At 68.5% G+C, this 57671-nt stretch carries 47 protein-coding genes and 4 pseudogenes (1 of these 51 running past the window's edge); 29 read left to right on the plus strand and 22 right to left on the minus strand.

Annotated features, from left to right (window positions below):
• Window positions 1–30: 30 nt before the first annotated feature.
• From KXC43_RS40160 to KXC43_RS40175, 4 genes and pseudogenes are all read right to left on the minus strand, one after another.
• On the minus strand, window positions 31–2898 hold the full coding sequence (locus KXC43_RS40160) for a toll/interleukin-1 receptor domain-containing protein (protein ID WP_221381497.1): 2868 nt from the start codon (window positions 2896–2898) through the stop codon (window positions 31–33).
• 326 nt (window positions 2899–3224) lie between these two features.
• A pseudogene (locus tag KXC43_RS40165) lies at window positions 3225–4063 on the minus strand (IS5 family transposase).
• Window positions 4064–4383: 320 nt separating this feature from the next.
• A complete protein-coding gene (locus KXC43_RS40170) occupies window positions 4384–5100 on the minus strand; it encodes an HAD family hydrolase (RefSeq protein ID WP_221381498.1) in 717 nt (238 codons plus the stop codon).
• A gap of 643 nt (window positions 5101–5743) precedes the next feature.
• The gene (locus tag KXC43_RS40175) at window positions 5744–6442 is read right to left on the minus strand and encodes a hypothetical protein (protein ID WP_221381499.1); all 699 of its coding nucleotides are present in this window, start codon (window positions 6440–6442) and stop codon (window positions 5744–5746) included.
• 194 nt (window positions 6443–6636) lie between these two features.
• Between KXC43_RS40175 and KXC43_RS40180 the strand changes: the two genes are divergently transcribed.
• The gene (locus KXC43_RS40180) at window positions 6637–7335 is read left to right on the plus strand and encodes a hypothetical protein (protein ID WP_221381500.1); all 699 of its coding nucleotides are present in this window, start codon (window positions 6637–6639) and stop codon (window positions 7333–7335) included.
• On the plus strand, window positions 7332–7664 hold the full coding sequence (locus KXC43_RS40185) for a hypothetical protein (protein WP_221381501.1): 333 nt from the start codon (window positions 7332–7334) through the stop codon (window positions 7662–7664). The genes KXC43_RS40180 and KXC43_RS40185 overlap by 4 nt, the downstream gene beginning before the upstream one ends.
• Before the next feature lie 295 nt (window positions 7665–7959).
• On the opposite strand, the gene KXC43_RS40190 is transcribed toward KXC43_RS40185, so the two are convergent.
• The gene (locus tag KXC43_RS40190) at window positions 7960–8256 is read right to left on the minus strand and encodes an Lrp/AsnC ligand binding domain-containing protein (protein WP_221381502.1); all 297 of its coding nucleotides are present in this window, start codon (window positions 8254–8256) and stop codon (window positions 7960–7962) included.
• A 165-nt stretch (window positions 8257–8421) separates the two neighbouring features.
• Between KXC43_RS40190 and KXC43_RS40195 the strand changes: the two genes are divergently transcribed.
• The 7 genes and pseudogenes from KXC43_RS40195 to KXC43_RS51770 all read left to right on the plus strand — a co-directional run.
• Window positions 8422–8586 (plus strand): hypothetical protein, encoded by a 165-nt coding sequence (locus KXC43_RS40195; RefSeq protein ID WP_221381503.1) that lies wholly within the window; start codon window positions 8422–8424, stop codon window positions 8584–8586.
• Complete coding sequence (gene kdpF / locus KXC43_RS40200; protein WP_221381504.1) at window positions 8586–8675, plus strand: K(+)-transporting ATPase subunit F; 90 nt, start codon at window positions 8586–8588, stop codon at window positions 8673–8675. Before KXC43_RS40195 ends, kdpF begins: the two co-directional genes overlap by 1 nt.
• Complete coding sequence (gene kdpA / locus KXC43_RS40205; protein WP_221381505.1) at window positions 8675–10321, plus strand: potassium-transporting ATPase subunit KdpA; 1647 nt, start codon at window positions 8675–8677, stop codon at window positions 10319–10321. Before kdpF ends, kdpA begins: the two co-directional genes overlap by 1 nt.
• A complete protein-coding gene (kdpB, locus tag KXC43_RS40210) occupies window positions 10318–12456 on the plus strand; it encodes a potassium-transporting ATPase subunit KdpB (protein ID WP_221381506.1) in 2139 nt (712 codons plus the stop codon). Before kdpA ends, kdpB begins: the two co-directional genes overlap by 4 nt.
• Window positions 12457–12503: 47 nt before the next feature.
• Window positions 12504–13370, plus strand: a complete 867-nt coding sequence (locus tag KXC43_RS40215; protein WP_221381507.1) for a potassium-transporting ATPase subunit C — start codon at window positions 12504–12506, stop codon at window positions 13368–13370.
• Window positions 13371–13501: 131 nt separating this feature from the next.
• Window positions 13502–15982 carry a DUF4118 domain-containing protein gene (locus KXC43_RS40220; protein WP_221381508.1) on the plus strand — a complete coding sequence of 827 codons (2481 nt, stop codon included), beginning with the start codon at window positions 13502–13504 and terminating at the stop codon, window positions 15980–15982.
• Window positions 15979–16137: pseudogene (locus tag KXC43_RS51770) on the plus strand (response regulator); the annotation flags it as partial. The gene KXC43_RS40220 and the pseudogene KXC43_RS51770, both read left to right, overlap by 4 nt.
• A 369-nt stretch (window positions 16138–16506) precedes the next feature.
• Here KXC43_RS51770 and KXC43_RS40230 read toward each other — a convergent pair.
• A complete protein-coding gene (locus KXC43_RS40230; protein WP_221381510.1) occupies window positions 16507–17436 on the minus strand; it encodes an ankyrin repeat domain-containing protein in 930 nt (309 codons plus the stop codon).
• A 205-nt stretch (window positions 17437–17641) separates the two neighbouring features.
• On the opposite strand from KXC43_RS40230, the gene KXC43_RS53370 reads away from it, so the two are divergent.
• Window positions 17642–17887 (plus strand): endonuclease domain-containing protein, encoded by a 246-nt coding sequence (locus tag KXC43_RS53370; protein WP_221381511.1) that lies wholly within the window; start codon window positions 17642–17644, stop codon window positions 17885–17887.
• A gap of 306 nt (window positions 17888–18193) precedes the next feature.
• Here KXC43_RS53370 and KXC43_RS40240 read toward each other — a convergent pair whose 3' ends face one another.
• Window positions 18194–19486 carry an outer membrane protein assembly factor BamB family protein gene (locus tag KXC43_RS40240; protein WP_221381512.1) on the minus strand — a complete coding sequence of 431 codons (1293 nt, stop codon included), beginning with the start codon at window positions 19484–19486 and terminating at the stop codon, window positions 18194–18196.
• A gap of 419 nt (window positions 19487–19905) precedes the next feature.
• Between KXC43_RS40240 and KXC43_RS40245 the strand changes: the two genes are divergently transcribed.
• Together KXC43_RS40245 and KXC43_RS40250 are read left to right on the plus strand one after the other, a co-directional pair.
• Window positions 19906–21066 carry a hypothetical protein gene (locus tag KXC43_RS40245; protein ID WP_221381513.1) on the plus strand — a complete coding sequence of 387 codons (1161 nt, stop codon included), beginning with the start codon at window positions 19906–19908 and terminating at the stop codon, window positions 21064–21066.
• Window positions 21067–21070: 4 nt separating this feature from the next.
• Window positions 21071–21502: a DUF6232 family protein gene (locus tag KXC43_RS40250; protein ID WP_221381514.1), complete on the plus strand. Its 432-nt coding sequence runs from the start codon at window positions 21071–21073 to the stop codon at window positions 21500–21502.
• Window positions 21503–21696: 194 nt separating this feature from the next.
• Here KXC43_RS40250 and KXC43_RS53675 read toward each other — a convergent pair whose 3' ends face one another.
• From KXC43_RS53675 to KXC43_RS40265, 3 genes are all read right to left on the minus strand, one after another.
• Window positions 21697–22059, minus strand: a complete 363-nt coding sequence (locus tag KXC43_RS53675; RefSeq protein WP_498370580.1) for a DUF72 domain-containing protein — start codon at window positions 22057–22059, stop codon at window positions 21697–21699.
• Between the two features lie 198 nt (window positions 22060–22257).
• Window positions 22258–22413 (minus strand): DUF72 domain-containing protein, encoded by a 156-nt coding sequence (locus KXC43_RS53680; protein ID WP_221381515.1) that lies wholly within the window; start codon window positions 22411–22413, stop codon window positions 22258–22260.
• A 186-nt stretch (window positions 22414–22599) separates the two neighbouring features.
• A complete protein-coding gene (locus KXC43_RS40265; protein ID WP_255645664.1) occupies window positions 22600–26097 on the minus strand; it encodes a S8 family peptidase in 3498 nt (1165 codons plus the stop codon).
• Window positions 26098–26670: 573 nt separating this feature from the next.
• Between KXC43_RS40265 and KXC43_RS40270 the strand changes: the two genes are divergently transcribed.
• Window positions 26671–27471, plus strand: coding sequence for an SDR family oxidoreductase (locus KXC43_RS40270; protein ID WP_221381517.1), 801 nt, complete (start codon window positions 26671–26673; stop codon window positions 27469–27471).
• Between the two features lie 26 nt (window positions 27472–27497).
• Here the strand turns inward: KXC43_RS40270 and KXC43_RS40275 are convergent, their stop codons facing one another.
• Window positions 27498–28319, minus strand: a complete 822-nt coding sequence (locus tag KXC43_RS40275) for a methyltransferase domain-containing protein (protein WP_221381518.1) — start codon at window positions 28317–28319, stop codon at window positions 27498–27500.
• Between the two features lie 301 nt (window positions 28320–28620).
• On the opposite strand from KXC43_RS40275, the gene KXC43_RS40280 reads away from it, so the two are divergent.
• The 3 genes from KXC43_RS40280 (at window position 28621) to KXC43_RS40290 (ending at window position 31037) form a co-directional block, all read left to right on the plus strand.
• Window positions 28621–29463 carry an alpha/beta fold hydrolase gene (locus tag KXC43_RS40280; protein ID WP_255645677.1) on the plus strand — a complete coding sequence of 281 codons (843 nt, stop codon included), beginning with the start codon at window positions 28621–28623 and terminating at the stop codon, window positions 29461–29463.
• A gap of 223 nt (window positions 29464–29686) precedes the next feature.
• The gene (locus KXC43_RS40285) at window positions 29687–30241 is read left to right on the plus strand and encodes an NAD(P)-binding domain-containing protein (protein ID WP_221381520.1); all 555 of its coding nucleotides are present in this window, start codon (window positions 29687–29689) and stop codon (window positions 30239–30241) included.
• 31 nt (window positions 30242–30272) lie between these two features.
• Entirely contained in the window at window positions 30273–31037 is a 765-nt protein-coding gene (locus KXC43_RS40290; RefSeq protein ID WP_255645665.1) for an SDR family NAD(P)-dependent oxidoreductase, read from the plus strand.
• A gap of 135 nt (window positions 31038–31172) precedes the next feature.
• Here the strand turns inward: KXC43_RS40290 and KXC43_RS53635 are convergent.
• A pseudogene (locus tag KXC43_RS53635) lies at window positions 31173–31742 on the minus strand (TetR/AcrR family transcriptional regulator); the annotation flags it as partial.
• On the opposite strand from KXC43_RS53635, the gene KXC43_RS40300 reads away from it, so the two are divergent.
• From KXC43_RS40300 to KXC43_RS40320, 5 genes are all read left to right on the plus strand, one after another.
• Window positions 31741–32661, plus strand: a complete 921-nt coding sequence (locus tag KXC43_RS40300; RefSeq protein ID WP_221381521.1) for an NmrA/HSCARG family protein — start codon at window positions 31741–31743, stop codon at window positions 32659–32661. The pseudogene KXC43_RS53635 and the gene KXC43_RS40300 overlap by 2 nt on opposite strands.
• A gap of 197 nt (window positions 32662–32858) precedes the next feature.
• Window positions 32859–34535, plus strand: a complete 1677-nt coding sequence (locus KXC43_RS40305; RefSeq protein WP_221381522.1) for an alpha/beta hydrolase — start codon at window positions 32859–32861, stop codon at window positions 34533–34535.
• A 431-nt stretch (window positions 34536–34966) separates the two neighbouring features.
• The gene (locus KXC43_RS40310) at window positions 34967–35140 is read left to right on the plus strand and encodes a hypothetical protein (protein ID WP_221381523.1); all 174 of its coding nucleotides are present in this window, start codon (window positions 34967–34969) and stop codon (window positions 35138–35140) included.
• A gap of 60 nt (window positions 35141–35200) precedes the next feature.
• Window positions 35201–35773 carry an RNA polymerase sigma factor gene (locus KXC43_RS40315; RefSeq protein WP_221381524.1) on the plus strand — a complete coding sequence of 191 codons (573 nt, stop codon included), beginning with the start codon at window positions 35201–35203 and terminating at the stop codon, window positions 35771–35773.
• Window positions 35770–36915 carry a hypothetical protein gene (locus KXC43_RS40320; RefSeq protein WP_221381525.1) on the plus strand — a complete coding sequence of 382 codons (1146 nt, stop codon included), beginning with the start codon at window positions 35770–35772 and terminating at the stop codon, window positions 36913–36915. Before KXC43_RS40315 ends, KXC43_RS40320 begins: the two co-directional genes overlap by 4 nt.
• Window positions 36916–37148: 233 nt before the next feature.
• On the opposite strand, the gene KXC43_RS40325 is transcribed toward KXC43_RS40320, so the two are convergent.
• Entirely contained in the window at window positions 37149–37751 is a 603-nt protein-coding gene (locus tag KXC43_RS40325; RefSeq protein WP_221381526.1) for a TetR/AcrR family transcriptional regulator, read from the minus strand.
• Window positions 37752–38051: 300 nt separating this feature from the next.
• Between KXC43_RS40325 and KXC43_RS40330 the strand changes: the two genes are divergently transcribed.
• Window positions 38052–38561, plus strand: a complete 510-nt coding sequence (locus KXC43_RS40330; RefSeq protein WP_221381527.1) for an FBP domain-containing protein — start codon at window positions 38052–38054, stop codon at window positions 38559–38561.
• 30 nt (window positions 38562–38591) lie between these two features.
• Here the strand turns inward: KXC43_RS40330 and KXC43_RS40335 are convergent, their stop codons facing one another.
• Entirely contained in the window at window positions 38592–39041 is a 450-nt protein-coding gene (locus tag KXC43_RS40335; RefSeq protein ID WP_221381528.1) for a CGNR zinc finger domain-containing protein, read from the minus strand.
• An 82-nt stretch (window positions 39042–39123) separates the two neighbouring features.
• Between KXC43_RS40335 and KXC43_RS40340 the strand changes: the two genes are divergently transcribed.
• Window positions 39124–39996 (plus strand): alpha/beta fold hydrolase, encoded by an 873-nt coding sequence (locus KXC43_RS40340; protein ID WP_221381529.1) that lies wholly within the window; start codon window positions 39124–39126, stop codon window positions 39994–39996.
• Window positions 39997–40011: 15 nt separating this feature from the next.
• On the opposite strand, the gene KXC43_RS40345 is transcribed toward KXC43_RS40340, so the two are convergent.
• Complete coding sequence (locus KXC43_RS40345; protein WP_221381530.1) at window positions 40012–40674, minus strand: GntR family transcriptional regulator; 663 nt, start codon at window positions 40672–40674, stop codon at window positions 40012–40014.
• A gap of 46 nt (window positions 40675–40720) precedes the next feature.
• On the opposite strand from KXC43_RS40345, the gene KXC43_RS40350 reads away from it, so the two are divergent.
• The 3 genes from KXC43_RS40350 to KXC43_RS40360 are packed head-to-tail and all read left to right on the plus strand — an operon-like array spanning window position 40721 to window position 42614.
• Complete coding sequence (locus tag KXC43_RS40350) at window positions 40721–41143, plus strand: VOC family protein (RefSeq protein ID WP_221381531.1); 423 nt, start codon at window positions 40721–40723, stop codon at window positions 41141–41143.
• On the plus strand, window positions 41140–41898 hold the full coding sequence (locus KXC43_RS40355; protein WP_221381532.1) for an SDR family NAD(P)-dependent oxidoreductase: 759 nt from the start codon (window positions 41140–41142) through the stop codon (window positions 41896–41898). The genes KXC43_RS40350 and KXC43_RS40355 overlap by 4 nt, the downstream gene beginning before the upstream one ends.
• Before the next feature lie 14 nt (window positions 41899–41912).
• On the plus strand, window positions 41913–42614 hold the full coding sequence (locus tag KXC43_RS40360; protein WP_221381533.1) for a glutamine amidotransferase: 702 nt from the start codon (window positions 41913–41915) through the stop codon (window positions 42612–42614).
• A 194-nt stretch (window positions 42615–42808) separates the two neighbouring features.
• On the opposite strand, the gene gcvPB is transcribed toward KXC43_RS40360, so the two are convergent.
• From gcvPB to KXC43_RS40380, 4 genes are all read right to left on the minus strand, one after another.
• Entirely contained in the window at window positions 42809–44356 is a 1548-nt protein-coding gene (gene gcvPB, locus KXC43_RS40365) for an aminomethyl-transferring glycine dehydrogenase subunit GcvPB (protein ID WP_221381534.1), read from the minus strand.
• A complete protein-coding gene (gene gcvPA / locus KXC43_RS40370; protein WP_221381535.1) occupies window positions 44353–45756 on the minus strand; it encodes an aminomethyl-transferring glycine dehydrogenase subunit GcvPA in 1404 nt (467 codons plus the stop codon). The genes gcvPB and gcvPA overlap by 4 nt, the downstream gene beginning before the upstream one ends.
• A 37-nt stretch (window positions 45757–45793) precedes the next feature.
• On the minus strand, window positions 45794–46924 hold the full coding sequence (locus tag KXC43_RS40375; protein WP_221381536.1) for an ATP-NAD kinase family protein: 1131 nt from the start codon (window positions 46922–46924) through the stop codon (window positions 45794–45796).
• A gap of 338 nt (window positions 46925–47262) precedes the next feature.
• Window positions 47263–48015 (minus strand): helix-turn-helix domain-containing protein, encoded by a 753-nt coding sequence (locus KXC43_RS40380; protein WP_221381537.1) that lies wholly within the window; start codon window positions 48013–48015, stop codon window positions 47263–47265.
• Between the two features lie 335 nt (window positions 48016–48350).
• Here KXC43_RS40380 and KXC43_RS40385 point away from each other — a divergent pair, with 335 nt between their 5' ends.
• Complete coding sequence (locus KXC43_RS40385; protein WP_221381621.1) at window positions 48351–51083, plus strand: ATP-binding protein; 2733 nt, start codon at window positions 48351–48353, stop codon at window positions 51081–51083.
• Between the two features lie 44 nt (window positions 51084–51127).
• Here the strand turns inward: KXC43_RS40385 and KXC43_RS53375 are convergent.
• Window positions 51128–51388 (minus strand): annotated as a pseudogene (locus KXC43_RS53375) (UbiA family prenyltransferase); the annotation flags it as partial.
• Window positions 51389–51423: 35 nt separating this feature from the next.
• Window positions 51424–52434, minus strand: coding sequence for an alpha/beta hydrolase family protein (locus tag KXC43_RS40390; protein ID WP_221381538.1), 1011 nt, complete (start codon window positions 52432–52434; stop codon window positions 51424–51426).
• 303 nt (window positions 52435–52737) lie between these two features.
• Here KXC43_RS40390 and KXC43_RS40395 point away from each other — a divergent pair, with 303 nt between their 5' ends.
• Window positions 52738–54042, plus strand: a complete 1305-nt coding sequence (locus KXC43_RS40395) for a sensor histidine kinase (RefSeq protein WP_221381539.1) — start codon at window positions 52738–52740, stop codon at window positions 54040–54042.
• Window positions 54043–54142: 100 nt separating this feature from the next.
• Here KXC43_RS40395 and KXC43_RS40400 read toward each other — a convergent pair whose 3' ends face one another.
• Window positions 54143–54604, minus strand: coding sequence for a cupin domain-containing protein (locus tag KXC43_RS40400; RefSeq protein WP_221381540.1), 462 nt, complete (start codon window positions 54602–54604; stop codon window positions 54143–54145).
• Between the two features lie 295 nt (window positions 54605–54899).
• On the opposite strand from KXC43_RS40400, the gene KXC43_RS40405 reads away from it, so the two are divergent.
• Window positions 54900–57671, plus strand: the 5' portion of a protein-coding gene (locus tag KXC43_RS40405) for a S8 family serine peptidase (protein ID WP_221381541.1). The gene runs 456 nt beyond the window's last position; the window shows 2772 of its 3228 coding nt (coding positions 1–2772); its start codon is at window positions 54900–54902; its stop codon lies off the right edge, out of view.

Below are 57671 nucleotides of genomic sequence, written 5' to 3' on the forward strand. Positions count from 1 at the left end.
GGTGCAGCCACAAATGCTTCCTCCCCATGATCAGTCGATCATGTTTGAGAAGCTCCACGAAAGCGGGGGGAACTCACGTGTGCACTCCAGCGACGCGGGCGCTTCCGTGCCGGCATGTTCCCGCCACTCGCTGACGGCAAGGCTGCGGTTCGCCGTTTCGCATGCCTGCCGCATCCACTCGGCCGGCGAGAGCTGCCATCGTTGTAGCTGGCCGGGGAAGTCGGTGTCGAGGTTGCTCCCGATTGCGGCCACCATCGCCTTCCCGTTGCCGGAGAACGCGATGGACGTCGCGAGGCCCGACTCGGGCGGGCTCAGGTCCAGCGACCCTATGGTGGTGCCGGTACGGCTGTCCTTGACCACCACGGTGTCGTCACCGCGGTGCTGCACGAACAGCTCGTCCTGATTGCTGATCGCGAACACGCTCAGAGTGTCCGGATCGTTGGCGACAGTGCGGACGATCCGACCCGCGTCGACGTCCCAAAGGTTGACTACGTTGGTTGTTTGGCGTTGCACGGCGAGTTTGTCGCCGACGAAGGTGATGCTGTTAGCGGCCAGGTAGGAGTCGGTGGCACGCTCCTGCGGCGACCGGGCCGCTATGATTCGGACGTCGTCGGTGTCGATCGTCGCCACGGCTACCCCGTCGGTGGTGATCACCGCCGCGCGTGTTCCGTCCGCGCTGATGGCTCCGATGCCTCCACCCGGGTCGATCTCCGGATCTCCCTCAGGCAACGTGTCGATACGTCGCAGCAGCTCGCCGGTACGGGTGTCGTGGACTTCGATCGTGTTGGTGGCGTCGACAACCACAAGACGGGTGCCGTCATCTGTCACCCGCACCGCCTTCGTCCTAGAGACGCCGCTGTCGACTGGGAAGGCCACAGCAGGGGCGGGCAGCGGCAGATCGGCCGGGGATCCTCTGACCAAGAGGCGGTTGTCGGGGGTCCAAGCGACTCCGCCGCCCGTCGTGATCGGAGCACTCGGCGTGCCGGGCACACCGTCGAAGCGGTGAATGCGTAAACCGTCGCCGGCCTCTGCGGACACGACTACTGCGGTCGCGTCATGGTTGGCCGTAATGGTGACCGGGGCGCACCCGGTGCACGGCGACAACACCGATGTTGTGGTTCGTTTCGCTATCCGGTTCAGCTGGTTGGTGTCCCACAGCGCAACCGACGAGCCGGCGCCGGAGATCAGGTGTGAAGAGTCGCCGAGGAAGGCGAGTGTGTCGGGGTTGATCGATGCGTTGCCGGTCAACGCGAGTGGGGCTCTGCGAGTGCCGCCGGCTGCGACGACGGCGGATACGTAAATGGTGCCGTTGCTGGCGGTGGCGGCTCGTTTGCCGTCGCGGGACAGCGCGAGCGCGGTCGGGAAACGGCCGACGCTGGCAGCTTCGCGGTGGTGATCGGTTGTGGCGGCGCTCAGGGCTCGGGTCTGCCAGATCGGAAGCCAGTCGGCGCCATTGGTGTAGGTCACCAGGCTGCCGTCGGGTGAGATCGCGGCTGCGGAGTTTTGCACGCCGAAACCGGCTGAGCCGATGGCAGACCGAGTGAGCGTGGGAAGGGTGCGCCGTTCCCAGTTGCCGTAGCCGCTGTCGAATAGCACGAGCTGCTGGTCAGTCGGGGCCATGATCTCGTTCCAGCCGCCGGTGTCGGTGGTGTCTACCGACCGAGTTGTTCCTCGATCAAGATCGATCATGGTGAGACGGCCGGGCGGCTCAAATGTGTCCGCGACGACTGAGTGCACGATGGCCGTCGTTCCCGACGGTGTCGCCGCCACCACCGGGTCGCTGTGACCGGGCGGGACAGTGATGTCATGTATGCCGGAGTCGGCCGCCCAGGCCACTGCTCGGGACTGATCGGCAGCGACGACGGTGCCGCCGTCGGCGCTGAGCGACAAGCTTCGTATTTCTCCGGGCAGGTCGGCGAGCTGCTGCGCCCTGGCGCCGGTGAACGGCCAGCGCATCACCCGTCCGTCCGCCGTGCCTGCAACGACGATCTTGCCGTCGCGGGAGCCGGCAACCCGCGTGACCTCAGCACCGGCGTGCAGGTACCGCACCAAGGAGGGGCTGGCGGTCATCGCGCGTAACAACCCGGCCTGGGTTTGCGGTACGGGATCGAGCCGGTACGCCTCAGCGGCCAGCAGCTGCGCCAAATCCAGCTGGCTGTCGAGATTGGCTACCGCAGCGGACGCCAGAGCCCGGGCGGAGGCGATCCGGGCCTGATCGAGGGCCGTGCGGCGCTGGCTGACCGCGATGACGGCGGCCACCACTACCAGCACCAGCAGCACGCACAACGCGATGACCGCCCCGGCGCGCTGCCGTCGCGCACGACGATGCAGCGTGATGTGCTCGCCCACAAGTAGATCCAGGTCCACGCCCCGGACCGGCGCGGCGATCTTCGCAACGTTTTGCAGCAGGTCAGGATTCGCGGCGTCCAAGCGGCCGGTCGTGGTCAGGCTTCGGACGTCGACCCACAGCGGCTCGGCGTCGAACATCTTCAGAGCGGCGGGTGGAAGCGCCGTGGTGAGCGCGCGATCCCAGCCCTTCAGGCCGTCACTCCAATGCAAAACACCCTTCGTCAACGCGATGATCACGTGATCGGGAGACCTGTTCTCGTCCCACCAGGCGACTTCCCGATTGACCCATTCCGATGAGGCAGCTTCGGGGGAAGCTAGCAGCACGAAGTACCGCGACGACTCCAGCGCCGCGATGATCGACTTTGTCAGGTTGTGGCCGGCGGACAGGCTTGTGTAGTCACGGAAGACACGCAGACTTCGCGGCCGATACCACGCAGTAGCAAACCGCTCCAACGAACCCTGCAGCGTTCTGGCCAGCTCACCGTTGACCGCATGGCTGTACGACATGAACGCGTCATACCGGTAGTCGGTGGCGGTGTCAGGGGACACGAAGGCTCCGATCAGCTCATCGCCGCGTTCAGCATCGTCACGGACTAAGCAGTGTCCGACAACGGTCGTCCGGAATGCATCGTCCTAACGGGCGACCGGCGCGAACGCCGCGTCGCAAGAACTCCCATGGACCTCGGACAGCGGCAAGGCAGGTGCCGTGTCGGCGGAGCCGCTGACGTGCCCAGGGCTCGGCTGCCGGCCGCACGGCGCGGATATGCCGGCAACACTGCCCTTCATCGCGTAGCGGGAGTAGACCCCTGCCACCAATAGAACGGATAGCGGCGACCTGAGCCCGGCACATGCCGGCCATCGTTCGCGGCTCAAGACTAGAGCGAATCTGACGGATCATGGCGGCGGTCGGGTCGTGCGCGGAGCCAGATCATGATCGAGGCGATGGTCACGGTGGCGTGGTACCGGTCTTTGAGCTTGTCGTAGCGTGTGGCGACGGCCCGGAACTGCTTGAGCCGGTTGAAGGCGCGTTCGATCTGGTTGCGGTCCCTGTACCGCTCGGCGTCGAAGTTCGGTGGCCGCCCACCGCGGTTTCCTCGGCGGGCCCGACCGGCAATGACGTCATCGCGTTCCGGGATCGTGTGTGGGATCCGGCGTGCTCGCAGGGATTGGCGGTTGGCGCGGGAGCCGTAGGCCTTGTCCGCGGTCAAGTGGTCGAGACGTTTGCGGGGCCGGCCTTGGCCGGCGGGCCGGGCGATGCTGACGGCGTCGAGCAGCGACACCAGTTCCTTGGTGTCAGCGGCCTGACCTGCTGTGATCCGGGTGACCAGGCTGCGGCCGCGTCCCTCGGCGAGCAGATGCAGTTTGGTGGTCAGGCCGCCCCTTGAGCGGCCGATCCCTTGTGCTGCCCGCGATTCGGCCGGGCTCAGCCCCCTTTGCGGGCACCGGATGCGTTCTGGTGGGCACGCACGACGGTGGCGTCGGCCTGGGCCCGCCAGTCCAGATCGCCGGCGGCGTCCGCGTCGGTCCGCAGCCGCTGCGCGATGCGGTCCCAGGTGCCGTCCTGTTCCCATTGGGAGAACCGGTGATAGACCGTCTTCCAGGGCCCGTAGCGGTCCGGGACCTGATGCCACTTCGCGCCGTTCTCCGTGCGCCACAAAATCCCGTTGATCACCTGCCGGTGATCACGCCACCGGCCACCACGCTGCGGATCCATGCTCGGCAGCCACGGTTGCAGACGTTCCCACTCCGGATCGGTCAAATCACCAGCCACGACAACCGCAACGATCGATCATGGCCACGCGTGATGATCCGTCAGATTCGCCCTAGAGTGGAAGCCACATCGGCGATAAGGCTGCGAGCCTTGGGACCGCCGCCAACCACAGCCGCTGAGCCGGATCCTGCGACCCGTCCGATCCGCCGGGCGGGAATCATCGCGGCATCGCTCGAGCTCCGCGTGCCCGCGAACGTCTGGCGCGGTGGCGGACTGCGTCTGTCGTGCTGGAGCGGATGGCTGCCTGAGTAACGCGCGGACGGTTATGCGCCGCTCGTGAGGGAGCCGACCGCAGCAAGAACCTCGTCTGGATCGAGACGATCAAGGATCACGTCAGGATGATGAGCGGCCAGCTCGTCGCTTCCGGCTCTATGAGCGACGACCACGACCCAGAAGCCGCCGTGCCGGGCACAGGCGATGTCGTTGGGAGCGTCCCCGATGACGACTGCCTTGGCCGGATCCAGCTGGCGGCCATAGACCTCGGAGTACCGACTCGCTACTACCGCGGGCAACTCGAAACGATCACGAGCATCCGAGCCGAAACCACCGATTCGTAGATCGAGGTACTCGTCAAGCTCCGACACTGCCAGCTTGACCTCGGCGGCCGAACGGACATTTCCGGTCAGTACCGTCTGAACAAAGCCACCATGATGTAGTGCCGCGATGCTCGCCTTGGCACCCTGATACGGCGGCTGCACCTCAGCGAGCTCTTGGCGGCCCTCGTACATGACCGCGGCGATGGCTTCGTGGAACTGCGGTATGCCGGCTTCAGCCCTCAAGGTGTCGATCCCCGAGGCGATCGCGGTGTCAACGACGATGGACTCGTCTGTGTACCCGTGCACCTTCTTATCGGGGAAGACGACATCGGACTCTGTGATGCCGTACGTGCGAGCGGTGGCTCGGGTCAGCCATCGAAGGTCCGCAGGGATCAGGGTCCCATCGACGTCCCAGATGACCAGACCAGCATCGCCATCACTCATAGGTTCATCGTCCTACATCAGCTAGCGCCCGGAGCATGCGCTGACCGGCGCCGCCCCACAGCATCGAGGGGGCAGAGCGGTGTCGGAACTTCGTCGGAGAGAGTCTTTGGGTGCCCCGGTAGTGCAGACGGTCCCCACGGGCCCGATCACCCTGCGTACACGCGATCATTAAGCCACTCTGAGCGTAGATGCGCGGATCTAGCCGATGAGAGCGCACTCGATCAGGTCCCTGATCTGTGCGGACAAGCCACCGACGACGCCGATATACGTCGGGCCGGAAAGGCGTACGCGAATCGCGCACCAGCGTCCGCTCACGGGACAGCGTGTGGCCGGGGTGTGCCTGTAGCTTTCCCCCATGGTGTGGACTCGACGGCTCGCCCTCGCCGGGATTCTCTGGTGTGCCGGGCTGTTGGTGGCCACAACGCTGCCCGGTGGCCTTTCGTGGCCCATGCCCGTTGTTGTGTTGTCAGCGGGACTGCCAGTGCTGCCGGGTCTTGTCGCCGTCCTGGTGGCAGGCACAGGCCAGGCTAGCTTGAAGGCCGGGACCCGTGCTGGTAAGGCCAAGGCATTGGGGCGTCTGGTCCGCGAAGCGCTGCCGGTTTGGCTGCTGGTCGCGAGTGGGCTTCTGTTCGCCGGGTTCTGGTTAATCGCAGTTCTCGCCCTGACTGGCTCGCCAGGTGTGGCGGAGGAGCAGGCCGGAACCTACGTTGTCAACAACAACGGTGAAACGACTGTCATCAGCGAGGCGGAGTATCTGACCTTGCGGGCGAAGGAGTCGCGGCTCGTAGTCGCATTGGCTGCCTGCAGCGGCGTCGGCGTTGCCGTCATCTCCACCGCTCTGCTTCGCCGGCAAGCCGGCGAGGCGGTACATCCGTAGGGAGGCGCTATTGGACCGTACTAATCGGGGCGTTGCCGCCTCTGGCTGCCGGTGGGCCACGTTGAGGGCTGCATCGGTGAACGGCCGACCCAACCGCTCCGTCGAGACGAGAGGTCCAGACCCAGCGTCGCTCATGCAGTGAGTACTACTGCTTCGGGGATCGGCGTGGGGTATGCGCTGGCGCTTCTCAGTTTCTGTATCGGCGCGAATGCCGCGGTCGCCGCCGGCGATCGCGGCAGCCGCGGGGAAGGCCACGACGACCTCGATCACGAGGAGCACCGCGACCGCGCTGAGCAACCACCCGAACGGCAGATCGGGCCGCCGGTCGAGGAGGAGCGCGCCCGCCACTCCGTACGAGATCATCGTGCTCATGGGGTTCGCCCAGGCCGGCAGCTGATCGTGGCCGGTGGGCACTGCCCGGCCGGACGATGCCCACACCGTCAGGAACACCGTGCCGACGAACACAGCGACCAGCGTCGCCGCCGCCCAATGGCCGGCGCCGAACCTGGCTGTAACAGTTCGCGTGACGATGAGCCGAGCATGCCGCTGCGCCGACCGGCTGCGCAATGGCCGTTGTTCCCGGCGGTCGGGAGCATCTCCCGGGACGCCGGGAACCGGCGCTCTGGTCCAGGGGCGACGGCCGGCCACAGGCTGATGCCATGACTACTTCCATGAAGTCCGAACGAGCCGGGAACGCGACAGCCGTGCGCCCACCCGGCACCGACCTGAGACGGTTCGGCCTCGCCGCGGGCGCGCTGCTCGCGCCCTGGTTCATCCTCGCCTGCAACGTCGGCTGGGCGACAGCGCAGGCCGACGGTGCGAGCGACGCGACCGGCGCCGACTCGCTGGCCGCCGCTGCGGCCCATCCGGACCTGCTGCACAACGTCGTCCTCTTCGGCATGATCGGCGCACTGCTGATGATTCCGGCGGCGCTCGGCGCGGCCCGGATCGCCGGAGCCGGGCGGCTCTCCTTCATCGGCGGCACGCTGGTCGCCGCCGGCTACGTCTGCTACCTGGCCGTGCTGATGTCCGACCTCACCACCCTCGCGATGGTTCGCGTCGGCGGCCCGATGGCCGACTTCGCCCAGGTGCTCGACACCAGGCAGGAGTTCGCCGCCGGCACGTGGGTCTTCCTGCTGTTCGTCCTCGGCAACATCGTCGGGACGTTCCTGCTCGGACTCGCGCTGTGGCGCTCCCGGGCGGTCCCCCGATGGGCCGCCGCCGCGATCATGGCCTGGCCACTGCTGCACATCACCGGCCTGCTGGCCGGGACCGAATGGATCGAGGTGGCCGGAGCCATCGTGCAGGGTGCGGGGTTCGCCGCCGTCGGGGTCCAACTGCTGCGGGGGAAATCGTGAAGATAATTGCGTACGCGACCGCCACCGTCACCGTCCTGATGGCATTGCTGAACCTGCCGTTCGCCTTCGACGGAGACGTCGCCGCGCCGCTCGGACGGGTGGTCACGCTGCTGGGCGCGGCCGGTCTCGTCGCAGCCGTGGGGCTGGTCCGCCGAGCACCGTGGGCGGCGTGGGCCGTCGCCGCCGTCGCCGCCCTGAACATCGCCGGCGCACTGGTCGCCCTGGTGTCGGACCGCGAGGGTGCCCTCATCGGACTGACCGTGAGCATCTGCGGCCTGCTTCTCGCGGCGGCCTGCCTCAGGACCACGGCCCGGCAGGCGTCGGCCTGATCACAAGTGCCGGGGTGCCGCGGGCGCGGCACCCCGGCGTTTCGTCGTCCCCTTTCCCGGGCCCTCCCGGCAGACCTCAGGTTTGCCGCTACCCCTGGCCGCTCGACCCTGCGGCCGAGGTAGCACGCGATCGTCTCCGCGCTGACCCGTAATCGGGAGGAGTACATCGAACAGGCCACGATCACATGCCCGAGCTGCATTGGCTGCTCGGATACCCGTTCGCGTTGACCCTGATGACAGTCAGCGGTGTCGTGCTGCACCGGATATTCAAGCGACGTAATTGGCTCTGACACCGTCAGCTGATTGCGGCCAAGCTCATTTTGCGCAACACCATGTGGGTGTCGGCGTCCTGAGCGCCGCCGAGCAGTCGCAGGTCGGCGACGGCTCGGTGCAGCTCGCGCATGCTGGGCGCGGACAGCAGCACGACGGCGTCGATGTCCGCCGCGATCCACCAGGCCGCGGCGACGTACGGCTGAGCGCGCAGGTGATCGAGCAGGTGGCTACCCGCGACAGTGGTCCTGAGCCGGACGCAGACAATCGCCTCGTGCCGGACGTCCTCTGCGTCCGGCTGGGCGCCGGGAAAATTGGTCATGGCTGCAGGTATACGCCCCGCTGGTCTCCTCCGGCGCTCTTTTAACGGCTTTGATGCAAGGCTCGGGCCGATGTTGACGCCGCAATTACGGCTAACTCTCAGTGGCGGCTGTCACCGTCCCCGTAAAAAGGGCGTTAACGAATGGCCGATGGGCGTAGTCATCGCGTGAATGCCGATGACAAAGGGTTTCGGTGCGCCGATGCTTCATCCCGAAGCAACACCACACATTCCTCGTCTAGGAGTCCTACCGTGGCTGATCTCGTGTTCGTCGTGATCACGGTGGCGCTGTTCGCAGCGCTCGCCGTGCTGATCAAGGCGGTCGAACGCTGATGAGCGCCGTCAACGTCATCGGCCTGGTCGTGGCCGTTCTGCTGGCCGCCTTCCTAGTCGCAGCCCTGCTCTTCCCGGAGAAGTTCTGATGGCCGGCTGGATCTTCGTCATCACCCTGGTAATCGCGCTGATCGCGGTCTACCGGCCCTTCGGCGATTACCTGTACCGGGTCGTCACCGGTAAGCGGAACAACGTCGTCGAGCGCGGTGTCTACCGTCTCGTCGGTGTCGACCCGGCCACCGAGCAGACCTGGGGCGTCTATGCCCGCAGCGTCCTCGCCTTCTCGGCCGTCTCGATCCTGTTCCTGTTCATGTTCCTGCGTCTGCAGGACAAGCTGTGGCTGTCGCTCGGCATGCCGAACATGAACAGCCACGTCTCGTGGAACACCGCGGTCAGCTTCGTCTCCAACACCAACTGGCAGGCGTACGCGGGTGAGTCCGCGCTGGGCCACCTGGTCCAGATGGCCGGCCTGGCGGTGCAGAACTTCGTGTCCGCGGCCGTCGGCATCGCGGTCGCCGTCGCCCTGATCCGCGGCTTCGCCTCGCGCGGGCGCAGCGAGCTGGGCAACTTCTGGGTCGACCTGACCCGGATCACCGTACGGGTTCTGCTGCCCGTGGCCGCGATAGCCGCGCTGATCTTCATGATCGGCGGGGTGGTGCAGAACCTGTCCGGCGGCACCGACGGGACCACGTTGACCGGGGCCGCGCAGCACATCACCGGCGGTCCGGTGGCCACGCAGGAGGCAATCAAGCTGCTGGGCACCAACGGCGGCGGCTTCTACAACACCAACTCGGCCCACCCGTTCGAGAACCCCGCCACCTGGACCAACTGGATCCAGATCTTCTTGATCCTGCTGATCCCGTTCAGCCTGCCCCGGGTCTTCGGCCGCATGGTCGGGCAGAACCGGCAGGGCTACGCGATCGTCGCGGTCATGGCCGTGCTGGCCATCACCTCGACCGCGCTGACCGTCGGCTTCGAGCTGCACGGGGCCGGCACGGTGCCGCAGGCGGTCGGTGCGGCGATGGAGGGCAAGGACGTCCGGTTCGGCATCCCCGACTCGGCAGCCTTCGCCGCGGCGACGACCCTGACCTCGACCGGCGCGGTCAACTCGTTCCACGACTCCTACACCGCCCTCGGCGGCATGATGCCGATGGTCAACATGATGCTCGGCGAGGCCGCCCCCGGCGGCACCGGCTCGGGTCTGTACGGCCTTCTCATCCTGGCGATCATCACGGTCTTCGTGGCCGGTCTCATGGTCGGGCGGACCCCGGAATACCTGGGCAAGAAGATCGGCGCCCGCGAGATGAAGTTGGCCTCGTCGTACTTCCTGATCACCCCGGCTTTGGTGCTGATCGGCACGGCCGCCGCCTTCGCCACGGGCAACAACTCGACGGCCCTCAACGTGGGGCCGCATGGTCTCTCGGAAGTCCTGTACGCCTTCACGAGCGCGTCGAACAACAACGGCTCGGCGTTCGGCGGCATCACGGTGAACACGCCGTGGTGGGACACCGCGCTGGGGCTGGCCATGCTGCTCGGCCGCTTTCTGCCGATGGTGCTGGTGCTGGCCCTGGCCGGCTCACTGGCGCGGCAGAAGGCCACGCCTGAGTCCGAGGGCACTCTGCCCACTCACCAACCCCTGTTCGTCGGGCTGGTTGTCGGCGTCACCGTCGTTCTGGTCGCGCTGACCTTCCTGCCCGCTCTCGCTCTCGGACCCATCGCGGAGGGCCTGTCATGACCACCCCCACCCTCGAGAAGCCTCAAACCGAGGCAGCCGGACCGGCCGGTGACCGTAAGGTCGGCGGCGGCCTGCTCGACCCGAAGCAGTTGTGGCAGTCGCTGCCGGCGGCAGCCAAGAAGCTCGACCCGCGCTTGATGTGGCGCAACCCGGTCATGTTCATCGTCGAGATCGGCGCGGTCTTCACCACCGTCCTGTCGATTGCCGACCCGAGCGTGTTCGCCTGGATCATCACGGTCTGGCTGTGGCTCACGGTCGTCTTCGCGAACCTGGCCGAGGCGGTAGCCGAAGGCCGCGGCAAGGCGCAGGCGGCGGCGCTGCGGGCGTCCAAGCAGGACATGGTCGCCTTCCTGCAGGACGGCCGCGAGATCCCGGCCACCGAGCTGAAACTCGGCGACGTGGTCGTCGTCGTGGCCGGGCAGACCATCCCCGGTGACGGCGATGTCATCGAGGGCATCGCCAGCGTCGACGAGTCGGCCATCACCGGCGAATCGGCCCCGGTGATCCGCGAGTCGGGCGGGGACCGCTCGGCCGTCACCGGCGGCACCAAGGTGCTCTCCGACCGGATCGTCGTCAGGATCACGCAGAGGCCGGGCGAGAGCTTCGTCGACCGCATGATCGCCCTGGTCGAGGGTGCGAACCGGCAGAAGACCCCGAACGAGATCGCGCTCAACATCCTGCTGGCCGCGCTGACGATCATCTTCCTGCTGTCGGTGGTGACCCTGCAGCCCCTCGCAATCTTCTCGAAGGCCTTCAACGCGGCGGCGCCGGACACGCTGGCCATCGACGCCTACGGCGTGACCGGGATCGTGCTGGTCTCGCTGATCGTCTGCCTCATCCCGACCACCATCGGGGCCTTGCTCAGCGCCATCGGCATCGCCGGCATGGACCGCCTCGTGCAGCGCAACGTCCTGGCCATGTCCGGCCGCGCGGTCGAGGCCGCCGGCGATGTCAACACGCTGCTGCTCGACAAGACCGGCACCATCACCCTGGGCAACCGGCAGGCGGCCGAGTTCGTCCCGGTAGACGGGGTCACCGCGACCACGCTGGCCGACGCCGCCCAGCTGTCCAGCCTGGCCGACGAGACACCGGAGGGCCGCTCGGTAGTCGTCCTGGCCAAGAACAACTTCGGCCTGCGCGAGCGCGAGCCCGGCCTGATGCCGAACGCGACCTTCGTACCGTTCACCGCGCAGACCCGGATGAGCGGTGTCGACCTCGCGGCCGACGGCGAGCAGCCGGCCCGCGAGGTCCGCAAGGGCGCGGCTTCCGCGGTCATGAAGTGGGTGCGGCAGAACGGCGGGCACCCGACCGAAGAGGTCGGCGGCATCGTCGACGCGATCAGCGGCAGTGGCGGCACCCCGCTGGTAGTGGCCGAGTTCGTGGCCGGTCAGCCGGCGCGGGCGCTCGGCGTCATCCACCTCAAAGACGTCGTGAAGGCCGGCATGCGGGCCCGCTTCGACGAGATGCGCAAGATGGGCATCCGCACCGTCATGATCACCGGCGACAACCCGCGTACCGCCAAGGCGATCGCCGATGAGGCCGGCGTGGACGACTTCCTGGCCGAAGCCACACCCGAGGACAAGCTCGCGTACATCAAGAAGGAACAGGAAGGCGGCCGGCTGGTCGCGATGACCGGCGACGGCACCAACGACGCGCCGGCCCTGGCCCAGGCGGACGTCGGTGTGGCCATGAACACCGGCACGTCGGCCGCCAAGGAGGCCGGCAACATGGTCGACCTCGACTCCGACCCGACCAAATTGATCGAGATCGTCGAGATCGGCAAGCAGTTGCTGATCACCCGGGGCGCGCTGACGACGTTCTCAATCAGCAACGACATCGCCAAATACTTTGCCATCATCCCGGCGATCTTCGCGGCAGTGTATCCGGGCCTCGACACGCTGAACGTGATGCGGCTGCACTCGCCGGGCTCGGCGATCCTGTCCGCGGTCATCTTCAACGCGCTGGTCATCGTCGCGCTGATTCCGCTGGCCCTGCGCGGTGTGCGTTACCGCCCGTCGAGCGCCTCGGCGTTGCTGCGGCGCAACCTGTGGATCTACGGCCTCGGCGGCATCATCGTGCCGTTCGCCGGCATCAAACTCATCGACCTCCTCGTCCAGTTCATCCCCGGGATCTGACATGCCCAGTCCAACCACCTCGCTCGCCACCCTGAATCGGAATTGACATGCGACTTCCGGCCTGGCTCGGCCAGCACCTCGCGGCGCTGCGGGCGCTGCTCGTCCTCACCGTCCTACTCGGACTCGCCTACCCACTCGCCTTCGTCGCCCTCGGTCGGGTTCCCGGCCTCGACGGCAAGGCGGACGGCTCGCTGATCACCGTCGGTGACAAGACCGTCGGCAGCAGCCTGATCGGCCAGGCCTACACCGACGCCGACGGCAACCCGGTTCCGAAGTACTTCCAAAGCCGCCCGTCAGCTGCGGGCGACGGCTACGACCCCACCGCCACCTCGGCCGGCAACCTCGGCCCGGAAAGCGTCGTCGACACGCTCTCCGACGACCCCGAGGTCGCGTCGCAGAGCCTGCTGACCCAGGTCTGCGAGCGCAGCCTGGCGGTCGGCAAGCTCGAGGGCGTCGACGGCAGCCGGCCCTACTGCACGCCCGACGGGGTCGGCGCGGTGCTCGCCGTCTTCTACCGCGACGGCCTCACCGGACCGGTCACGCGCGCCGTATCGGTCAACCAGACCGGTGACCCGTTCGTACAGACCTACGCCGGTGTGACCGTCGAACCCGCGAAGAACGGCGAGGACTACCAGGCGCTCGGCGGGGTCATCACCCCGATCCGCGGCAACGCCCCGTCCTCGCCTGCTGTGCCGGCCGACGCGGTCACGGCGAGCGGCAGCGGCCTCGACCCGAACATCAGTCCGGCGTACGCCGAGCTGCAGGCACCGCGAATCGCCCGGGAACGCGGGTTCACGGAGGCCCGGGTGCGCCAGCTCATCGAGGAGCACACGGACGGACGGGCGCTCGGCTTCCTCGGCGAGCCCGCCGTCAACGTCCTCCAGCTGAACCTGGCCCTCGACGGCGAGCAGTAGCAAACCCACAGTGGGACTGGGCAAGTCCCCATCGCGGGTGGGCCGAGCCTTCCGGGCGCGTCAGCGCCAGGCTCGGCCCACCCCGGACACAACATCCTGGTCATATTTCGGGGCTTGAGAGAGCGGAACACATGGCACGCGGAGAACTGCGGATCTTTCTCGGCGCCGCACCCGGGGTCGGCAAGACCTACACCATGCTCGAGGAGGCACACCGGCGCGCCGAGCGCGGCACCGACGTCGTGATCGGCTTGGTCGAAACGCATGGCCGCAAGCACACGCAGGCCATGATCGCCGACCTCGAGGTGGTGCCGCGCCGCACCGTCGAATACCGCGGGGCTGAGTTCACCGAGATGGACCTCGACGCCCTGGTGGCCCGCCGTCCCGAGCTGGCCGTCGTCGACGAGCTCGCCCACACCAACGTGCCCGGATCGAAGCACGCCAAGCGCTGGGAAGACGTCAACGAGCTGCTCGACGCCGGGATCGACGTGCTGACCACGGTCAACATCCAGCACCTGGAGTCCCTCAACGACGTGGTCGCCCAGATCACCGGGGCTCAGCAGCGCGAGACCGTGCCCGACGCCGTGGTGCGCGCCGCCGAGCAGGTCGAGCTGGTCGACATGACCCCGGAGGCACTGCGCCGGCGCATGGCCCACGGCAACATCTACAAACCGGAGAAGATCGACGCCGCCCTGGGCAACTACTTCCGTACCGGGAACCTCACCGCACTGCGGGAGCTGGCCCTGCTGTGGCTGGCCGACAAGGTCGAGGAGCAGCTCGACAAATACCGCGCCGACAACCGCATCAGCGCCACCTGGGAGACCCGGGAACGCATCGTGGTGGCCCTGACCGGCGGCCTCGAAGGCGACACCCTGATCCGCCGGGCCGCGCGGATCGCCGCCCGCGACAAGGGCGCCGACCTGATGGCCGTCCACGTCACCCGCAACGACGGGTTGGCCGGAGCCGACCCGGCCGTGCTGGCGCGGCAAAGGGTCCTCGTCGAAAGCCTCGGCGGCACCTACCACCAGGTGGTCGGAGCGGACGTGCCGCGCGCGCTGCTCGACTTCGCGGGCGCGGTCAACGCGACCCAGATCGTGCTGGGCGCATCGAGCCGCGGCAAGCTCGCCCAGCTGTTCGCGGCCGGCGTCGGTGTCACCACGACAGCCATGTCCGGCTCGATCGACGTGCACCTGGTGACCCACGAACGCGCCGCGCAGGGCCGCCGGGCCCGACGCATGCCCGCTGCCCTGTCCCGGCGCCGCCGGATCGCCGGGTTCCTGACTGTGGTGCTCGGGTTTCCGGCTCTGACCGCCGTCTTGGAGGTCGGCCCGTCGCTCTCGCTGATCAACGACATCTTGCTTTTCCTGGCCGCCGTCGTCGGCGTCTCACTGATCGGCGGGCTGTGGCCGGCATTGCTCGCCGCGGTGGCCGGCTCGCTGTTGCTCAACTGGTATTTCGTCCAGCCGTACCGCCGGTTCACCATCGCCGAGGGCGACAACCTCCTGGCCCTTGCCATCTTCGTGGTAGTGGCGCTCGCGGTGAGCTGGGTCGTCGACACCGCCGCCCGCAGGACAAGGCAGGCCGCGGCCGCCTCGGCCGACGCCCAGACCCTGGCTACCGTCGCCGGCGGTGTGCTGCGCGGCGAGCGCCCACTCATGGCACTGCTCGAGCGGCTGCGGGAGACGTTCACCCTCGACTCGGTAACGCTTCTCGACCACGGAGCCGTCGCCGCTCACGTGGGGGAGGCCTGCACCAGGGCCCGGGACGCCGACGTCGAGGTCAAGGTCGACGACACCATGACCATGCTGCTGCGCGGCCGTCCCCTGGAAGCCTCCGACCGGCGCATCGTGGAGGCGTTCGCCGCCCAAGCCACCGTCGCCCTGCGCCAGGAACGCCTCGCCGCCGAAGCAGCAGCCGCCAAACCGCTGGCCGAGGCCGACCGGATGCGCACCGCCCTGCTCGCCGCGGTCAGCCACGACCTGCGCACCCCGCTGGCCTCCGCCAAGGCCGCCGTGGCCAGCCTACGCAGCGAAGAAGTGCACTTCGACGAGAGCGACCGCCGGGAACTTCTGGCCACCGCCGACGAATCCCTCGACCGCCTCGTCCGGCTGGTCACCAACCTGCTCGACATGAGCCGGCTGCAGGCCGGCGCGCTCGGCGTCAACGCCGTCGACCTCGGCGCCGAGGACGCCGTGCCCCGCGCCCTCGATGAGCTCGGGCCGGAGGGCCGCAAGGTCGCCGTGCACATCCCCGACGACCTGCCGCCGGTACACGCCGACCCTGGCCTGCTCGAACAGATCCTCATCAACCTGGTCGCCAACGCCCTGCGCTACAGCCCGGCCGACGAACCGCCGGCCATCACGGCCAGCACCCTCGGCAGCACGTTGGAACTACGCATCATCGACCACGGCCCCGGGATCCCCGAAGACCGCTGGGACTACGTGTTCCTGCCCTTCCAGCGCCTCGGCGACCGCGACAACCACACCGGCGTCGGCCTTGGCCTCGCGCTGTCCCGCGGCCTCACCGAGGCGATGGGCGGCACCCTCGTCCCCGAACACACCCCCGGAGGGGGACTCACCATGATCCTCACTCTGCCCACCGGGCGCACCGCATGACCCGCATCCTCGTGGTCGACGACGAGCCGCAAATCGTCCGCGCCCTGCGCATCAACCTGCGAGCCCGCAACTACGACGTCGACACCGCCCCGAACGGCACGAGCGCGCTGCAAGCCGCTTCGCGCCAGCACCCGGACCTGATCGTGCTCGACCTGAAGACCGAGGGCTATGGCGGCCATCCGATGAAGGTCTACGTCCATCGCCGTCGGCCCGAGCAAATGTCCGCCTGGTTGCGCGACGCAGGTTTCACGGTCAACGCGCAGATGGTCCTCGGTCCAGATGAGAGCTCTCCGGGAGCAGTCCTCATCGCACACCTGACACCCGGTAACTGATCTGAGGCACCGCTGGACGTCCACCTGGGGCCGCGGATGCCGGGGAGTTGGTGGCCAATCGTTTCCTGAGATTCCACTGAGGCCTCTCAGTGCGCTCGTACCGGCACGCCGCCGGCACCCGACACGGTGCGCGCCGCCCGGCAGGCACCAATCACTGCCGCAGCACGGCCAGTATCATTGGCGCATGGCACGTTAGTTGATTGAGACTGCCCACCAGTCGCGGGCGGGCAGCCGTACCCATCGGTCCGGCTCGGTGAACGGGCGGGCGTCGGCGGGATGTACGCCGGCGTAGGCGCAGCAGTACCCGATGGCGTGGTGCTGGTACAGGAAATCTCGCAGGATCTCGGCAGTGGGTGCGTCGGCCTCGGACCATCCGCCGCCCGGATGCAGGTCCCACCCGGTGATGACACCGTCGTGCACCGCCGCGCCCTGATTGCCGCTCTTCGGGTTGGCGTACATGCCGTAGCACACCGTGCCGGCCGACAGCAGCAGCGCGACCAGCGGCATAGAAGCGCCGTACGCCCATGGCTGGCTGACGATGCAGCCTCCGGACACGTCGGTGACGCCGACGGTGCGGATCGACTCTTCGTCGGTGGCGTTCCACATGTCCTCGACGTCGATGTCATCCCCGACCACCGTGGCGTCCAGGCGCCGTACCGCCTCGGCGGCGTCGATGTTGGCCACACAGCACAGGCTCATGCCCTCGCCGTACATGTCGGCGAGCGCACCGATGAGCCCGCGCGCCTCAGCGACGGCGGCGGCCTCGGCCTCCGTCAGCGTCGCAGTCGTGTCGAACAGCTCTGGCGTCGCCCCGGCACGGCTCAGCCGCGCCGGTGACCATCCGGACATCATCGGCCGCTCGGGGTCCGCCCCGGCGGCCACCAGAGCGCGGGCGTTGTCGGGCTTGCCGGCATGGACGGCGAGCCAGAGCGCGGTGCGTCCGTCGTCGACGGCGTCCACGTCGTCAACGAGCCGCGCCAGCTCCGTCACCACCTCGGCCGAGCCGTCCCGCGCCGCGTGGTGCAGCGGCCGCCCGTGCCCGCCCCAGAGGGTGTTCGGGTCTGCGCCGGCCGCGAGCCGTTCCTGCACGAGGGCGAGGTCCGACCACGACCTGTATCCCATCCGCGACCAGCCGACATCCGTCATCATTGCCTCCCGATGTCCCCCGGACCGGATCAGAGTATGAGACGGCAGACGGATGCACACACCGGATGAGCGAAGCGGTACTGCAGCCAGTGCCGTAGCCACCGCTCAGCCGGCCGACCGTTGGCTGTGCTACTCCTGATGCGTCGACCACGACCACAACTGATGCCCGCACGAGCCGACCGTGAAGAACCCGACCTGCGGCAACTGCACGCGCGGATTGCTGTGCCGTCGGTGCAATTCCGCCCTGGGCCAACTCGCCGACGACCCTCAGCGACTGGAACGAGCCCTTCAGTACCTGCTCGACACCCGGGCTCGAACCAGCGTTCCACTGCTGTCCGCGTGCTCGCAGGGACAGCCGGAATCCAGGCGTTCTTCCTTCGCTCGGGCTTCCGGATCTTGCGCGGTCGTAGCGCCCTTTTGGCCGTGAACCACGCGCCGCCGTCATAGCGGGTCTGCGACTTCGGTCGGCTGCTTGATCAGGTGTCCCGCCTGACACGTGAAGCCTCACGGGTTGCGGACGTACTTCGCTTGCGGCCGACCGCGATGCCGTCGCGGCGCAGCTACCGGTGCACCCGGCCGGCACCATAGGTGAAGCCGCGGGCTTTCCAGATCTCAGCGCCGGCACCGCTCGTCGGGTACTTCTTCGGTGCTGCGACGGATGCTTCCCCTCATGACCAGGCGATCATGCTTGAAAGGCTCCACCAAACCGGGGAACTCAGCGACGTTGCGGGGGTCAATCAACGGCGGTGACGGTCAAGGTGTCCCCGCGCGGGCAGATCAGGTAGCCGGACACACCCTGGCAGCTCTGCTCGGCGAGCCGGTCAACCGTGCCGAGGGCGGTCTGCCGGCCATCAGCCAGGTCAAGGCGGTTCACGGCGGTGCGATCATGGGGCCTGCCCGTGGCGCGCAGCAGGATCAGTGAACCGGCCGGGCCGGCCACGAACGCCTCCTGGCCACCGAGCGGACGGCCGATCGTGCGGCCGGTGGCCGCGTCGACCAGGACCGTTGTGGCCGAGGCCAGATTGGCGGCGGCGGAGAGCAGCAAGCGGTCGGCGCCAAGATTCCACACGAACCGCATGTCGTCGCGCCGCCAGGTCTCACGACCGGTAGCGGGATCGCGGCCGGCCACACCACGCACACCGGCCGTGCAGATCAACGGGCCGCAGCCGGTGACGTAGCCGATCAGCTCGTCGGACAACCACAGCCGGCGCAGGTCGGCGGCGTGGTAGATGGTGGCAGCGGTCTGGGCGGACGCTGTGCGGATCACCACCAGTTGGGCGCCGACCGGGAAGAACGTCGCGGAATACACCCCGTTCCAGGGGATGCGGCTGCGATGGCGTACGGCGCCGTCGTCGTAGTTGTAGACGGTGGCGTCGCCGGTGGCGGTCATCGTGATGATCGACGTGGGCCGGGCACCTTCGGTGATGGTTGTCCATTCCTCGGCCGGGGTTATCGACCGTCGCCATACCTGGTGGCCGTCGCGTAGCCCGACCAGGCGCAGGCCGGTGGTCGCACCGGACTGGCTGGTCTCGGCGAGCAGCACGCCGCTACCCAGCGGCGACGACGAGGAGGCGCCGGCGGCCTGCCAGAGCTGTGTGCCGGTTGCCGCGTCGAGCGCGATCGTGCGGGGCCCCGGCGCAGAGGGGGTCGAGCCGATCGGTGGCGGGCCGGTGGTCACCAGCACGACATCTCCGGCGGGCCGGATACCGTACGCGTCGCCGGTCGGCGTGCTCCATCGCAGGCGGCCGGTGTGCAGGTCGAAGGCGACAACCTCGGCCGGCCCGGAAGGACTGCTGCGATTCAGGTAAACAGTCCGGCCGTCCACAGCCACGGTGTCACTGGGCTGCAGCGCCGTCGTCCAGAGCGGCCGCACCAGGGACGGCGCCGGCGGCGTCGAGGCGGTCATCGCGGCCAGACCGAGCGCGGTCAGAACGACCAGCGCCAGCCGGCGCAGCCGCGGCAGGTTCACCGGCGCGGCAGCTGCCCCGGTGGCAGCCTCTGCGTTACCGAGGTCAATCAGAGTCATCGTCAGCCGACCAACGTCACCGCGCACGCGTCCCGCATCTTGTAAGCAAGATAGCTCGATGGCGTGGTTGCCGGCTCGTGCAGCAACATCTGCCGGACACGTTAACCCCATTTGGTGTTCCAGCCGTGGGTCGGTCGGCGCCCGGGCGTGCGGGTGGTCTTTGTCAGCGGGGGCGGTCTCGTGGTGGTCGACCGATTGCCGGCTCTCAGATCTGTCGGCCGGTGTAGCGCGGTTGGCCGGGTCGCCGCGACCGTCCGCGAAGCGAGGTTTCACTTGACATCGATCAAGGGCCTGCGAGGGTGGCGGATCTGAGCGACCGCCCGAAGTCCGGCGGTGCCGAGACTGGAGTTGCAAACCCGGCATGACCCCTTCCGGACGTCGACGATGCTGACTGCCCGGCGTACCCATATCCTGGGTTGATGTTCCGCCGTAAGAGGGTTGTTCAGGATGTGGTCGTTGCCGACAGCATGCGCCGGTTCTTCGACAGGCTGAAGGCAAGCGACCGGGCTGTTCCCGAGTTCGTGGCCCATCGGTACGGTCAGCACCTGTTCGGGCGGCCCGGCGATCTGCTTTCCGACGAGCTGTCGCGGTCCCGGTACTACGTCGGTCTCTCGACCGGGGACAGCACACACAGCTTCGCCGACCTGACCCGGCGCGCCACCCTGGTGGCCGACACCCTGCTGCTGGCCCACGATCGCACGGCGCGCTACCACGAGATCGGCGTGCAGACCCGGCACACGACGCTCGATCTGGAGGACTCCCACATCCCGTTTCTGGGCGCCGCCCCGTCGGCGGAGTTGGCCATGGGAATCGCCGCCGGGCAGTCCCTGTCCCGCCCGGATCTGGAGCGGCGCAACAGCGTGAACACCGCCTTCGGCATGCACTGCCCCGACCTGCGCGCGCTCGGCACCTGGATCCTGGACGCGGAGCCGCTGCTCAGGGCGGGGCTCACCTGGTACCTGCCGAGCTACTCACTGAACAAGTACACGACGGTCGAGGGAGTCCGTCACGACTCACGCGAGCCGGCCGTGGAGACCAAAAAGGCCCTCGACTACCTCATCAGGGACGGCCGGGCGGTGGACGCGTCCGGCGCCGATCCGATCAAGAGCAAGCTGGTCCGGCCCGTCCTGCACACCGAACTGCCGTTCCTGCAGGGCGTGAGCCTGCGCGACTTCAGCAAGATCACCGTCGACGAGTTCGGCTCGTTCGCCGCCTTCCGCGACTTCCTGCGGCTGACCCTGCTCGGGCTCGACGACGCCCTCAACGACGTCCAGTCCGAACGCGAGATGCTCAAGATCGGTCTCAAGATCAACGAAGAGGTACGGGCCATGCGCGCCGCGATGGTCGTGGCCCAGCGCAAACGGGCCCTCTCCGCCAGTGGCGCCGTGCTCGGGGCGGCCGGCACCGTGCTGCTCGCCGTCTACGGCCCGGCGCTGGCCACGGCCATCGCCGCCCTCGGCGCGAGCGGTGGGGTGTGGGGCTTCGTCAGCGCCATGAGCGAAGGCAGCACCACGGTCCTGCGGGAGAACAAGTGGTACTACGTGTGGGCGCTGGCCAACAGCAGCACGCGCGACGGGTGATCGGGTGCGGACCTACTACAGCGGCTCGGACGCGCTGGTCACCGCGACCACCCTGACGATCCGCCCGCCGAAGGGCCCCACGTACGCGCTGCGCGACCTCGACCCCGGGCATCTCACGATCGTCACGAACGAGAACTGGTTCGTGTACCTCTTCCCGGTGGCCTCGGTGGTCGTCTCGATGCTCTACGGGAGTCCCGTGATCGCCTACGAGTATGGGTGGCGGCCGTTCGCGATCTTGGTGTTCGTGGCGGCGGTGATCGGTGCCGCCGGCTGGGCGTGGTACTGGCGACATCGCAAGGATTACACCCTGGAGGGCGTCTACCGCGGAACCAGGACGTCGCTGCTGACGGTCAGCAACGAGGCAAGAGCCTTCCAGATCCGGTACGCGATCCGCGAGGCGATGGAGAATCCCACCGAACAGACGGGAGCCGGCTGAGCCCCTTTTTCGAAGTGGGCGCAGCTCAGGCCGGTTCGAAGTGGTGTTCTGCGCGAGTAAGTGCAGCAGTGCCTCGTTCACCGGGCCGGTCCCGTCCGTTCCTGGGCGGGCGAAGGCGGGGTTGGTCGCCAGGACGTCCGGGAAGGCGGCTCCCAGCAAGGCCGCGCCGGCGGCCGGACGGCACCCGCATCGAGTTATCGAGGGTCAGCGGACGCTTGGTGGACGCGCCGCCCGTCCGGTTGAACCAGTTGGCTGAACCGCCCGGCGTCGGCGGCGCGGGGCACGTTGTTGAACATGACGTACGCCGGGCCGGTGCCGACGGTGTCGGCGAGCTGCGCCAACTCGGCGTCCGTGTACACGTGGCGGGCGCCGGTGATGCCGTGCAGGCGGTAGTAGGCCATCGGCGTCAAGCTGGGGCGCAGGAACGGGTCGGCGGCGTGGGTCAGGTCCAGTTCCTCGCACAGATCCCGGACCACGTCGTCCGGCCAGGGGCCGCGCGGCTCCCACACCAGCCGGACGCCGTCGGGCCGGCGCGCCCGGGCGATGAACTCACGCAACCGCGCGATGGCGGGCTCGGTCGTCCGGAAGCTCGCCGGGCATCGGAGAAGGATCGCGGTCGCTCGCGGGATCGCGGCGCACTCGAGCGTGGTGTCCCAGGCGCGCGCGACGATGGGCGTCCACCGGAAACCGCCGACCTCGGCGCGTTCCTCGGCGCTCAGCGATGTGCGCAGCCGCCGGTACGTGGAGCTTTCGCCTCATGGCGTGATCAACTGCCACGCCTTGACGGTGAACTCGAACGCCGGGGGAACGCCGGCCCGCCATCGCCGTAGCGTCGCCTCGCGGGGCGGCTCGTAGAACGTCTGCTGTGTCTCCAGCACCCGGAAGCGTTGCGCGTAGGACGTCAGCGCCATGCCGGCTCCGCACAGGCCTACCTTCACTGGCGTCATGCGTGGTGCATACCCTCCCGTTCCCGAGGGAATCGCCGACCGGGCAGCGGCCGCCGGCAGGCAGCCGCTTCCTCCCAGCTGACGCCAGATTGCAGGCATCGCCATTGAGGCCGGGGATGGGGCCGCGTCGCGGTCCCACCCCCGGAGGAATCACTTCAAGCCGAAGGCGCGGGTGATGCGTTGTTCGACGGTGTTGCCCCGACTGTCCGAGGCGGTCGTGCGCAGCGTGACGAACGCTGCTTCGTGCGGAGCGTCGAGCTTGGCCCGCCAGGCGTATCCCTGCTGCCGCAGGCCGGTGTGCTGCCAGGTCTTGCCGTCGTCGTAAGAGACGTCGACCGTGACCTTTCGGATGGTTCCGGCGCCCACGACCCCCGGCAGGGTCGACGGAGTCACGTCCAGATCGGCGTGCCGGTCGGCCTTCCCGGCCGGGTCGGTCCTGACCGCGTAGTCGAGCTGGATCAGCGCCGGCTTCTCGTCCTGGCCGGACTTGACCGGACCCGATGTGAAGCCCCACTCGGTGTGCGTGCTCGTCGAGTACGGTCCGGCAACCTCGCCGCGGCTGTTCTCCGACACCAACCGGTAAGGCAGGCGTTCCGGGGCGAGGGTGAGATAGAGCCCGCCGTTGTCGTCATCGCTGCGGGCGATCAGGTCCTTGCCCTGATATAGCTGCAGCGACTGTTGAGCCGTACCCCACGCCATGGCACCCATGTGTGCGGCGCCGGAGTCGCCCCAGCCGGGAACGGACGCCTGGAACGCGTCACCGCTGTGCCGGACGACCGTGTCCGAGATGCTGGCCAGGCGCGGCCGCTGCACCGGGCTGAACCACGTCTCCGCGGCCTTGTCTCCGGCGCGATAGGTCTTCCATTCCGACTGTTGGCTGATCACGTTGGGGATCAGGACCTGGGTGGACCAGGGGATTCCCGCGGTGACCCATTCGGTTCGCTCGCCCTGTGCCGGGGCCGGCGCCGGCGTGAGCGACGTCATGGTGTTGCCGGCGCCGCGACTGCCGCGCGCTTGCAGGACGCGGTCCGAACGCCAGTTGCGGTAGGACGCCGTGATGCGAGCCAGGTTGGACTTGTCCGTCCGGTAGGTCAGGTCGGCCGGCAGACCACCATGGTAGTCGCGCTGCAGGTCGTAGACGTACTTCGCGGCCGGGTTCGACGTCACGTCGAGCTTGACCCGCCGTTCCCGCTGGATCCGGCTGATCAGCTGGTTCCCCTGGTCGTGAGAGAGCGTGACCACGGTGACCGGCGGCGGGTCGACGGGCCCCCATTCCGAGGTCGTCCACGGGGCGAGCCGGCCGACTCCGTCGTTGACGACCACCAGCATGCGGGCGCCTGCGGCGGCCGCGGCCGCCGCCTCGTCCTCGATCTTCTTCGCGGTGTCGTGTCGCACCACGAGGGCTTTGCCGCGGGCGTCGCGGTCACCGGCGAGGACGGCGTCGACGTGCGACGAGCCGGCCGGCAGGGGTTGAGCGGCGTGCTGCGCCCGCAGGTCGTCGTAGCCGGTGATCTCCAAGGCGGGCTGGGTGAGACGCCAGCGGGTGCCGAACGCGAAGCCGTCCGTCTCGGTGTTTCCGGTGGGCAGGGCCCAGACACTGTCGTAGGAGGCGTCCGGTGCCGCCCCGACGAACCAGTTGCTACCGCCGCTGATCCGGCTCTGTTGGCTGAAACTGAAGCTCGCCTCGGTCACCTCGGCGCGTTCGGGGGTGCTGGTCCGGACACGCCTGGCCTTGGCGGCGTCGAACACCACGGCCCGGTCCCGGTCAAGCTTGAGCCCGTTCGCCGGCATGAGGACGGCGCCCTTCGAGTAGGGGCCGTGCACCCCTTCGACGTCACCGCGGAACCATGCGGCGTACGTGTCAACCGGCAGACGCAGGGTCGCGGCGCCGGTGGCGTCGACGCTGACGTACTCGTAGGTGCCGTTGGCCCCCATCACCGTGAGGGTTCCGGCCAAGGGCTTTCCGCTGCGGTCCTTGGTCGTCACGACGAGCTTGTGCCGCTCGGTCTCCTGCCCGACCGACAGGGTCGTACGCATGGTCACCGAGCCCGCGGTCGCGGTCAGGAAGCCGGAGAACGCCTGGTCGAAAGGCATTCCGTCGAACGAGACGGTCACCTTCACCTCAGCGTTGCCGTGCGCCGGAACGGTGAGCTGCGGCTGCGAGAGCGTCAACTGCCCGGCCGGGAGACCGTTGAAGGAGGCCGACAGATCGAGCGTCACCGGGTCGTCGCCGAGGTTGGTGTAGCGAACCGGCCGTGTGACCGGGGCGTTCACCGCCGGTGAGGTCCACTCGGCATAGCCGAAGTTGACGCTGCCGGAGCCGAAGAGGGTTGCCTTCGCCGCCGCGGCGACGTCGAGACGGCCGGTGCCACCCGCGTACGCGGTCATTCCCGGCAGTTGCTTGGTGGTGCTCGTCAGCAGCTCCTTGAGCTGCTCTCCATTCAGTTCGGGGTGCTTGGCGGCCAGCAGCGCGGCGGCGCCGGCGACGTGCGGTGTCGCCATCGAGGTGCCGCTCATGACGAGGTAGGAGCCCTCGCCCTCCTGTGCGTACTGGGAGCGGGCGGCCAGGATCTCGGTGCCGGGGGCGGTGAGGTCGGGCTTGACCGCCCGGTCGCCGAGGCGCGGGCCCATGCTCGAGAAGCCGGCGAGCGCGTCAGTGTTGTTGACCGCGCCGACGCTCAGGGCGGCGTCCGCGGCAGCGGGCGTGCCGATCCCGTACTCGCGTCCCTGGTTGCCGGCCGCGATGACGAAGAGCGCCCCGGTCTCGGCGCTGAGCTCGTTGACCGCGATGCTCATCGGGTCGGTGCCGTCGGTCGGACTGTCACCCAGGCTCAGGTTGATGATCTTGGCGTGCTGATCGCGCGCCGCCCACTCCATCCCCTCGATGATCCCGGAATTCTCGCCGTAGTTGTTGTCGCCGAGCACCTTGCCGATGTGCAGGCGGACGCCGGGCGCGACGCCCTTCTCGACACCGCCGGACGCGGCGCCCGAACCCGCGATGGTCGAGGCGACGTGCGTGCCGTGGCCCAGCCGGTCGAGGATCGGGAACTCGGGAACGAAGTTCTTCGTGGCGACGATCCGATCGGCCAGGTCGGGATGATCCGGGTCGATGCCGCTGTCGAGCACCGCGACGTCGACCCCGGCGCCGATGTTGCCGCCGGCCCACACCTGCGGCGCGCCGATCTGAGCGGTGCTCTCGGCGAGGGCACCCTGCGACTTGCCGTCCAGCCAGATCTTCGTGATGCCGCCGCCGAGGGCGGGCGCGGCGCCGGCGACGCGCTTCCGGCTGGTAGAGGTGATCGAGGTCCAGAAGTCGTCCGACCGCTCGGCCTTGAGCGCGGCGCCCTGGATGCTCTCGAGGTCGAGCACCTTCTCGGCGCTGTCCAGCGACGCGGAGGCCTTGGCCCGAGCGGACTTGTCGGCGTAGCGGACGATCAGCGGGAGCCGGTCGCTGTGCGCGTCGTCGTAGCCGTCCTCGACGAGCTCGGTCAGGTTGAACAGCTGCTTGTCGAGCAGACCGGCCGAGACGTACGGCAGGGCCGGGTCGGGATAGACGAAAGTGTCCTTGCCCTTGCGCTGTGCGAGAAAGCCGACGGGCCGGCCCTGCTCATCACGCACCTGAGGGCTGGTAGCTCCGTCGGCGGTCATGGTGACGGTCACTTTCTCACCGGTGAGGAGAGTGACCGTTGCCGTCGGTCCGGCGCCGGGTGAGGCGACCGTCGAGGCGGCGGCCGGAGCTGCCGGGGCTAGAGCGAGCGGGACCACGCACACGGCGATGAGTCCTGCCCCGCGTAAACGCGACAATGGCACCAGGGGCCTCGCAAAGGTATCGATGGGAGCGATCCCAAGCAATATGAAGATCATCGATTACGTTCGCGCAACAGCTTCATTACGGCCGAAGCCCCACTACGGCCCGCGACGATGACCGACGGCGGGTGGACGGACACCCGGCAGCGTTGAGCACGCTGCCGCACGAGCGGGGCAGAGACGGCGGACGCACCGGCAGCCGACCGCCCTCCGGCTACGTGGCTCGACAGGGCCACCATGACGGCCGCGAAGGCGGCGCCGGACACCTCACCCACTCCGAATACCGAAACCTGCCCGCAAGTCGTTGAGACCACCTCAGTCTCGAGGAATCCCGCTGGTGAACCAAAGCTGCGTGTCGTACGTCGTAGAGCGGACGGACGTCGGAAAACACGATCCAGTGCAGAAAGCTCAGGCATGAGATACCTCGTTACAGGAACCTCCAGCGGCATCGGCCGAGTGACGGCTTTGCGGCTCGCCGAACGTGGACACCACGTCCTGGCCGGAGTACGCGACACGGCGCACGCTCCACAACACCCGCTGATCCGGCCGATCATCATCGATGTCACAGACCCCGAGCAGGTCGCTGCGGCGGCGCGGGGTATCGATGAGCTTCACGGGCTGGTCAACAACGCCGGGGTGACCTTCGCCGGACCCATCGAAGAATTTCCTCTCGACCGGTTGCGAGAGCAGTTCGAAATTAACGTTGTCGGGCTGGTAGCAGTGACGCAGGCATTCCTGCCCGCAATCAGGGCGAACCGTGGCCGTGTAGTCATGGTGAGTTCGACCAGCGGCCGCGTCGTCTTTCCTATGCTGGGGGCGTTCAGCGCTTCCAAGTACGCCGTGGAAGCAGTCTCCGACGCGCTGCGCCGGGAACTCCGGCCGTGGAACGTGCCGGTAGTCGTCATCGTGCCGGGCAGCTTCAAGTCCCGTAACCGGCACAAGACCGAGCAGGTGGCGACAGCTGACCGTTCGAACGCGGCACAGAGCCTGTACGGCGACGCCATGGATGCCTTCCTCAGGTTCAGCAGAAAAGTGGAGGAGGGGGCCGGCGACCCTGGCAAAGTAGCGGCCGTCATCGAGCGCGCACTCACCGCAGGAAATCCTCGGCGACGTTATGTGGTGGGCATCGATTCACGCGCGGCCATCGCCATGGGAAAATTTCTGCCGACCCGGACTTCAGACGCGCTTCTTGGCAAAATCGCGGGAATCAAATGACGCCACGTAGCGGTGACCGCCGTTGATCAAGCCTGGCCGGGCCCGGGCTTCGTGCCGGTGACGACCCAGATCGTGAGCACCGCGAGCAGCGTGCCGTCGGTGACGGCTCGGTCCACCTCCGCCAGCCACGGCTCAGCTGTCTCGCCCAATTTCAAGAGGGGGCCTTGCAGTACGGCGCGATCCAGGACGGACATCAGGGCGGCAGCCTCGGCGTAGTCGGTCATCGCGACGGTGACCGGCTCGGCCCGGACGTCGGCGAGGCCCGTGGTGACCAGTCGGCGGCGCAGAGTGCGGCCGGTTGACGTCGCGGTCGGCAACGTCGGAGCGAGCATGCGGTACGCCTCGCTCAGCTGTGGCGTCCCGTCGAACAGCATGGATTCCCAGTCGGTGTCGATCAGACACAGCCGACCGCCGGGGCGCAACACCCGTACCATCTCGGCGATGGCGGCGTCGGGATCCGTGACGTGCTGGAGCACGCGCTCGCACCGGGCTCCGTCGAAGTAATCGTCCGGGTACGGCAATGCCAGCGCGTCGCCCTGCTCGTATCGCACCGTCGCGGTGTCGGCGCGCTCGCGGGCGAAGTCCACGGCGGCCCGCGAGCTGTCGACGCCGACCACCTCGCCCGTCGGGCCGACCAGTGCTGCAAGCTCGCGCACCACTTCACCGGTGCCCGAGCCCACGTCCAGCAGCCGGGCCGGATCGTGGAGGTCCCATGCCTCCTGCGCCCTTCGGCGGACTCGGCGGATCGCCGGCAAGCGGGCGGTCACTTCCAGGTGCTGCAACAGGAAGCGCCGATTGTCGGCGGTCTGTTCGTCCAGAGCGGTGAAGGGAGTTCGTACGTTGTCCACTGTCTACCTCGGTGCGATGTCGTCCGAGCCTCGAGCTGAGCTCGTGGCTCGAGGTCGAAGGGCTTCCGGGACCATCAGAAACTGTGTGCTGGCAACACAGTCAATGCCGGGAGCCGGACTTCAACATCCCGCTCGCGTACTCCGCTTCGTGCTTGACTCGGTAGCGGGTACATAGTTTCGGCTTGCCGAGAAGGCAGAGGAGTTCGAACTGTGCCCAGACCGACGCCGGAATGCTCGGTCTGAGCCGACGGAACTCGGGTGTTGTGTTGATCATGAAATCAGGGTGGGCCGCTTGCGACCGATGATTCTCGTCCACGGGGCGTGGCACGGCAGTTGGTGCTGGACACCAGTCACGCCCCACCTGGCCGCCCGAGGCATACCATCGATCGCGGTGGACCTCGCCGGGCACGGTCTGAACGGCCGGCCGCCGGCCGGCCGCTCCGCGCGGCCCTTCGATCCGGCCGTGCTGGCCACCGAACTCTCGCCGGTTGCCGGCGTGAGCGTACGCGATGCGGCCGAGGCACTCGTCGACCGGATCCGGCTGGCCGGGAACGGAGAGCCCGGTGTCGTCGTCGCGCACAGCCTGGGGGGCGTGATCGCGACAGCCGCCGCCGAGCTCGCCCCCGAGCTGTTCGCGCACCTCGTCTATCTCAGCGCGTACGTCCCCGTCGCCGCGTCCGTCGGCGAGCTCGCCGCGAGCTACCACACCTTCGACCGGGTGCTGGTCGCTGACCCGGCGATGGTGGGCGCGTTGCGTCTCGACCCGGCGAACCCTGCCCTCCGAGATGAGATCTTGGAGTTGTTCTACGGCGACGTCGCCGCGTCGGAGGCCGAGGCGGCCATCGCCTTGCTCAGCAACGACGCGCCCGCGCAGTTCGCCGCAGAGAAGGTGCCGGTGACCCGGGACCGCTTCGGTGCGGTCCCGCACTCGTACGTCGTCTGCACCAAGGACAATGCCATCCCGGAGGCCCTGCAGCGCCGCATGGTCCGCGACATCGACGCCGTTTCCGTCACGGCGACGGCGGTGGTCACGCTGGACAGCTCTCACTCCGCCTTCCTGTCCCGCCCGGCGGAGCTGGCCGCGGTCCTGGCGGAGGCCGATCGGCAGCCGACCGCCGTCACCGCGCACACGTCCTGCATCTGATAGCGAGACACCTCGACGGCGGGGTTGCCGGCTGGGGTGAGAGCCACCTGTACCGGTTCGACCCAAGAGTGTGAGCACCGTGTGACTGTGACGGCGCTCGCACAGTCACACATCAGCGGCGTTCAGAGCTTGACCATGTTCCTACAACAGGCTGTCAGATCACCCCAGTACGGGTGACGGTTCCGCTCACAACAGGCGCCGCACCGGCTCACAAGGGGGAAACATGAACATCACGGTGATCGGACGAGGCACTCTCGGGGGCGGACTGGCCGACCGGTGGGAGCGCAGCGAGCATTACGTGACCCGGCTCGGGCGTGGCGGTGGTGACGCCGGCGCTTCAGAGGTGGTGCTGCTCGCCGTGCCCGGGGACGCTGTGGAGGCGGCTCTGGCATCGGTCGTCGGGCTCAAAGGCAAGACGGTGCTTGACGCCACGAACCTCTATGGCGACACCAGGCCCCCGGCCGGGTTCGCCTCGAACGCCGAGTACGTCAGGTCGGTGACCGGCGGGCCGACGGCCAAGGCGTTCAATGCCAACTTCGCGTCGTTGTTCGACCGGGTCCTCGATGCCCGGGTCTGGCCGAGCAACCTGTGGTCCGGCGACGATGAAGCGAAGGACGTGGTCGAGCGACTCAGTCACGAGGCGGGCTACGAAGCGGTCCGTCTGGGCCAGCTGACCGCGGCCTCGACCCAGGAGAGTCTGGCCGGTGTCCTGTTCGGGATCGCCCAGTCCGGGCTGGGCGAGTTCGTCTACCGGATGGCGCCGCCCGAGAAGCTCTGAGCTGCGGTCGCTGAGTAGGAGGATGATGGCGATGGCACACGACGAGCGGGTATCCGTGGCGTTGGTGACGGGCGTCGGTAGCCCCGAGGGCATCGGCTTTGCGATCGCGACGGAGCTTGTGGGGGCGGGCTTGCGCGTGGCGATCACCGCGACCACCAGCCGGGTGCACGAACGCGCAGCGGAACTCGGCGCCGGCACGGTCGGATTCGTCGCCGATCTGCGCGAGCGGGATCAAGCGCGCCGGCTGATCGACGACGTCCACGCGGCGGTGGGGGAGCTGGACGTCCTGGTCAACAACGCCGGCATGGTGCAGACAGGGTACGCCGGCGAGTCCGCCGTGCTTGGCGAGCTCGACCCGGACGGGTTCGACCGTCAGCTCGCCATCACACTGACCACCTGCTTCAACGTCACCCGCCTGGTCATGCCCGGGATGATCGGGCGCGGCCACGGTCGGGTCGTGAACATCTCCTCGGTCACGGGCCCGTTCGTCAGTGTGCCCGGCCAGTCCGCGTACGCCGCGGCGAAGGCCGGCATGGACGGTCTCACCCGGACGTGGGCGCTGGAGGCAGGCCCGTACGGGGTTACCGTCAACAGCGTCGCCCCGGGCTGGATCGCGACCGCGTCCAGCCCGCCGGCGGAACTGCGGGCCGGCGCCGCGACGCCGGTCGGTCGGCCCGGAAGGCCCGACGAGGTGGCGGCGGCGGTCGCTTTTCTGGTCTCGCCGAAGGCCGGCTACATCACCGGCCAGGTGCTGGTCGTGGACGGCGGTAATCGGCTGGACGAGCGCCGTGCTTGACTCCTGACGTGATCGGGCGCGCCGTTGAGGGGGACTAACCCGGGGAAGGCAGCCGGACGGCTGGGGAAGGGGCCGACGGACCGGGTCGGTCTGAAAAGACTGCAGCATGAGCGCTGCGAAACGGCGCGAGGCGGCTACGCGCTGCTGCGGAGTGTCGGCGCGGATTCCCTCGTTGGCCATGAGCGCGAGAGTGATGTCCTCGAGCTCGAAGTCTTTACGTAGGGAACCGGCCTCCTTGGCCCGCCGCACCAGGCTCAGCAGCTCGCGCACCGTCTGATCGCGCTCGGCCGCCAGCTCGGCCGGTGCGGACAGCGCCGAGGTGAAGGCCCGGGCGAATCCCCGGTCGAGCGCGTGCAGGGCCATCAGCTGCTCGACGACTTGGCGGAGACCGGCCCAAGGGTCGTCGACGGCCTGACCCTGCCGGACGATCGCAGCGCAGGATGCTGCCCGCTCCGCGAAGGCCTCATCGAGCAATGCCTTCTTGGTCGGGAAATGCCGGTAGATGGTGGCGGCTCCGACCTCGGCGCGGCGGGCGATCTCCCGAATCGGGACATCCAGCCCCTCGGCTGCGAAAGCGCCGCGCGCGACGGCGAGGATGCGCTCACGGTTGTCGCGGGCGTCCGAGCGCATCGCCTCTCTCACTTGCTCCGTCATCGTTCTCAGTTTAGCTAAACGGACGGGGTGCTTCGTTACGGTTCCCGGCATGAGCGATACCGACAAGACGATCGTCGTCCTGGGCGCCACCGGCCAACAGGGCGGCGCCGTGTCCGCGGCACTGCGGGCTCAAGGCCGGACGGTACGCGCTGTGGTCCGGAATCCGGTCGGGGACCGGGCGCAGGCTCTCGCCGCCATGGGAGTCGACATCGTACGAGGCGACCTGCGCGATCCGCAGTCGCTGCGTGCCGCGTTCTCCGGCGCCCACGGCGTCTTCAGCGTCCAGCCCAGTTCGGGTCAGGCCGGCGCCGACCTGACCGACGAGGACGAGATCCGTTTCGCGACCAGCGTCGCCGAGGCCGCCGAGCAGAGCGGAGTCGCCCACTTCGTCTACACCTCGACGGTCGCCGCGGGCGCCACCCTCACCGGCGTTCCGCACTTCGATACCAAGATCCGGATCGAGGCTCATCTGCGCGGTCTGGGTCTTCCCGCAACCGTCGTCCGCCCGGCCAGTTTCATGGACACCTTGGTCCTGCCCGGGATGGGCTTGGACCAGGGACAGCTGTCGTTCCTTATGCGTCCTGGCCAGAGCATGCAGTTCATCGCGGTTCACGACATCGGCCGGATCGTCGCCGCGATCTTCGCCGACCCGGACCGCTACCTCGGCCTGACCTTGGAGATCGCCGGCGACCAGCTGACCGGCAACGACCTGGCCGGCCATCTGACCCGGGCAGTGGGCAAGCCGATCAGCTACAGCCGTTTCCCGGCAACACTGCTGGCACAGTCGAGGGCTCTCGCCGACTCGGTCATGCTTGTCGACTCCGGCCGCCTGGCGGGGCAGGCCGACCAGGAAACGCTACGCGCCCAGTTCCCGTTCCTGCTGACCTTTGAGCAGTGGCTGGCCGGTCCCGGGGCAGCCCTGCTCCGGCAGGGCCTCCATTTCACCGGTGTAGGGGTCGGCCTGCGCTGACCCTCAGGAACGACCGGCCACCAGTGGCCGGCCGTTCGGGGACGTTGGCCCAGCGGCAGAAAGGGTGTTCGACGTCGATGCCACCCTGGTACTGGAACGGAGTCGAATGCTGCCGCTCGGCTTGACTGTGTCGTGGGAACACCATTTCTGATGCCGGAAGACTTCACGGTGTTGAATCCTTCCGACAGGAGATCGCGATGTCCCGTGTCCTTCCCCGCATCCTGGCGGCCCTGGTGACCGTCGGCGCCGGCCTCGTCGCCGCGCCGGCGGCCCACTCCGACACCTCCCCTGTCCAGAGCAGTGTGGACGCGCTGGTCTCCCGGGACCGGTTCGTCGGTGTGCCGGCGTCGTCGCTTCCGGCCGAGGCCACGACGCGGACCACTGGATCAGTGGTGTCCAAGCTGCAGTGGGGTACCTGTCCCACCGATGCGCCGGCTCCACAGCAGTGCGCAACGCTGCAGGTGCCGCTCGACTACCGCCACCCCCACGGCCGGGCGATCTCGGTGGAGGTGTCGCGCATCCCGGCAGCCGACCCAGCGAAGCGCAAAGGCGTCCTGATGCTCAACGGCGGGGGCCCCAGCGCCAACCTCGACGTGCCGACCGCATTCGGCACCCTGTTGCCCGCCGAGGTGCGTGACAGCTATGACCTGGTGGCCTTCGACCCGCGCGGTATCGGCTACAGCACGCCGATGAGCTGCGGCCGCGGTGCCGAAGAGCTGATCCGTGACTTACAGCTGTCACTTCTTTCGTTCCCCGCCGCCGACGGCTCGATCGGCACGAACGTGTCGTTCGCGAGGCGGATGGCCAAGCAGTGCGCCGCGAACTCCGGTGACCTGCTCAAACACATCACCACCGCGAACGTCGCCCGCGACATGGACCAGATCCGCCGGGCCCTTGGTGAGCGCACGGTTTCCTACTACGGCCTCTCCTGGGGTACGTACCTCGGCTCGCTCTATCGGGCGCTGTTCCCGCGCACCGTCGACCGGATGGTGATCGACAGCTCGGTCGATCCGAATGTCCGCGGCTACGCCGATTTCCAGACTTTCAGCGGCGCGATGGAGGACCGCTGGCCCGACCTCGCCGCCTTCGGCGTCGCCAACGCCGGCTCCGTACGTCTTGGCAACACCGTACGAGAGGTGCGGAAGAACTATCTGGCGCTGATGGCCCGGCTCGACCGCCACCCAGTCATGCTGGCGGAGACCCGAGCTCCAATCAACGGCAACTTCGTCCGGCTGTTCACGTGGCTGCTGTCATACAGCGACGCCGCCCTCATCGCCACCGAGGAAGCGCCAATCCCGCAGATGGCTCAGCTCTGGGGCGCTGCCGGTGCTGTCGCCGCGGGACACGCCACCGCCGCCGATCGTGCGTTCCTGGCCGGCCTGGCCAACGGTCTGGTCGCCAGCGGCACGCTGCCGAATGTCCCGCAGGACAACCTCCTCTCGGTCGGGTGGGCGTACAGCTGCGGCGACAAGGCCTGGCCCCGCAAGGTCGGGACGTACGCCCGCAACGTCGCGGCCGACCGGGCCACGTTCCCGCTGACCGCCGGTGCTCCCGCGAACGTCGCGCCCTGCTCGGCGTGGGCCGTGCAGCCGGCCGGACCGGAGCCGACGGTCGAGCCGATCGGCCGGCGTAACGTGCTGATTCTGCAGAACGAACGGGACCCGTCCACCCCGCTGGGCGGGGCCTACGGCATGCGCCGGGCGATGGGCTCGGATGCCGTTCTGGTCACCGTCGACGCCGGCGGCCATGGCGTGCTGATCCATCCGAAGCCGAACGCCTGCGCGATCGGCGCCCTCACTTCCTATCTCACCACCGGAGCTTTGCCCGCCACCGACAAGGCCTGCGCGAAAGCCCTGTCATCCGGCCGGGCCTGAGATTCGGGCCGGGCCGGGCCGCCCGTCGTCCGGCGGCCCGGCCCGGCGCCGCGCTCATCCTCGGATGAGCTGTACCGGGATGAGCAGTGCCCGATCGGTCTTTGCCTGACTGCTCTCGACGAGCGAGCACAGACTCGAGACATGGCAGACCTGCTCGACACCGGGAACATCCTGGAGCGGCCAGGGCCAGGCTGACGAACGCCCAGTCTTGGTAGCGGTGGCGTTTCGCACCGTCGCCGGCGGACAGCCGTTGCCACGCCCGGTCCGGCGCGCCTGCGGCGATCTGATCAGCGCGGTGAACACCGAGGCCGGTCGGTGCTCCGTGCGAGCAGGCAACCGCTAGGACGTAGCCGAACCGATGCCGTCGCAGCGCCGTGCCCAGAGCTCATTGCCGGATCGGTCGCACCTCTTTCGCGTACGAGCAGACGGCATTGCTCGATGGCGAATTCGTGGTGTCCGGCGGGGCCACCGTGGTGCTGCGCGCAGCCGGCGGGCCCCTCGACCTTCCGGCGGAGCTGATCGCCGAACTCGGCGAGCTGCGGTCCGCCGAGACCGGGCCGGAGCCCGCGAACGAGGGCAGTGGATCTTGGCGTGTTGAAGTCTGAACGCTTTGCGAGCCGATTGGCAAGTAACAGGTTGGAAGCGCGAAATTGCCGAGGAGGGCCATGGCTTCGGATGCGGATTTGATTGGCCGGTCGCTGGACGGCGATGTCGACGCCTTCGTGGAGGTGGTCGAGCGTCATGAGGTCGCCGTCGGTTCGTACCTCGCTCGGCGGGTGGGGCGTGATGCGGCCGAGGACCTGTTGGGCGAGGTCTGGGTGGCGGCGTTCGAGTCGCGGCGGTCGTACGACCGGTCGTACGACGGCGCGCGGCCGTGGCTGTACGGGGTGGCGATGAACCGGTTGCGCCGCTACTTGCGGTCCCGGCCGGCCGAGGACCTGGTCGCGGACGTGCCGGACCTGGCTTCTGGAGAGGATCCGTGGTCAGCGGTGGACCTCGGGATGGACGCCCGGACAGCGCTGCGTTCGGCCTTGATGCGGCTCAAACCGCAGGAGCGGGAGGTCCTGCGGCTCGTCGCCTGGGAGGACCTGACCGCGGCCGACGCCGCCCGGGCGCTCGGCATACCGGCCGGCACCGCGCGTCGGCTGCTGAGCCAGGCCAGAACGGCTCTGCGCGAGGCGCCCGGAGTGTCCGCGCTTCTGAAGGATCGCAACAGCGCGAAGGAGAGACACCGATGACCGACGAGCTCGATCTGGTCGGTGAGTTGGGCAGCGCAGAACCACTGCGTCCGGAGGCGTATCAGCGGGCGCGGGCGGTGCTGCGGGCGGCGATGGCCGACCCCGGAACCGTGCGGTTACTGCGCGACATATCAGCGGAGGAAACGACAATGGAGACGACTTCAACCATGGAAACGACGACAGACACGCGGGACCAGGAAAGCAGCCCGGCGATTCGGCGCCGCCGAGGGCTCGGTATCGCGGGCCGGCTCGGCATCGGCGCCGGGGTCGGGGTTGCCGCCGCGGCGGCGGTGGTCGCTGTGGTGCTCCACTCGTCGGCGTCCGGGGACGTGGTGGCCGGTAAGGACACGTCGGCAGCCGTCTCGAATCCGGCTAGCGCCGACGGGTCCGCGGACCGTGCGCCGCTGATGGTTCTGGCCGGGTCCATCAAGACGGCCACCCCCTCGTCGGGCGACGCGTGGCTGGTCAAAGCGACCCAGGTCAACGGCACCAAGACCATGCAGGTCGTCTACACGCTGTACACCGACAGTCGGGCCATCTATTCGGGCAACAGCGTGCAGGACGTCAAGCGGGCGATCACCCGTCACCAGGACCAGATGAGGGCCAGTGGCTACGCTCCACTGCTCAAGGCGGCCGTCGCAGCGGCGGACAGCAGCCCGGCCGACGGCCGGACTCAGATGCTGAAGGCGGCTGGGGACCAGCTGGTCGGCCTGGACCCCGCGGCGCAGAAGGCGGAGTGGGACAAGGAGCAGGCGGCCGCCCAGGTGATCATCAAGCAGAAGGGTGGCAACGCCAAGCCGACGCCGTACAGCCCGAAGGCTGTCCAGCGGCACTTCGACAACGCCCTGTGGACGTACAGCACCGAAGCGCTGTCCGCCGGCGACGGCAACACGCAGGTCCGGGCCGGTGTGCTGCGTCTGCTGTCGACCATCGCCGCGGTCGGCGTCGAGAACTCGACCACCGACGGCAAGGCCACGCTGACGATCACCGCCGGCCCCGAGGTATTCGGCGGCGAGGGCGGCGAGGTGCTGACCATCGACGCCAAGACCGGCATGCTGGTCAAGAGCGTATCCACCGTGCCGGGGATTCCCCAGGCCACTACTACCTATCAGTCCTCCCGGGTGACGACAGCCGACCTCTAGACCGCAACCCACGCCCAGTAGCAACACCCGCAAATGGGCGTGACGCCTCCGGCGATCGCTGACGGTGCGGGCCGCCTACCCGGCGGCCCGAACCGTCGCTTCGTGGCCGCCGCGTCTTGAGCGCCGAGGTACGGCATGTCATCGAGCCGGTCCTCGATATGGCCGGCGCCGACGACGGCCCGGCCGCAAGCACTGTGATGTCGCCGTGTGCTCGGACACGCCGGCCACGAAGGTCATTTCTTGTTGCGTGCGTCCAACATCTGCCTGATCTGCGCGGCATCCGGGCCTGGACCAGCGCTCGGAAACGGAGACACGCGTAGTCCGGCGAGATGGATGTCGAGGAAACGTTCCCAGGCGTCGGGGGCGACGGAGCCGCTCACGGCGACGACACCGCGCACTCCCCAGATCAGGATCTGCAGGTCGCCCTTCGTGGTCCTGTCGTTGATCATGTGATGCGTCTTCGCCTGGGTCAGGAGTTGATCGAACAGGCTGTCGAGTCGCTCGCCCACGCCCGGGCCTCGGCCACTGATGAACCTGTCGGAATAGCCGAGGTGTTCGATCAGCGATCGGCTGAGCCGTCGCAGGAATTCCTCCAGGCCTGTCCCGTCGCCTCGCGCGAGGGCATCCTGCGCTGCCGTGATGAGGCCCTCGTACAGCGTATTCACCAGCTGGTCGAGCAGGAGATCCTTGGTCGGGAAATGGCGGTACACGGTGCCGACGCCGACGCCCGCACGGCTGGCGACAGCTTCCATCCCCACATCAGTTCCCAGTTCGGAGAACACCTCATGGGCACTCCTCAGGATCAGCTCCTGGTTCCGGGCCTTGTCTCGGCGCACGAGAACTCCTCTCCCGGCGCGTCGGGAACGCCTGTTCCGCCGGCACGCATTGCCAGTTCACCCTGTTCAGCCGGCGGCGTGATCGGAGCTTTCCGTTGCGTGGCGGGGGTTTCAGGGATGAGAAGCGCGCCCACGGCAGCTACCGCTAGTACGACCGCCTTCGTGGCGAAGCCGAGTGTATAGCCGACACCGTCCGGCAGGCCGTTCGGCATCAGGACGGTTGATGCGGCGCCAACTGTACACGAAACGGAAGCAGACGTCCGTTTCCGTTTCGGCCGTTCTGCGGGTACCGTCGCTCGCATGGAACCGCTCGACGAGAAAGAGATCCGGAGCTCCTTCGTCAATTGCAGCAAGGGCGAGGCCGGTCGCATCAAGCTGCCCCCGGGCTTCACCGATGGGTCTGTGCCATGGGCCGACCTCGACTTCCTCGGCTGGCCCGACCCCGCAGCGCCGCAGCGAGCCGCCTTGGTCGCGCCGGGACCCGACGGTCCGGTCGGTCTGGTCCTCCGGCGATCCGCGGCGAGCAAGGGGCACGGACTGCGGTCGAGCATGTGCCGTATCTGCCAGACCGAGCACGCCTCCTCGGGTGTGACACTTTTCGCGGCACCACTGGCCGGCGCCTCGGGCCGACGAGGCAACACGGTCGGCGAGTACGTGTGCTCGGACCTGGCCTGCTCGCTTTATCTGCGCGGTAAGCGCCAGCCCCGCGGACGCCTGGTTCAGCCTGAGGAGACGCTTACGCTTGATCAGCGTGTCGCCAGGGCCATGACCAGGCTCACCGCTTTCACCGACCGGGTAGCGGCCGGCTGAGGCCCGAGCGGTCACCCGCCGCATGAAGACCTAAGTGGACTCGGCCGGGCTCTCGGAGCGGGTGCGCTGGTAATGCCGCCGTGCCTTGAGCTTGTTGCCGCAGGTCGCCATCGAGCACCAGCGGGCGTTGTTCGATTTGCTGCGGTCCAACAGGAACAGGGCGCATTCGTGGTTGGCGCAGGCGCGCAGCCGGCCGGGCCGGCTGCGTTCCAGCTCGTCCCAGGCCACGATCGCCCGGATCAGCCGGTCCTGGGGGGCGTGGATCGTCCAGGTCAGCCGCCCCTCCTCGGAGATCGACGGATGTGAGGTCACCCCGGCCAGTAGTGGGGTCAATGCCGACGGTGGGAGATCGCCGCGGACGACTGCCTGCAGGATGTCGCGCCCGGCGCGGAGTTCGGCGTCCGGCTCCAGGGTCTCGGTGCGGACGCCGTCCACCACGGGGGTGCTGTTGAGCAGCGCGAGGAGCAGCTCCTCATCCATATAACCTCCAAAGCTCGCTTGACAGGTTACAGGATGACAGTCATTCTTGTAACCGGCTAAATAACTCAAGGAGGTTAGGTCGATGACTCATCACCGCTACGCGACCGTCGACGGACACCGGATCTTCTACCGTGAGGCGGGCGACCCGGCAAACCCCGCCATCGTGCTGCTGCACGGCTATCCGACCAGCTCGAACATGTTCCGCGAGCTCATCCCGCGGCTGGCCGCCCGTTACCACGTGATCGCGCCTGACCACCTCGGCTTCGGCCTCTCCGACGCCCCGCCGGTGACCGCGTTCGACTACACCTTCGACGCGCTCGCGACGATCACCGAGGGCCTGGTGCGCCAGCTGGGCGTCGAGCGCTACGCGATCTACGTCCAGGACTACGGCGCGCCGATCGGGTGGCGGCTCGCTCTGCGCGACCCGGGCGCCATCACGGCGATCATCACCCAGAACGGCAACGCGTACGAGGAAGGCTTCGTCCCCGAGTTCTGGGACGGCCTGTGGGAGTACGGCCGCAACCGCAACGCCGAGACCGAAGCGACGATGCGGCAGGCGCTGAGCCTCGACGCTATCCGCTGGCAGTATCTGACCGGCGAGCCTGACGAGAGCCTGGTCGACCCCACCGTCTGGGGACACGACCACGCGCTGGTGTCCCGGCCCGGGAACGACGCCGTGCAGCTGGATCTGTTCGCCGACTACCCGACGAACAGGTCGCTCTATCCGCGGCTGCACGAGTACTTCCGCGAGCACCGGCCGCCGCTGCTCGCGGTCTGGGGTGACGGTGACGAGATCTTCGGCCCGGCTGGTGCGAAGGCCTTCGCCGGTGACCTGCCGGACGCGCGGATCCACCTGCTGACCGGCGGTCACTTCCTGCTCGAGTCCCGGGTCGAGGACGTCGCGAACCTCATGCTCGACTTCCTGGACGAGGTCAACGCTCAGCGACGCCACTGATGGGCTCCGCCGAGGTCAGGCCGGCAGGTCGGCCAGCAGGGCTCGACGGGCGGCGTGCACGTGCTCCTCGGCCACAGCGGCCAGGGTCTCCTGATCGCCCTCGCGAATCAGCTCCGCGAGCTCGCGGTGCTCGGTGATGACGCGGTCGCGGTAGTGGGCGGCGCCGACCGTGACCCGGCGCAGCTGGAACAGGTGGACCTGGGAGCGCAACGCACGCCATGCCTCGTGCAGGCGCGTGTTGCCCGCCGCTGCGTACACGGCCTCGTGAAAGGCCATGTCGAGGGCGACCAGCTGGGCGCCGGTGACCCCGGCGGCCACGGCTGCCGCCATCTCGGTGACCAGTGCGTCCAGGCCCGCGAGCTGCTGGGACGTGGCGGCGTGGTGGGCGGTGGTGGCGGCCAGCCGGTCGAGGGCGGCGCGCAGCGTGTACACCTCGCCCACGTCGGCCGCGGTCACGTCGACGACGCGCGTGCCGCGGTGCCAGATCGTACGGATCAACCCCTCGTGCTCCAGCCGGGTCAGGCCCTCGCGAACCGAGCCGCGGCTGACCCCTAGCGAGGCGGCCAGCTCCACCTCGCGCAGGGTGGCGCCGGGCGGGAAATGACCCTCGAAGATGGCGTCGCGGATCCGGTCGGCGGCCTCGTCGGCGAGGCCGCGGCGCAACACAGGGCTGGTCATGTCTGAATGTTGACATTCGAACATCAGGCGGCGCAAGCTCTTGGGCATGCCTGAACGCCCCGCTGTCCATCTCGCCGTTCCCGTCGACGACCTGCCCGCTGCCCGTGCCTTTTACGGCGGCGTGCTCGGCCTGGCCGAGGGCCGGTCCAGCGACCACTGGGTCGACTGGAGCCTGCACGGCCACCAGCTGGTCACGCACGTGATCCCGGGCACGGTTCGCCCGGCCGGGGAGAGCGAGGTCGACTCCCACGAGGTGCCGATCCCGCACTTCGGCCTGCTGCTGAGCACGCCCGAGTTCCATGCCCTCGCCGACCGGCTGCGCGCAGCGGGCACGGCCTTCCTGATCGAGCCCTACCTGCGCTTCCCTGGCGCGCCCGGCGAGCAGTGGACGATGTTCTTCCGCGACCCGGCCGGCAACGCGCTGGAGTTCAAGGCGTTCCGGGACGAGTCGCAGGTGTTCGCCCGATGAGGCGCGTCCTGGTCACCGGCGCCTCGCGGGGCATCGGCCGGGCGATCGCGACGGCGTTCGCGGCGCACGGCGACCGGGTGGCGGTCCACTACGCGTCGGCCCGGGCCGACGCCGAGCAGACGCTGAGCGTCCTGACGGGCACCGGTCACGTCCTGGTGGGCGGAGACCTCGGCGACCCGGTCGCGGCCCGGCAGGTGGTCGAGTCGGCGGTACGAGACCTCGGCGGCATCGACGTCCTGGTGAACAACGCGGCCGTCGCCCCCGGTGCGGACAACCGGCATCCGATCGCCACCACCCCGTACGAGCAATGGCACTCCACCTGGCGCCGCATGCTCGAGGTCGACCTGCTCGGTGCGGCCGACGTGACCCACGGCGTCGTCACGCACCTGATCGAGCGGGGGGCGCCCGGCAGCATCGTCAACGTCGGCTCCCGCGGGGCCTACCGGGGTGAGCCCGACTATCCGGCCTACGGCGCCGCGAAGGCCGCCCTGCACGCGTTCGGCCAGTCGATGGCGGTCGCCCTGGCGCCGTACGACATCGCCGTCACCTCGGTCGCGCCCGGCTTCATCAGCACGGACCGCCAACAGGCCAAACTCGACGGCCCCGACGGCGCGGAGGTGATGAGCCAGAGCCCGTTCGGCCGGGTCGGCACTCCCGAAGAGGTTGCCGCGGCCGTGCTGCACCTCAGCTCGCCCGAGGCGCGCTGGTCCTCCGGGGCCGTCCTCGACCTCAACGGCGCCTCCTACCTCCGCTGACGAAGGAAATTCTCATGTCCCGCACCGTCCTGGCCGTCCGTCACCTAGCCTTCGAAGACCTGGGGTTGCTCGCACCGGTGCTGCACGAGCGCGGCCACACCGTCCGGTATGTCGACGCGGGCATCGACCCCCTCACCACCGCCGGCCTTCTCGACGCCGACCTGCTCGTCATCCTCGGTGGACCGATCGGCGCCAACGACGACGACCGCTACCCGTTCGTGGCCGACGAGATCAACGCCTTGCGGGTACGTCTGAACGCGCGCCGGCCCACCCTCGGCATCTGCCTCGGCGCCCAGCTCATGGCCCGCGCCCTCGACACCAAGGTGCACCCCACCGGCCATACCGAGATCGGCTACGCCCCGCTCGACCTGACCGCCGAGGCAGCCGGCACCCCGTTGCGGCACCTGGCCGGAGTGCCGGTGCTGCACTGGCACAACGACGGCTTCGACCTGCCCGCGGGGACCACCGGCCTCGCCTCGACCGCGACCACCCCCCATCAGGCCTTCGCCGACGGCGCACACCTCCTGGGTCTCCAGTTCCACCTGGAGACCCCGCAGCACGACCTCGAACGCTGGCTGATCGGCCATGCCGAAGCGCTCTCCGCCGCCGGGATCGACCCCCGCACCCTGCGGGACCAGGCCGCCCGCCACGGCCCCGCCCTGACCGAGGCCGCCCGCCGCACGCTGACCGAGTGGCTCAGCAAGGCCGGCTTCTGACCGCCGTTCAGGTGCTCGGACGACGAGGACGCCGCCCCGAGACTCGCCTGCCCGGGGCGCTCCGTGCGGTCTTCCCCACCCGCTCCGCCCGGAAGGTGGAGGCCACCTTCCGGGCGCAGATTCCGCTGGGCGGCACTCACCGGTGGTAGAGGTCGTGTTCTCGCCTCAACCTGCGCCGCCCGCCGCCGTGACGACTAGCGACCCGTCTTTCGCTGGTAGGCACGCCAAGTCGTTGCCCTGGTCTTCGGGTCGTCGGTCGCGCCGGGCTTCAGGCGGTGAACCGCTTGTTTGTGCGGCGCCGTCTTGACGTGTTCCGGATTCGAGTAGGCCTCGTCGGAGACCTTCTTGACGACGGCGACCCAGGTGTCGAGCGCCTCCTTGCCCCACATCTCGCCGGCTTCCGGCGTGAACGGCTCGGGAAGCAGCCAGGGTTCGTGGCTGGTCCACGGCGGGTCGATGCCGAAGTCGGACATCCGGTTCTGGACGTCGTGGATGTCGACTCCGGTCTCCTCCTTGAGCGTCTGCAGGCTGTAGCGCGTCATCTCGAGACGCGGCAACTTGGCGTCGGGGTGTGACCGCGTCACCCCTCGGATGGCGACCAAGCCCTTCTCCATGTAGTTGTTGGCCAGAACGGAGAGGTCCGAGACCTGCGCCATCCCCTCGGCGCCCATCGCTCGCGACCAGGCGTAGGCCTTCACCACCACCGGTACGTTGCCCCAGAACTCGCGGATCTTGCCGATGCTCTGGGGCCGGTCGTAGTCGAGGTGGTACCGACTGCCGTCAAAGGCGACCAGCGGCGACGGGAGGAAGGGCGCGAGCTCGGCCGAGCAGCCGTAGGCGCCGACCGCCGGCCCGCCGACACCGCTCTTGGGTGCTCCGAACGTCTTGTGGAGCATGAACATGCAGGCGTCGAATCCGAGCTCGCGCGGCCGGAGCTTTCCGATGATGCCGTTGAAGTTCGCGCTGTCGTGGAAGGCGAGCCCGCCCGCCTCGTGGACGATGCGCACCCAATCCTTCATCTCCGGGTTGTAGACGCCCATGTCGTCGGGGTTGTTGACCATCAGGGCCGCCGTGCGGTTCGAGACCGCGGCCTTCAGCGCGTCCAGGGACGGATAGCCGTTCTCGTCGAGCGGAAGAGTGACGACCTTGAACCCCGCCATGGCCGCGGTCGCGGCGCTGGAGGGATGGGTCTGGATCGTGGTGATGATTTCGTCGCGCTGTTCCAGCTCGCCCCGGGCCGCGTGATAGCCGCGCGTCACGGCGCAGTTGACGTACGCCGCCTCGGCGCCGCCACCCGCCTGGAAGACGAACTGATCCATGCCCGAGACTTCGCGCAGGATCAGGTCCATGCCGTGGACGATTTCCAGCGTTCCTTGCAGGGTGTCCTCGTGCTGGAGCGGATGCACCTCGGTGATCTCCGGCCGCCAGGCGATCGCCTCGTTGACCGCCGGGTTGTACTTCATCGTGCAGGTGCCGAACAGGCTGATCCCCATCATGCCGAGTGTCTGCTGGGACAGACGCAGATAGTGATAGAGCACCTCCGGCTCGGAGAGCTCCGGCAGGGCGGGTCGATCGCGGCGGCGCACCGCATCCGGAATCAGGTTCTCGGCCGGACCGACGCCGGCCTCGATCTCGTCCTCCACTCGCGAGAACAGCACCCCGCGGCGGCCCGCAGCGCCCATCTGGTGGATGACCGGCTCGCGCCAGACCGGAGCTTGAAGTTCCTTCGGTTCGATGCTCATCGCGCGATCGCCTTCGTGAGGGCGCCGACCAGGCGCTCGATGTCGTTCCCGGTGTGGATCTCGGTGACGCAGTACAGAGCGCTCGCGCCCAGCTCGGGGAATTCCTGCGACAAGTCCTTGCCGCCGAAGATGCCTTGCTCCCGCAGGGATTCGTTGATCTCGCCGACTTCTCGTCCGGTGCCGTCGAAGTTGACGACGAACTCCTTGAAGAAACCGGAGGGGAAGGTGACGCGTACGCCTTCGATCTCGGCCAGCCGCCGCGCCGCGTGATGCGCCCGCTGCAGGATGACGCCGCCGATCTCCTCGAAACCCTTCGGGCCCATCAGCGCCATGTAGGTGGCTGCGGCGATCGCCCACATGTAGACCGAGTGACCGGTCCAGTCGTTGCCCTTGTCGCGCTTGCCGTAGGAGGACTGCTCGAACAGGCTCAAGCCGAAGCCGTACTCGCCGGGTTCGATCGTCTCGGCAATGCTGATGAGCAGCGACGGGTACTGGTGTGCGTAGCGATCGTCGTCGCGGGTCGCGATGAAGCCGCCGACCCCGCCGCCGGTGTTCAGATGGACGCCGAGGGGCTGGATCGTGCCGACGACGATGTCCGCGCCGTAACTGACGGGCGCGGCGAGCACGCCGAGCGAGAGGGGATCGACCCCGACGATCAGCTCCGCGCCCGCCGCGTGGGTGATCTCGGCGATGGCGGCGCCCTGATGCTCGATCACGCCGAGATAGGAGGGCGTCTCGAAATAGACGGCGGCCGTCTGGTCGCCGACCGCGGCGCGCAGGTCGTCCAAGTCCATCAAGCCGGTGGCCGGGTCGTAGCCGACGAGGCGGACGGCGATGTGGTTGGCCATCTCGACCGGCTCGCAGTAGTTGCGGATCACCGAGAGGCGCTCGGGGTCGATGGCCCGCACGACCGCGACCTCGTTGCGCCCCGTCAGGCGGGAAGCCATCCGTAGCGCCGACCCGGCCGCGCCGCCCCAACTGCGCACCGGCAGACCGACCATGTCCAGATCGACGAGCTCGGCCAGCTGGCTGCAGAATTCGAACCATGCCTGGTTGCGGCCGTGGTCGGAGCTGGGTTCGCCGAAGACCGAGGTGAGCCATTCGTTACGGCGGACCACCTCGTCGCAGGCGGCGGGCACGTGATGCTGCCAGCTGCCCGCGCCGAGGAAGTTGAGGTTCTGCTCGACGGTCCGGTTCTTCGCCAGGATGCCGATGAGATGCCGGGTGAGTTCGCTCTCGCTGAGCGCGGGCGGCAGGTCGATGGGACGGTTGGTGCGGTGGTCGGCCGGGATCTGGCTGAACAGCTCTTCGATGCTGTCGGCGCCGATCGCGTCGAGCATCTCCCGCTGAAGTTCGGGCACCGAGTTGGCCATGTACGGATGTGCCGTGCTTTCTCCCATGAAAGGTCTCCTTCGTCGGGATGAGAAAGGGCAGCGGTCACGCCTCCACTTTGAAGAGCGTGCTGCGGTTGGGGCCGGTTTCGATCCGGACATAGCCGGCGAGCATCGCGTCCACCTCGGCGTCGCCGGTGTCCACGTGCAGTGATGCGGTTTCGAGGGCGAGCAGCTTCTCCAGGCTGGAGATGACGATGATGTGGTCACGTCCGACCTGGCGGATCACTGCAGCGCTGATTTGCTGGTTACCCCGTCCGAACAGGCTGCCCTGGCCGCCGAGAACGCCGACCACGATCCACGTCTCCCGGCCCTGCATGAGGTCGAGAAGCGCTTGTTCGTCGAGGTCGGCGCCGACGGATTTGCCGTCCAGCACGGCATCGACGCCGAGCAGGGTCGAGGGCAGGTCGAGAGCATCGGCGACGCGACGTGTTGTCGTACCGGGACCGAGGATGTAGAGGTGGCCGGGCTTCATGCCGGCTGCGACCTGCTGGGCCGCGAGACGCAGCGCGGTTTCGCCGCTCGCCCCCGATCCGGCTTTGGCATTCTGCGACAGATGACGCTCGTACGGGCTACGGGCGTAGCCGTAGAGCCGTGCGGAAAGGCGATCGCCGCGAAAGGCGGCTTCGTCGAGGTCCATCACCTCGGCTTCGCGCAGCCGCGCCGCCGGACTGGCCGCGAGGAACAGGGTGGCGAGGTGTCCGGCATTGCGCGGGCTGGTGCCGAACACCGCGGAGTGCATCTTCACGCCGGCCGGCACGCCGAGCACGGGCACCCCGTCGCCCACCGCCGCCAGGACGTCGCGCGCCGTCCCGTCGCCGCCGACGAACAGGAGGAGATCGACCGAGCGCGCCGCCATGATCTCAGCCGCCGCTCGCGTGTCGGCGGACGTGGTCGGCCCGGGCCCCGGACTGTGCACCACCTCCACATCGAGACCGGCTGCGCGCGCCACATCCTCGCCCAACTCGCCGGAACCGGTGAGAACACGCAACGGCGTCCCGATCTCGACCAGACGGTTCATCGCGCCGCGGGCGCGTTCCTCGGCGCCCGGGCGTGCGCCCCGTCGCCAGGCTTCTTGAAGGACGTCCTCGCCGTCGGTGCCCTTGAGCCCGACACTGCCGCCCATCCCCGCCACGGGATTGATGATGAGGCCGAGCGTTGCGCCTTGGGCTGTCATGCCGTCTCCTCAGGATGTTCGCTGGCTCCGTCGCCACACGTACTTCGACGGATCGACCCTCAGCCCCCCGGTTCCCCTGGCTGATCGGGGGATTCGCTGGCTGCGCCTGTCCTGACTTCGAGTGGAGGCCGTGTCCTTACGACACGGTCAAGACAAGTGAGCCGTAACACGCCGATGCCATGAACGGGAGCGCGCCGCGATCCGTTGTCAGGGTGTGAATGCCGACTTGAAGCATCGGCTCCGCGTGAAGCGCTGTTCTGCGCCACGCCCACGGCAGCGTCGTACCGCGCACAGCACGACGACATGCTGTTGATCCATTCCAGTGTGCGGAGCGGTCGTCAGATTGACGCCGAGTGCTCACCGTCCTGCAGAAGCCTTTGTGCGAGAACGCCAGCCCGTGATAAAACGTCGATTTGGGCGGGGTTATAAAGTTCCACCACTGCCTGAATCACCGTCTGATGCGTGACGCCCGTATTTTTCGACAGGTGTCCCACCGGGTTTCTCAGCCATGGATAGTCAACAAGATTCTGCGCGAGAGCCGGCGCCAGCCGTTCTGCGAGCCGCTGCCGAGTGTTCTCGTCCGCGTCCGCCGGTAGAGCGTTGATTTCGTTCCCGACAGCGGCGGATTCGGCATCGACCTCCACCATTCGCCGCAAGTCCGCCAGAGCGGCCTCGTCGTAAAGCTGCGTATAGACGTGAAGAATCGAGTTGTCCGTATCGGACAGGTGTGACGCGACGGACTCGAACCCCGCCGGTGCATCGGCCGGCGCGTCGCCATGCAGGATCGCCGCGATGTCGGCTCGAGCCTGCTGTATGTGCTCGATGCTGGCCGCGAGCCGGCGATCGAGCTCCTGCAGCGCATCCGGTGTGCCTTCACCTCCCGCGCTGACCTCATCCACCTTTGAGAGTGGCAGGCCCAGATCGGCCAATCGCCGTATCCGCAGCAGCCGTACCAGATGCCGTACCCCGTACCTTTTGTACCCGTTGTACCCGCGGTCGGGCTCGTCCAGCAGGCCAAGCCGGTGATAGTGCCGAATAGTGTTCACCGTGGCGCCTGCTAGTTCGGCAAGCTCGCGGGTGCTCCAAGGCATGGGCTGTTCCTTGTCTGAAAGCGCTGCGGACAAGACAGGTCGGACATCGGATGGTTCGTCCGGTCGGAAGTCGTTCGCCGCCCGACCACGGAGCTACTGAGTCCATCGGCCCGGATACGGCAAGCCGCCGGTTGCCCGGGCGTGGCGGTATCAGGCTCACACCGACGGCCGCGCCGTCGCGTCGGTAACAACCGCGTAGTTGTCACGGCGTGGCACCCCGGGAAGCCGCCCAGGTGGCGGGTGATGATCCGGAGCTATCGCGTGCCGCGTCCGGGACGACTACCGTGTCGGCTATCTGAACTGCGGCTTTGACAGAGGACGTTCTGGTGGATCTCGTGGGCCGGCGCGTGGAGCGTGCAACGGTCGAGAAGTTCCTCTCGCTGGCGCGGGTCGGGCGCAGCGGCTCTCTGGTGGTGCGCGGGGAAGCCGGGATCGGGAAGACCGCCGTGCTCGAGCACGCCCGGCAGACGGCACTCGCCGCCGGCTTCCGAGTGGAGTCCTCGGTCGGCGTCGAGTCCGAGACGCAGTTCGCCTTCGCAGGGCTGCACCAGCTGTGTGCGCCCCTGCTGGATCGCACCGGCGTGCTGTCCGAGCCGCAGCGGGTCGCTCTCGGCGTGGCGTTCGGACTCCACGGTGGCGCCGCGCCGGACCGGTTCCTGGTCGGGTTGGCCATCCTGAACCTGATGGCTGAGGTCGCCGAGAGAGAGCCGTTGCTGTGTCTGGTCGATGACGCACAGTGGCTGGATGAGGCGTCAGCACAGGTCCTGACCTTCGTGGCCCGGCGTGTGGGGGCCGAAAGGCTGGCCCTCGTGTTCGGGCTGCGCGACATCGACGACAGCGACCGGCTTCCGTTCACGGGGTTGCCGGAGCTACGTCTGGAACGGCTCGGCGCGTCCGATGCGCGTGCGCTGCTCAGTGCTGCGGTGCGGACCCCGCTGGACGAGGGGGTGCGCGAACGGATCCTCGCCGAAGCGAGCGGCAACCCGTTGGCGCTGCTGGAACTGCCCCGCAACATTCGGTTGGCCGACTTCGCGGGCGGGTTCGAGCTGCCCGACGTGCTCGACGTCCCGCACCGCATCGAGGAGAGCTTCCGCCGCCGTTCGGCCAGCCTGCCGCCCGAGACGCAGTTGCTGCTGCTGGTTGCCGCGTCCGAACCGACGGGTGACGTGGCGTTGCTGTGGCGCGCGGCCGCGCGTCTGAACCTCGCTCGTGAGGCTGCAGTGCCCGCGGAGGCCGCCGGGCTGCTGGAGACCGGCGTGCGGGTACGGTTCCGCCACCCGCTGGTGCGGTCGGCAGTGTATCGAGCAGCCACGCCGCCGGACCGTCGCCGCGCCCACGGCGCGCTGGCCGACGCGACCGACCCGAAGGCCGACCCGGACCGCCGCGCCTGGCAACGCGCGCAGGCGGTGCTCGGAGTTGACGAAGAAGCTGCCGAAGGGTTGGAGCGCTCGGCCGAACGAGCGCGAGCCCGCGGGGGAGTGGCCGCCGCGGCCGCGTTCCTGCAGCGCGCATCCGAGCTGACGCCGGAACCTGCGCTTCGCGCGAAACGCGCATTGGACGCAGCGCAAGCCAAGCATGAGGCCGGTGCGACCGAGACCGCCCTCGAGCTGCTGGCGGTTGCGGCCGCCGGACCGTTGGACGCCCTGCCACGCGCCCGCGTCGAGTTGCTCCGCGCCCAGATTGCGTTCTACCAGAGCCGAGGCAGCGACGTGCCCGGGATGCTGCTCGCCGCCGCTGAGACACTCGCCCCTCTGGACCCGGCGCTGGCCCGCGAAACCTATCTCCACGCGATCGATGCCGCGATCCACGCCGGTCGCCTTGCTCGCGGCCGCGGGGCGCTGGAGGCAGCCGAAACTGCCCTCGGCGCGCCCGCGTCCTCGAAGCCGCCGCAGCCGGTCGATCTGTTGCTGGACGGACTGGCCACGAGGTTCACGCAGGGGTACGAGGCAAGTGTCATCCCGCTGCAGGGTGCACTCGAGACGCTGCGCGACCACGACTCCGGAGCCGGCGACAGCGACCGCCGCTGGCTGTGGTTGGCCTGCCACGTCGCGGCGATGCTGTGGGATGACGAGGCACTCTACGTACTGGCAGACCGCGCGGTCCGGCTCTCCCGCGAGGCCGGCGCGCTGTCCATGCTTCCCGCCGCGCTCAACGCGGTTGCCTCAGTGCTCGTGCTGACCGGCGACCTCGCCCGTGCCGCCGAGCTGGCCGCGGAGGAAACCGCGATCACGCAGGCGACGGGGGCTCCGCCGCTGCCCAACGCCCGGCTCATGCTGGCTGCCTGGCGTGGCCACGAGCCCGAAACGCTGGAACTGTACGCGGCCATGGTCGAAGAGGCGACGGGGCGGGGCGAGGGTGCCACGGTCGGCCTGGCCCAGGCCACGCTCGCAGCGCTGCACAACGGTCTGGGCAATTACGACGACGCGTTCGCCGCCGCGCAACCGCCGTGGCAGTACGACGACTTGGCGTACAGCAGTCTGGCCCTGCCCGAGCTCATCGAAGCGGCATCCCGTGCCGGTGAGCCGAAACGTGCGGCCGCCGCGCTGGAGCAGCTCAACTCCCGGGCCCGTGCCAGTGGGACTCAGTTTGCCCTGGGGTTGCTCGCGCGCTCACGTGCCCTGCTGACCACTGGTCCTGCCGCCGAGGAGCACTACCGCCAGGCGATCGAGCGGCTCACCAACTGCCGGATGGCCGTCTACCTCGCCCGCACCCACCTCGTCTACGGCGAATGGCTACGCCGCGAACGTCGCCGCCAGGAGGCCCGCGATCAGCTCCGCACCGCCCACAAGCTGTTGTCGGACATGGGCGCGGAAGCGTTCGCGGCGCGCGCCGCCCGCGAGCTGAGCGCCGCCGGTGAGCACCCGAGCAAACGGAACGCCCAGCCCGCCGACGCGCTCACCGCCCACGAACTGCACATCGCACGCCTCGTGGCAACCGGAGCAACCTCCCGTGAGGTCGGCGCACAGCTGTTCCTCAGCCCACGGACCATCGAAACCCACCTGCGCAACATCTTCCGCAAGCTGGGCATCACCTCACGCCGCGAACTCAAAGAACTCCAACTTCCCTGACCGGGCCGGTGCAGCCGCACCGAAGACGGGTCGCCGTGCCCACGGACGCCCCACCACATGAGGACCAGCATCGACGACTGCATGATGCCGACGGCGAGGCGGTCGGCGTCACCGAACAGGATCGCGGTCGACCTGATGCCGATCGAACGATCGTCGTCGCGGTCGGCCATCGCGTACGTGGTGTCGTAGGCCATTGTCCACAGCACGCCGGCCAGGAAGAGGAGCCAAGCCGCCGGTGGCATCTCGGCGTTGTTGGCCGCGAAAACCTTGGGAACCGACCAGCTGAAGGCGACACCGAGCGCCATCCGACTGTGCAGTCCTGGATGAGGCCGACGGGGCGTCAGCGGTGCTTGGTCAGCCAGGAGGTGACGTCATTGATGACTGCTTCGTCGGGGTTGCCGACGCCCGGCGAGTACTCGCTCGTTTGGTTCATCAAGTGGCCCAGTCCGGGGTAGGTGATGAGCCGATGGTCCTTGTGACCGGCCCTCGTGAGCGCGGCGTCGGTGGCGATGGCGCCGCTCGTCCTGGTCTGGATGTCGTTCTCGCCGTTGAGCAACAGCACCGGCCCGCAGTACAGCGGCAAGTCGTCCGCGGGCAGGGCGAAGCGGGCGATGTCCTCGAGGTAGGCGTCCGAACCCTTCGGGGCGCCTTCGTGCAGCAGACCGAGCTGCGCGCCGATCGACTGGTAGTAGAGCGTCTCGCGCGGCCCTCCGCCGACCACCCCCAGCATCACGACGCCGGCCGGCTCGACGATGCCGAAACGCTGCGGGTCGGCGGCCAGGTTGCTCGCCACCATCGTGCCCTCGCTGTGTCCGAGCAGGAACAGCCGATTCGCGTCCACCCGCTTGTGCTTCTGCGCGAACCTGACGGCCGCTGCGGCATCGCGCAGCACCTGCTCGTACGGCTTCTTCGGATACAGCTGGGCGGGATCATCGGTGAGTAAGGGGCCGACGCCGAGCACGCCTCGTTTGTTGAACCGCAGCACCGCGAACCCTTGCCGGTTCACCGCCTGGGCGATGGGCTTGAAGGTGGAGTCTGATCCGGACAAGGCCTGGTCCATGTCGTTCAGGCCGCTGCCGTGCAACAGCACCACCGTGGGCAGTCTGCCTTCAGCGCCGCGAGGATAGGACAACTCGCCCTTCGCGACCCAGCCGCCGTCCATGGGGATCTCGACCCGTTCACGGACGATGTCCTCCCAGCCGGTACGCCCAGCCGCGAACGCAGTGGCAGCGGCCTCCGATGTCGCGAACGGGGCCAAACCGACCATCAGCGCCGCGGTGATGACGGCCACCCCGCTCGCGGTGTTCGAACGTCGGAACTCGGCCAACGGTTCGGTGGTGTGCTGCGCCATGGCGGGCTCCTCGAACAGGCTGGGCGGAACGTCGGACGGCCGCACCGGGCGGCACCAAAACCGTGCCCTTCGCCGCCTGGCCGGCACATCTGGCGCGAGCACGAACTTCGGCTTGCGACCTGCGACGGAGGCCGGCGGAGGCGATTGCGTCGCAGGTATGAATCTTGTCGGTCGGCCGCGGTGGAGGGGTCGCTCCGGGCGTCGGCGTCGCTAGCATCGGTGCGGGCTCGTCGGTAGCTTGCCGCCGGCATCACCAGCGCAGGAAATGGACCGGCAGGAGAAGGCGTGAACAGGTGAAAGGCAATGGATGAACCCCAGAGGTTCGCCAAGTCAGCCGAGCGAAGACGTTTTCTCGACGACTGGGTCCGACGGCTGGACGCGCTGGGGCTGAGCACACCGTTCCGGCGCGACGCCGCGTTCGCGGTTGTGGTGGCGGTCCTGACCGCGGGCCTGTACCTGCTTCCCAGTGGTGCCCATCCGGTCACCTCCGTTGTCCCTTCGGACGTCCCCATCCTGATCTTGTTGATGGCGCAGGCAGCGGTCCTGTGTTTCCGCCGGGTACGACCTATCTGGTGCGCGGCCGCGGTGTTCGCCCTGCAGATCGCCCTGGCTTCGGCCGCGCCGCCGGGAGAGGGTCTGCGGGGAATGGCGCTACTCATCGCCGTTTACACCTGCGGCACGCTACTGCCCGGGGTCCGCGCCTATGTTCTGGCCGTGCTCGCGGCGTTCATCGAGATCGGGAGCTTCGTGGTGCTCAGCGCGATTCCCGCGGCCCTGGCCGCGGACGCCACCGCGTCGCCCTGGCCGCTGGTCACGCGCTTCTCCGGGCAGTTCTTCCTGACGCTGCTGCTGTACGGCACAGCGGCTCTGCTGGGCCGCAGCGCCACGATCCGCCGGCGTTACACCGAGATCGTCGAGCTCCGCGCGGCCGAGGCCGCGGAGAACCTCCGCGTTCGCACCGACGCCGCCCTGGCCGCCGAACGCACTCGGATGGCGCGCGAGTTGCACGATGTTGCCGCCCATCACCTGACGGCCCTCATCGTTCAGGCCACCGTCGTGGAACGGATGCTCGACCGGGACCTCGACGCCGCCCGCCGCGCCGCCGCCGCCATCCGTACCGAGGGCAAGAGCGCGTTGGGCAATCTTCGGTCGGTGGTGGGCACCCTTCGGGAGACCGGGCCGATCGAACTCGATGGCGCGGCCGTACCGGGACTGCAGGGGATCGGCGAACTGGTGGCCAGCCACGCGGACACGTGGAACCGCCCGAAATTGATCGTGTCGGGAGAAGCCGGTGACCTGTCGGCGGCGGCGGAGCTGACCTTCTACCGTGTGGCCCAGGAAGCACTCTCCAACGCCCGCGATCACGCCCCGGGCGCCGAGGTGACTGTCAAGATCGACCACCGTACGGACGGCAGCGTGCTCGAGGTTCTCAACGGCCCGGCGACTGCGGGGCCGGTGCGAGCCGACCGTCACCATCGCGGATTCGGCCTGATCGGCATGCGCGAGCGAGCCGGCCTGGTCGGCGCCGCCTTGACCGCGGGCCCGACTCCGCACGGCGGCTGGTCGGTCAAGTTGACCGTTCCTCGCGAGGGCGGCCGGCGTTCATGATTACAAGCCGGCCCGGCGGTCGAAGGGCTGCCCGCGACCCCGGGGCCTGGCTTTCTGTGCGCTGAGCCCGGATGTGGGCCCGATGGCCGACTCGACCGTGTCAGTCGAGGTTCGGCAGCACGTCGATCTGGTACCGCGTCAACACGGGCAGCACCTCGGCGATTTTCTCCGGGCCCCAGGCCGGTGCTGACTCGCCGGCCCGGGGATCGTCGCCCGCATCCAGGAACATGCCCTCCGGGCCGCCGGGGGAGTACATGAACACCATCCGTGCGCTGTGCACTCCGCGGTTGAAGAAGGAGTGGCGGATACCCGGGGGTACGAAGACGAAGTCGCCCTGTCGCGCGGTGAACCGACGATCCCCGTCCAGAAATTCGAGCTCACCGGAGAGAAGGAAGAACGCCTCGCTCTCGCTCCCGTGCGCATGCGGATCGGAACCGCGCCCCGGTGGGACGGTCGCATCGATGAAACCGAACGCGCCGCCCGTGTTGGCTGCGGTGGCCTTCACCGTGTAGACGTCACCCGCCACCCATTTGGTGACGCCTTCATCGGCCGGGACGTACATCGCGCCGCGTCGGTGATAGCGCGGGTCATCCGGGTCGACGCCCGGTATGGAAAGGCTCATTCCTTCATTGCATTCCCTGTTCCAGGAACACGGTCAAGGTACACCGCCCGAACATTGTCAAGCCAGGCAGTCGTCGCGAGGTGGTGGGCGCTTATCCGGCGGCTCAGCATCATACGTAAGTGATATTGACATTGTCGATGTGTCTTCTGTGACAACTGCTCCGGGCAACGTATCGGCGGCGGCAGGGATCTATGCCATTGACCGATGGTCCCTTTTGGAGCGAGGTAACGGACAGATGCGTACGAGACGATGGGTTACCGCTGCGGTGGCGCTGGGGACGGCCGCCGCACTCACGGTGGCCGTCCCTTCCGCCGCGGCAGCGGAAAATGCTCCGCCCAGACCCGCGCCGGCGGGACAGAAGCCGTTCACGGTCACTCTGATCACCGGCGACCGCGTCACGGTGTCCGGTGACAGGGTCACGTTCGAACACGGTCCGGGCCGAGCCGGCATCCGGTTCTCGAGCCGGATCGTCGACGGTCATCGGCACGTCGTTCCGTCGGATGCGATGCCGCTGCTGCGGCAGGGCCGGCTCGACGACCGGCTGTTCGACGTGACCGCGTTGCGGGAGTTCGGTTACACCGGTGACAGCGATCTGCCGTTGCTGGTGAAGTACCCGAAGAACACGAAGCGCGCCGGCGTCGGGGCCCGGGCCGGTCGGGTCCTGGCCGCGTCGGGTCTGCTGGCGACGACGACGTCGCGGGCCGAGCGGGCAGCGTTGTGGACCTCGATGACCACGGGTCCGAGTACGGCTCGCACGCTGAGCGCCGGAGTCGAACGGGTCTACCTGGACGGGCAGCGCGATCTGAGCCTCGATGTCAGTGTGCCGCAGATCGGTGCTCCGGCCGCGTGGCAGCAGGGCCTGGACGGCACCGGGGTGACGGTAGCCGTGATCGACACGGGCATCGACGCCACCCACCCGGACTTCGCCGGCAAGATCGTGGCGAGTGCGAACTTCACCGACGACGAAAGCACCGACGACCTTGTCGGTCATGGCACCCACGTCGCGTCGATCGTCGCCGGCACCGGTGCGAAATCCGGCGGCAAGTACCGGGGGGTGGCGCCGGGCGCCCAGCTGGCGATCGCGAAAGCGTGCAAGAGCCGCTGCTCCGAATCGGCGCTGCTGGCCGCCATGGAGTGGGCCGCCCCGCGGGCGTCAGTGGTCAACCTGAGCGTGGGTGGCCCCGACTCCTCGGAGCTGGACCCGATGGAGCAGGCCGTCAACGACCTCACCGCGCAGTACGGCACCCTGTTCGTGGCCGCAGCGGGCAACCTCGGGCTTCGGCCGACGGCGCCGGTGGACTCGCCGGCCAGCGCGGACGCGGCGCTGGCGGTGGGGGCGGTCGACGATCGTGACGATCTTGCCCCGTTGTCCAATCGTGGTCCGCGCGTCGGTGACGGCGCGGTCAAGCCGGACATCACCGCGCCGGGTGTGAACATCGTGGCTGCGCGGGCGGCCAACGGCCGCATGGGTGAGCCGGTCGACGACGGATACACCAGCCTGAACGGCACTTCGATGGCCACCCCGCACGTGGCCGGCGCCGCCGCGATTCTCTCCCAGCAGCACGCGGACTGGTCGCCGGGCCGTAAGAAGGCGGCGCTGATGGGCGCCGCGCAGCCGAACACCGCCCTGGACATCTTCCAGCAGGGCGCCGGGCGTGTGGACGTGGGCCGGGCGGTACGCCAGACCGTGGTAGCCGACCTGCCGAGCGTGAACTTCGGAGTTCAGGCATGGCCACACTCCGACGACACTCCGATCAGCAAGACGCTGACGTACCGCAACAGCGGCACCGCAGCGGTCGCCCTCGCCCTGACGATCGAGGGCGGTTCCGGCATGTTCTCGGTGTCGCCGGCGACCCTGACCGTTCCGGCCGGGGGCACCGCGACCGCCACCGCGGTCGCTGACACCCGGGTCGAGGGGACGGACGGCTACAAGACCGCTCGTGTCGTGGCGTCGGGTTCTCCGGACACCCGGATCGTCACGCCGGTGGTGGTCAACCGCGATGTCGAGCGGTACGACGTGACCTTCTCGCACATCGACCGCACCGGTGCGCCGGACACCGACTTCCACTTCGGGGGCCTCATCCGGCTCGATCGTCAACAGCCCACCGAATACATCACCAGCGGAGGCCCGGACGAGACGATCAGCTTGCCCAAGGGTTCCTACGGGTTGTCCACCGAGTTCTTCGCCGGAGACAGCACCAGCGTGCTGGTGCATCCGAAGCTCGTCGTCGATCGGAGCATGACTGTCACGCTGGATGCTCGTACGGCCAAGCCGGTGAAGGTGACACCGCCGCGCACCGACGCCCGGCAGGTGCTCACCACCGTCGATGCCGTTTGGACCACATCCCACGGTCAGGCGGGAACCACCTCCTTCTCGTACGCCCCGGGTGACCTGCTGGCCGCCCGCGTCGGGCCGGCGCAGCAAGCGGACGAGTTCAGCGCTCTGGTCAGCAGCGCGTTCGCGAAGTGGAAGAACGACGACGAGGGTTTCCTGGACAGTCCGTTCTCCTACAACGTGGCGTACTCCCGCAGTGGTGACTTCTTCACCGGCTTCGACATGAAGGTCAGGACCGCGGACCTGGCCACGGTGAGGGCCCGGTACGCGCAGGACGTGGACGGTGCCACCGGGACCAAGGAATACCGTCCGAGCCTGGGCAGATGGAACGGAAGCACCGAGTCCGTGCCGTTTTCGCTGCCGTTCGAACGCACGGAGTACGTCGGCGGTGACGGCACTGTGGACTGGCAGGGCGAATTCGCGCAACGGCTGGACGGCGAGACGCTGAGCACCGCCACCGGGCCGGCCCAGCGCCCCGTTGCGGGCAAGGTCTATCAGCAGACGTGGAACACCCCGGTGTTCGCGCCCTCGGTCGCCGGTGACCCCGCCTTGTCCGGGGTGACGCGCAGGGATGACACCATCGCGGCCTATGTGCCGCTGTTCGGTGACGGAGCCGGGCACGGTGGCGACTCGGTGACGGATACCCGCCGCACGGCCCTCTACGCGGCCGGC

Origin of the sequence: Paractinoplanes polyasparticus (assembly GCF_019710575.1) — a bacterium.
GTDB lineage: Bacteria > Actinomycetota > Actinomycetes > Mycobacteriales > Micromonosporaceae > Actinoplanes > Actinoplanes polyasparticus.

What these genes read in the sequence shown, in the direction of transcription:
- KXC43_RS40300 (WP_221381521.1), top strand. Translation starts at nt 31,741, where the DNA reads ATGAGCGATACCGACAAGACGATCGTCGTCCTGGGCGCCACCGGCCAA.
- gcvPB (WP_221381534.1), bottom strand. Translation starts at nt 44,356, where the DNA reads ATGAGCATCGAACCGAAGGAACTTCAAGCTCCGGTCTGGCGCGAGCCG.
- KXC43_RS40340 (WP_221381529.1), top strand. Translation starts at nt 39,124, where the DNA reads ATGACTCATCACCGCTACGCGACCGTCGACGGACACCGGATCTTCTAC.
- KXC43_RS40240 (WP_221381512.1), bottom strand. Translation starts at nt 19,486, where the DNA reads ATGACTCTGATTGACCTCGGTAACGCAGAGGCTGCCACCGGGGCAGCT.
- KXC43_RS40350 (WP_221381531.1), top strand. Translation starts at nt 40,721, where the DNA reads ATGCCTGAACGCCCCGCTGTCCATCTCGCCGTTCCCGTCGACGACCTG.
- KXC43_RS40265 (WP_255645664.1), bottom strand. Translation starts at nt 26,097, where the DNA reads ATGACCGCCGACGGAGCTACCAGCCCTCAGGTGCGTGATGAGCAGGGC.
- KXC43_RS40355 (WP_221381532.1), top strand. Translation starts at nt 41,140, where the DNA reads ATGAGGCGCGTCCTGGTCACCGGCGCCTCGCGGGGCATCGGCCGGGCG.
- KXC43_RS40190 (WP_221381502.1), bottom strand. Translation starts at nt 8,256, where the DNA reads ATGACCAATTTTCCCGGCGCCCAGCCGGACGCAGAGGACGTCCGGCAC.
- KXC43_RS40290 (WP_255645665.1), top strand. Translation starts at nt 30,273, where the DNA reads ATGGCACACGACGAGCGGGTATCCGTGGCGTTGGTGACGGGCGTCGGT.
- KXC43_RS40220 (WP_221381508.1), top strand. Translation starts at nt 13,502, where the DNA reads ATGGCACGCGGAGAACTGCGGATCTTTCTCGGCGCCGCACCCGGGGTC.
- KXC43_RS40285 (WP_221381520.1), top strand. Translation starts at nt 29,687, where the DNA reads ATGAACATCACGGTGATCGGACGAGGCACTCTCGGGGGCGGACTGGCC.
- gcvPA (WP_221381535.1), bottom strand. Translation starts at nt 45,756, where the DNA reads ATGGGAGAAAGCACGGCACATCCGTACATGGCCAACTCGGTGCCCGAA.
- KXC43_RS40170 (WP_221381498.1), bottom strand. Translation starts at nt 5,100, where the DNA reads ATGAGTGATGGCGATGCTGGTCTGGTCATCTGGGACGTCGATGGGACC.
- kdpA (WP_221381505.1), top strand. Translation starts at nt 8,675, where the DNA reads ATGGCCGGCTGGATCTTCGTCATCACCCTGGTAATCGCGCTGATCGCG.
- KXC43_RS40360 (WP_221381533.1), top strand. Translation starts at nt 41,913, where the DNA reads ATGTCCCGCACCGTCCTGGCCGTCCGTCACCTAGCCTTCGAAGACCTG.
- KXC43_RS40380 (WP_221381537.1), bottom strand. Translation starts at nt 48,015, where the DNA reads ATGCCTTGGAGCACCCGCGAGCTTGCCGAACTAGCAGGCGCCACGGTG.
- KXC43_RS53680 (WP_221381515.1), bottom strand. Translation starts at nt 22,413, where the DNA reads ATGGCGCTGACGTCCTACGCGCAACGCTTCCGGGTGCTGGAGACACAG.
- KXC43_RS40230 (WP_221381510.1), bottom strand. Translation starts at nt 17,436, where the DNA reads ATGGGATACAGGTCGTGGTCGGACCTCGCCCTCGTGCAGGAACGGCTC.
- kdpB (WP_221381506.1), top strand. Translation starts at nt 10,318, where the DNA reads ATGACCACCCCCACCCTCGAGAAGCCTCAAACCGAGGCAGCCGGACCG.
- KXC43_RS40315 (WP_221381524.1), top strand. Translation starts at nt 35,201, where the DNA reads ATGGCTTCGGATGCGGATTTGATTGGCCGGTCGCTGGACGGCGATGTC.
- KXC43_RS40390 (WP_221381538.1), bottom strand. Translation starts at nt 52,434, where the DNA reads ATGGCGCAGCACACCACCGAACCGTTGGCCGAGTTCCGACGTTCGAAC.
- KXC43_RS40305 (WP_221381522.1), top strand. Translation starts at nt 32,859, where the DNA reads ATGTCCCGTGTCCTTCCCCGCATCCTGGCGGCCCTGGTGACCGTCGGC.
- KXC43_RS40400 (WP_221381540.1), bottom strand. Translation starts at nt 54,604, where the DNA reads ATGTACGTCCCGGCCGATGAAGGCGTCACCAAATGGGTGGCGGGTGAC.
- KXC43_RS40215 (WP_221381507.1), top strand. Translation starts at nt 12,504, where the DNA reads ATGCGACTTCCGGCCTGGCTCGGCCAGCACCTCGCGGCGCTGCGGGCG.
- kdpF (WP_221381504.1), top strand. Translation starts at nt 8,586, where the DNA reads ATGAGCGCCGTCAACGTCATCGGCCTGGTCGTGGCCGTTCTGCTGGCC.
- KXC43_RS40270 (WP_221381517.1), top strand. Translation starts at nt 26,671, where the DNA reads ATGAGATACCTCGTTACAGGAACCTCCAGCGGCATCGGCCGAGTGACG.
- KXC43_RS40345 (WP_221381530.1), bottom strand. Translation starts at nt 40,674, where the DNA reads ATGACCAGCCCTGTGTTGCGCCGCGGCCTCGCCGACGAGGCCGCCGAC.
- KXC43_RS40330 (WP_221381527.1), top strand. Translation starts at nt 38,052, where the DNA reads ATGGAACCGCTCGACGAGAAAGAGATCCGGAGCTCCTTCGTCAATTGC.
- KXC43_RS40320 (WP_221381525.1), top strand. Translation starts at nt 35,770, where the DNA reads ATGACCGACGAGCTCGATCTGGTCGGTGAGTTGGGCAGCGCAGAACCA.
- KXC43_RS40180 (WP_221381500.1), top strand. Translation starts at nt 6,637, where the DNA reads ATGACTACTTCCATGAAGTCCGAACGAGCCGGGAACGCGACAGCCGTG.
- KXC43_RS40375 (WP_221381536.1), bottom strand. Translation starts at nt 46,924, where the DNA reads ATGACAGCCCAAGGCGCAACGCTCGGCCTCATCATCAATCCCGTGGCG.
- KXC43_RS40280 (WP_255645677.1), top strand. Translation starts at nt 28,621, where the DNA reads ATGATTCTCGTCCACGGGGCGTGGCACGGCAGTTGGTGCTGGACACCA.
- KXC43_RS40245 (WP_221381513.1), top strand. Translation starts at nt 19,906, where the DNA reads ATGTTCCGCCGTAAGAGGGTTGTTCAGGATGTGGTCGTTGCCGACAGC.
- KXC43_RS40395 (WP_221381539.1), top strand. Translation starts at nt 52,738, where the DNA reads ATGGATGAACCCCAGAGGTTCGCCAAGTCAGCCGAGCGAAGACGTTTT.
- KXC43_RS40335 (WP_221381528.1), bottom strand. Translation starts at nt 39,041, where the DNA reads ATGGATGAGGAGCTGCTCCTCGCGCTGCTCAACAGCACCCCCGTGGTG.